Here is a 56,114-nt window from a genome sequence, read left to right as displayed (position 1 = left end):
CAACGACAGTCTGGGACACGCGGCCGGAGACGCGCTGCTTCGACGGGCTGGCGAAGTGCTGAACGAAGCGGTCGCGAAACCCTGCCACGCCGCCCGGATCGGGGGAGACGAGTTCATCGTTCTGATGCCCGCGAGTTCGGAAGCCGAGGGGCGCGAGATGATGATCGCGATTCAGGATCTGGTCGAGGTCAACAATCAGTTCTATTCCGGTACCGCGCTTTCCTTTTCGCTCGGCATGGCGACGGCGATGCCGAGCGAGCGGTTGGAGGACACGATCAAGCGCGCCGACGCCCGGATGTACGAGTCGAAACGCCTTCATTACCTGGAAGCCGGCCTCGATCGCCGCGGCAAGACGACTGAGGACGTGGACCTGGCCGGCGATGCTTGAGGCCAGCGACGTTTCGTCGATGGCCTGAACCTGCTACCGGATGCATCGCTCGCACGGACTCGGTAGTTTGGGCGCCTGATTGCGTATCCGGTTGCCGTGGTCGTGGAGAGCGTTGTCGAATTCGGCGCGTCAGGCGCCAATGGATGTGAAGCCCCGTGCCGCCAGTGTCATCGAAACCGGAAAATCCCGTCCTCCTCGGCGTCGTCGGCGGCGCACATGGGCTCAAGGGCGAATGCCGGGTGCGGTCCTTTACGGAAGATCCGACCGATCTTGGCGCCTACGGGCCACTCTTCGACACGGAGGGCAACCGCTACACGGTTAAGAGCGCGCGCCGGCAGAAGAACGTCGTCGTGGTTCGCTTTGTCGAGGTTGAGGATCGCAACCATGCCGAGCGACTGAACGGCCGGGAACTTTTCGTCGACCGGTCCGCCTTGCCGGAGCCCGAGGAATCGGACGAATTCTACCTCGACGACCTTGTCGGCCTCGCGGTGGAGACGGGGTCGGGCGCGGTCGTCGGCACGGTCGTGGCGTTCCATGATTTCGGCGCCGGCGACATTGTCGAGATCAAGCCGCCGGAAGGCCCGACCGTGATGATCCCGTTTTCCGAGGCCGCGGTTCCTGAGATCGACGCGGAGCGTGGCGTGATCATCGTCGAACCTTTCGCCGCCGGGCTTGCCGAGGCGGACACCGACGAGCCCGAAGATGTGAGCGAGCCAACGGCTGACCAGGACTGACGCCCGGCTCCGGCGTCATCCCCGTCGGTTTACTCCGCGCCTTGCGGCGCGTAACCAATTCCTTGTTTACCTGCGGCAGGGATTTGGTCCCGCCCGCTACTGTAAGGACCGCTCCATGATCATCGTCGCCGGAACCCAGCGTCTTCATCCCACCGATCTCGAAGCTTTGCGTGAAACGGCCAAGGCCACCATCGCCGCGACCCGCGCTGAGACGGGATGCATCGTCTATTCTTTCGCCGAGGATCTGAGCGAGCCGGGTCTGGTGCGGATTTACGAGGAGTGGGAGAGCCGGGATGATCTCGCCCGGCATGGCAAATCCGACCACATTGCCGCCTGGCGGGCGGCGCTGAGCAAGGTCGAGATACTCGGCCGCGAGCTGAAGATCATCGAGGTCGCCAAGAGCGAACCACTCGCCTGAGCCTGTCATGAGCTTCCGCGCCTCTGTCCTGACGCTCCATCCGGAGATGTTTCCCGGACCGCTCGGCGTCTCGCTGGCCGGCAAGGCGCTGGAACGCGGCGATTTCGCGCTGGAGACGGTGCAGATTCGCGACTTCGGCGTCGGTCGCCACCGCATGGTCGACGACACCCCGTCGGGCGGTGGCGCCGGTATGGTGATGCGGGCCGATGTTTTGGCGGCAGCGGTCGACTCGGCCTCGCCGGCGGGCGACCCGCGTCCCCGGCTGCTGATGAGCCCGCGCGGCAAGCCGCTGACGCAGGCGCGGGTGCGCGAACTCGCGGCGGGCGTGGGCGCCGTGATCGTCTGCGGGCGCTTCGAGGGGGTCGACGAACGGGTCATCGAGGCGCGCGGCCTCGTCGAGGTCTCGATCGGCGATTACATCCTCTCCGGCGGTGAAGTCGCCGCGATGGTGCTGCTCGACGCCGTGGTCCGGTTGCTGCCCGGCGTCATGGGCAACGCCCGATCGGGTGAGACGGAAAGCTTCGAAACGGGCCTGCTCGAACATCCCCACTATACCCGGCCTGCGGAATGGGAGGGGCGCACGATTCCCGACGTCCTGACGTCGGGCGACCACGGGGCGGTCGAACGCTGGCGGCAGGCCGAGGCGCAACGGATTACCCACGCGCGACGACCGGATTTGCTCTCCGACTGACGTTGCTTGATCGACTCCACGGCACCGTTCGGGCATAAACCGAACTGCCGCGAATGCCGTTGGCGCCCTGGTCCCGCAAAAGTCGTGTCGCAAGTCGACGTGAGATAGTGACAATGGCGGCAAAGCGGTGTATGGGCGACACCGATTTCCTCAGAATAACTTGACCGTACCCGCGGCCATGTCGGCTGAGACTGACTTTTCCGGCATGAAACGAATTGAGGCTATGCCATGAACATCATCTCCGAACTCGAGGCCGCCGAGGCCGAACGGATCAACGCGATCCGTACCATTCCCGAATTCTCCGCCGGTGATACGTTGCGCGTCAACGTCAAGGTCACCGAGGGCACGCGCACCCGCGTCCAGGCCTATGAAGGGGTCTGCATCGCGCGTTCCGGCTCCGGCCTTCAGGAAAACTTCACCGTCCGCAAGATCTCCTATGGCGAAGGCGTCGAGCGCGTCTTTCCGCTCTATTCGCCGCAGCTCGACTCGGTCGAGGTCGTGCGGCGCGGCAAGGTGCGGCGGGCTAAGCTCTATTATCTGCGCGATCGCCGGGGCAAGTCGGCCCGCATCGTCGAGGCGACCAATGTGCGCGCCCGCAAGCTGAACGACGACGCCCGCCAGATCGCCGTCGCGGAGCGGGACAAGGCCAAGGCCGAGAAGCAGGCGGCCAAGGACGCCGCCGAATAAGCCGACCTTTCAGTCGGAAGGAATTTCAGAAAGCGGCCCCCGGGGCCGCTTTCTTGCGTTTTGGCCCAGGATCGCGACCAGCCTCCATACCAGGGGGCAGCACTGCTCGGCGGCGACGTTATCGTTCGGCGCTGGTCGGCTCGTGGATCGTGCCGGTTGCCGAAATCCAGCCCCATCGAATGCCGGCCCACGCCCGTTCATGCGCGAGATAGGTGAAGAAGCCGAGCAGGCCCGATGCGGCGGCGAGCGCGCCACCGGAGGTGAGCGAGCCGGTAAACAGAAACCCCAGGATCGACATCGTCACGAGGCCCAAGAGCTGCCAGGACGCGGCTTTCACAAGGCTCCGCACGCGGGTTTCCATCGGGTGATCTCCATGCGTCTGAACGAATCCTTCTGCCACGATGCGCCGCATCGATGGTCGGATTCGCATGTTTTTCGAAGTCCAGAGCGCCGGCACCGGCTTGGGAGGCGGGCTGGAAAGCCGGCGCCCTGGAAGCAGATGTCACGACCATAGGCTTTTCAGCCCCTCGCGGGAATTCCGTGAATTCTCATGTTTTGATTCACGAATGTAGATATTCTACTCGTATAGTGATAAAAATCATCAGTTATGGATAAACGACAAAGATCCCGGCTTTTCCGAGAGCGATTGAACGCCGCAATGACCTCGGCGGCCCTGTCCAAGAGCGGGCTGGCTCGGGCGACCGGCGCCGATCGCTCGACCGTCTCGCTGATCCTGTCCTCCGACGACGGGCGCCTGCCGAACGCGCAATTCGCGGCCGAATGCGCCAGCGCGCTCGGCGTCTCCTGCGACTGGCTGCTGGGATTGACCGACCGGCGCGAGCGCAGCGCTGACGTTCTGCAGGTGGCGATGCGCATCGAGGAAGCGGCGCGCGCCCCGTCCGACAAGTCGATCTATCGCTGGCACGAGGAGGCGCGCGGCTACAAGATCCGCCACGTTCCGGCGACCCTGCCGGACATGCTGAAATCCGAGGCCGTGCTGCATTTCGAGTATGGTGACTTTCTCGGCCGCACCTCCGACCAGGCGATCGCCGACATGCGCGACCGCCTCGCCTATCTCCGGGCGCCCGACACCGACTACGAGATCGCCATGCCGATCGATGCGCTGGAGAGTTTCGCGGCCGGCGAGGGCTACTGGCGCGGCCTGACGCCGGAGGAAAGGCGAGCGCAGCTCGAGCGTTTGGCCCGTTTGACCGAGGAGCTCTATCCTTCGCTCCGGCTGTATCTGTTCGACCGCAAGAAGGTGTTCTCCGCCCCGGTGACGATCTTCGGCCCGTTGCAGGCGGCGGTCTATGTCGGCCGCTTCTATCTCGCCTTTCGCGAGCGTCGGCAGGTGATGGAACTGACCCGGCACTTCGACGGGTTGGTGCGCGAGGCCGACTTCGAGGCGCGGCATACACCGCGATTCATCGAGGATTTGGTGGTTTCCGGATAGGCGCGCCGCAGGCGAACGCGCCGATTGTCACTTGCGTCGGCAATTGCTATTTCGTGTGCATGACGAGAATCCGGAATCGGAAAGCGCGGGCGCATCTGCCGACCAGCGAGGGCTTCGCCGGGCTCTCCGATCATGTGCGTCTGCCCGGCCGTTTCTTCTACCGGCTGATCGCCGCCGATGGCAGGTAGCGCGGCCGACGAGCGCCCCTGAGGCGCGCGCGATCCATCCTTTCGCCCATTCGACCGCCGGTGGTCCGAGAGCCGTCGGAAAAGGACAGAGCCATGAGCAACGCCGAAGCCAAACCTCGCACCGTTTATGACAAGATCTGGGACGAACATCTGGTCGAGGAACAGGAGGGTGGCACCTGCCTGATCTATATCGATCGCCATCTCGTCCATGAGGTGACGAGCCCACAGGCTTTCGAGGGTCTGCGGCTCGCCGGCCGCAAGGTGCGCCAGCCGGAAAAAACGCTTGCTGTCGTCGATCACAACGTACCGACCACGGATCGCTCGCATGGCATCGCCAACGAGGAGAGCCGCATCCAGGTCGAGGCGCTGGCGAGGAACGCCGCCGATTTCGGCATCGAGTATTTCAACGAGGTCGACCGGCGGCAGGGCATCGTCCACATCATCGGTCCCGAACAGGGTTTCACCCTGCCGGGCATGACCATCGTCTGCGGCGACAGCCACACCTCCACCCACGGCGCCTTCGGCGCGCTGGCGCACGGCATCGGCACCTCGGAGGTCGAGCATGTGCTGGCCACCCAGACGCTGATCCAGTCGAAGGCGAAGAACATGCTGGTCGAGGTGAACGGCCAGCTTCCCGACGGCGTCACCGCCAAGGACATCATCCTGGCGATCATCGGCGAAATCGGCACGGCGGGCGGCACCGGCTATGTCATCGAATATGCCGGCGAGGCGATCCGCGCCCTGTCGATGGAAGGGCGGATGACGATCTGCAACATGTCGATCGAGGCCGGCGCGCGGGCCGGGCTGATCGCGCCGGACGAGACCACTTTCGCCTATATCAAGGACAAGCCACGCGCGCCCAAGGGCGAGGCATTCGACATGGCGGTTGCCTATTGGCGGTCGCTGACATCGGACGCGGACGCCCATTACGACAAGGTGGTGCGGCTCGATGCGGCCAACTTGCCGCCGGTCGTCTCGTGGGGCTCCTCGCCCGAGGACGTCGTCTCGGTCGAGGGCGTCGTACCCGACCCGGCGGCCATCCCGGACGAGAACAAGCGGAAATCGAAGCAGCGCGCTTTGGAATACATGGGGCTGACTCCCGGCACGAAGATCACCGACATCGCGGTGGACAAGATCTTCATCGGCTCCTGCACCAACGGCCGGATCGAGGATCTGCGGGCCGTCGCCCAGGTGGTCGAGGGGCGCCGTATGGCGGCGGGCGTCTCCGGGATGATCGTCCCCGGCTCGGGGCTGGTGAAGGCGCAGGCGGAAGAAGAAGGGCTCGACCGGATCTTCATGGCTGCCGGCTTCGAATGGCGCGAGCCCGGCTGCTCCATGTGCCTCGGCATGAACGAGGACCGGCTGAAGCCGCACGAGCGATGCGCCTCGACCTCGAACCGCAATTTCGAGGGCCGTCAGGGCTCCAAGGGGCGCACCCATCTGGTGTCGCCGGCGATGGCGGCGGCGGCGGCGATCGCCGGCCGCTTCGTCGACATCAGGACCTGGAAATAGCGACCCCCCCGGCGGCGGGCGAACGGGATCAGGCGACCATCGAGATTGATCCCGCTTCGTCCGATTGCTTGGTTTCAGCGGCTGCCTCGGCCGCGATGACGCAGTCCCGGCCGGCTTGCTTTGCCTGGTAGAGCCGATCGTCCGCCCGCCGGTAGGCGGCCTCGAAGCTCTCGCCCGGCCTGGCGGCGGCGACGCCGAAGCTGGCGGTAATCTGAATACCGGCCAGCGGCAGCGGCCAGGCGACACCCTTCAGCGCCTCGCGGATTTCGAGGGCTTTCGCCGCGCCCGCCGATGTGTCGGCGCCTTCGACGAAGATCGCGAACTCCTCGCCGCCCATACGTCCGGCAAAGCCGAGGCGGTCCGCGAACAGACCGAGAAGCGCCCCCAGGCCGGCGATCACCATGTCGCCGGCTGCGTGGCCGTTGCGGTCGTTCACCGCTTTGAAGTAGTCGACGTCGATCAGGACGAGCGCACCTTCGGCTCCCCGGCGCTCGGTGGCGGCACGCAGTTGCAGCTCGAAACCGCGGCGATTGAGAAGGCCGGACAGAAGATCGGTCTCGGAGGAGACGCGGTAGCGCTCGACGGCATCGAGACCGATGGCGATGAGCGCGGTAAAGGCGAACAGCAGACCGAATGCGATGCCCCCGAGCTGGAAGAAAAACGCCCAGCTCGACAGGCGCCAATCGGCGGTCGTCAGTTGCGGAGACGGATCGACGAGGAAAATGACATTCTGAGCCAGCAGGTTTGCCGCCAGCAACAGGGCGAGTGCGAACAATGCCCGGTTGACCGGCTTTTGCAGGTTGCCCCACATCTGCGTAGCGGCGAAGAGGGCGAAGGCGGCGCACCCGGTCTGCACGGCGGCAATTTCGGCCGGAACGCTGTCGTAGAAGACCAGAGCGAGTCCGGCGACGAGAAGCGTCAGCGCGACCACGGCCAAGGCGGCGAAGTCGCGCGGACGGCGCTGGAACCGCTCGGATATGCCGCGCGCCATCGCCGCCATGGCGAACAGGAACAGCGAGTCTTCGAGGATCGCTTTCGCGACGCCGTAGTCCCCGCCCGGAAAGATCGCCGTCGTGTAGGCGATGGCCGCCAGCGCGTAGGCGATGCCCCATGAGACCCCGCCGGGAACGGTGACACCGAGGACGAGGAAGACCCCCGAGATCGCCGCCAGAGCGAGAGGCACGCACCAGGCCAGAATGTCTGCTTCGCTCATGTCGGCTCATATTTGAAAGACGGTCTCTTCGGGAGCGACCGATGAGATAGTGGTAAGGGCGAAAGCGGCCAGCGCCGTTGGGTGGGATAACCGTAGCCGGCTTGAGTTAACGGATCTCTTAAGTCGCGTGTAGTATTGATCCGGCATTGCAACTAGAGATTTATTCATGAAAACAGTAGCATAGGGGTTTATGGTCCGGTTTGGGCTGGCGACCTTGCGGCATTTTTTAGGCGGCGGCGGTCCGATGCCGTCGGATGACCTCAGCCGAGAAGATCCCGCCTTGGGGGTCTTGACGCCGGCTCCCGCAGGCGTGAAAGGCTTTTGCCTATGGAGACGCCGACCCCCGACATCGAGATCAGGCGCCTGCGCCTCAGCGACGCGCGCGATTTGGCACCGCTGATCTCGGCCTACAACCAATCGCTCTTTCGCGGGGCGCCGGGGTCCCCGGACACCTATTACGCGGAGCAACTACTGCAGGACCGGACGGCGGAATTGCTGGGCGCGCGGCTCGACGGCGAACTCGTCGGCTTCGTCCTCTTCTATGACATTCCGGACGTGTGGACGGGCATGCGCTCCGGGCTCGCCGATCATATTTACGTGGATCACCGCCATCGCCGCAAAGGCATCGCCAAGGCGATGATCGATCTTCTCGCCGATGAAGCCGACGGTCGCGGCTGGTCGAAGCTGGTGCTGCATTCGCCGCGAAATCCCGGCAATGGACGCCGGCTTTATGAAAAGATCGCCGATCCGGCGGACTGGTCGAGCTATGTCATCCGCTTCATCGACCGCGAACCCTCGCCGAAGTGATTCGAAACTTGCAGGGGCGCGGGGCAGGTGTCGGCCGAGGTTGCCGCGCCTTCTTGCCGCGCCTAATCGATTAAGCCAGCCTTGCCGCCCCTACTGCAACGCGAAAGGCTTGCTTTCGCAGTTGCGATAAGCCTTTTAAGGAGGCATCCGACCGCGCTGTGCGATACGGGCCCGGTGCCTATATGCTGCATGGCGCAAGGGAAATTCAAGGACGAGAGAGCACCGATGTCCGACGCCCCATCCACGCGGCCCCTCTCGCCGCATCTCAGCATCTACAAATTCCGCCCCACCATGGCGATGTCGATTCTGCATCGAATCACCGGCAGCGCGCTTTACGTGGGCACGCTGTTCTTCGTCTGGTGGCTGGTCGCCGCGGCCGGCGGTCCGGAGGCATTCTCATACGCGTCCGCCTTCTTCGGCTCGATCATCGGGCAGCTGATCTTGTTCGGCTACACTTGGGCGCTGCTCCATCACATGTTCGGCGGCATTCGGCACTTGATCTGGGATACCGGGCGAGGGTTGGGCAAGGAAACCTCGACCCGTCTGGCCCAGGCGACGCTGGTGGCCTCGCTGGCCGTCACGCTGATCCTTTGGATCGCCATTTTGATCTTCGGTTGAGGGAGCGCGCCATGACCGACATGAGAACACCGTTGCGCCGGGTGCGCGGCCTTGGTTCGGCGACCAGTGGCACCGAGCACTTCTGGCAGCAGCGGCTGACCGCTGTCGCCAACCTGTTTCTGATCAGCTTCTTCGTGATCCTCGTCATCGCCCTCCACAACGAGAGCTATGCGGACGTGCGCGCCGCCTTCGCCAATCCGTTGGTCGGTATCGCCATGGCGCTGGTGACGGTGTCGGCGGCGATCCACATGCGGCTCGGCATGCAGGTGATCATCGAAGATTACGTGCACGGCGGGATGAAAGTGATCCTCGTGATTCTCAATACGTTTTTCGCGGTCGCCATCGCCGGCGCGAGCCTGTTCGCGATCGTCAAGATGAGCTTCGGAGTCTGACCATGGCATCGAATGGAACCGGCAACGGAGCCGGGCAGCCGCATCGCAGCGCCCCGGCCCAGAACGGCAAGGCCTATCCGATCACCGACCACACCTTCGACGTCGTCGTCGTCGGAGCCGGCGGCGCGGGACTTCGCGCGACGCTGGGCGCCGCGCAGGCCGGGCTCAAGACCGCCTGCATTACCAAGGTGTTCCCGACCCGCTCCCATACCGTCGCCGCGCAGGGCGGCGTCGCCGCCTCGCTGGGCAACATGGGCAAGGACGACTGGCGCTGGCACATGTACGACACCGTCAAGGGGTCGGACTGGCTGGGCGACCAGGATGCCATCGAATATCTGGTGCGCGAGGCGCCGGCGGCGGTTTACGAGCTGGAGCATTTCGGCGTGCCGTTCTCACGGACCGAGGATGGCAAGATATACCAGCGGCCCTTCGGCGGCATGACCACCGATTTCGGTCAGGGGCCGCCTGCCCAGCGCACCTGTGCCGCCGCCGACCGGACCGGCCACGCGATGCTGCATACGCTCTATGGCCAGTCGCTGCGCCATTCCACCGAGTTTTTCATCGAATATTTCGCCATCGACCTGATCATGGATGAGGAGGGTGCCTGCCGGGGCGTGATCGCGCTTTGCCTCGACGACGGCACGTTGCATCGCTTTCGCGCCAAGAAGACGATCCTGGCCACCGGCGGCTACGGCCGGGCCTATTTTTCGGCGACCTCCGCCCACACCTGTACCGGCGACGGCAACGCGATGGTGCTCCGGGCGGGGCTGCCGCTCCAGGACATGGAGTTCGTGCAATTCCATCCGACCGGCATCTACGGCGCGGGCTGCCTGATCACCGAGGGCTCGCGCGGCGAGGGCGGCTATCTCACCAATTCGGAGGGCGAGCGCTTCATGGAGCGCTATGCGCCGTCGGCCAAGGATCTGGCGTCGCGCGACGTGGTCAGCCGCGCAATGACGCTGGAAATTCGCGAGGGACGCGGCGTTGGCAAGCAGAAGGATCACATCTTCCTGCATCTCGACCATCTCGATCCGGCCGTATTGCACGAACGGCTTCCCGGCATTTCGGAATCGGCGAAGATCTTCGCCGGCGTCGACGTCACCCGCGAGCCGATCCCGGTGCTGCCGACGGTTCATTACAACATGGGCGGCATCCCGACGAATTATCACGGCGAGGTGCTGACCAAGAAGGACGGTGATCCGGATACGGTGGTGCCGGGACTGATGGCGGTGGGCGAGGCGGCCTGCGTCTCCGTCCACGGCGCCAATCGGCTCGGCTCCAATTCGCTGATAGATCTCGTCGTCTTCGGCCGTGCCGCGGGGCTGCGCTGCGCCGAGACGGTCACGTCCGGCGAGGGCCATGCGCCGCTGCCCGCCGATGCCAGCGACAAGGCGATCGCCCGCCTCGACCGGTTCCGCCATGCCGCAGGTTCGACGCCGACCGCCGAGCTCCGCGACCGGATGCAGCAGACCATGCAGTCGAACTGCGCGGTCTTCCGCACCGGCGAGGTTCTCGAGGAAGGCCACCAGAATATCCACGCCGTCTGGTCTGCTTCGCAAGACGTACGGGTGACTGACCGCTCGTTGATCTGGAACACCGACCTCGTCGAGACGCTCGAATACGACAATCTGATCGCCCAGGCCGTGGTGACGATGGATTCGGCGCGCAACCGCACGGAATCGCGCGGCGCCCATGCGCGCGAGGATTTTCCCGACCGCGACGACGTGAACTGGATGAAGCACACGCTGTCCTTCTGCGATACCGGCGCAAGGACCGTGACGCTCGAGGACCGGCCGGTGCATGCCTATACGCTGTCGAACGAGATCGACTACATCGAGCCAAAGACGCGGGTGTATTGATCGCGAAAGCGGGACGCTCCATTCTCCCGTTGATGGAGGTTTCGATGACTCGGATCGGGCACAGCAGCGGGAGACAGGGTTCGATGTACGCCATCGTCTTCGACCTCGGCACGAACAGAAAGAGGTCTATCCAGGATCTTCCTGGAACAATGCTGACAACGAGGTCCGGGCGTTTCTTGGAAAGCACGGGTTCGACTGGCAGCAAGGAACACCTAATTCGGGGACGACACCGTCAACGAGGTGTCCTGCGTCCTGACAATTCAGGATCTCACCGAAGAATTTGACTGGTTTGCACCCTCTGTTCGGGACGTCAGGATGCTGCGGATCGAGTCCAACACCGATCTCATGCCGGCTGTGGAACCGGCCGTGAAGCGCAAAGCCGGTTGATCGCTCGCTCCGATGTCAGGCCTCGACGGCTTTTCGCGTCGCGCAATCTCGCGGGATGCCACGCTATCCCGACTGCCGCATTACGATCGGCGTGCTAAGTGTGTCGGCGGGCACCGGTGACCGGCCCGCTTGAGCGGCCGACATTCAGTCATTTCGGAGGAACTGCATGATTCGATCCACAGGCGCCGGTCTCGCGGCAATTGCCGCGCTCGCTCTTTTGGCAGCGCCGGCCGGGGCGCAATCCGAGACCGGGCTGCCGAAGACCCAAAGCAACGGAACGGCCGAGGTCGGCGCGAGCGAAAACGCGCAAGGCATACAGACGCCGGCCGACCCCGCCGCGACGGAGACGCCCGAGTATCCTGCCGCTTCGGGCGGCGAGGCGAGCGATGCGACGGCCACCGGTTCGCCGGCCGGCTCGGCGACGTCGGCCACCGGGGCAAACAGGGCGGACAGCGAGCCCCGCGCCATGCCGTCGAACGAGGTCGGCGAGAAATTCGAGCTGCCGCGCGTCAGCGGCGACGATCAGATCGAATTGATCGCCGGACTCTGCGGCGTGCAGATGAAAGAGATGACGCCGGCCGCCTGCAAATGCCTCGCGAGTGAAGCGATGAGCGAACTGTCGGATCCGCAACGCGATTATCTGATCGCCAGCGTGGTGGCGCCGCCGGTAGCCGACCGCATGTTGAAGGACCGCCGCGTCGGCGCAGCCGACCAGAAGACGATTTTCGCCTTCCTCAACACGACGTCGGACGCCTGCAGGACCGGCAAGCTCGTCCCTTCGGCGGAGGCGCCCGCACCCGCCAAATAGTCCTCGCAACAGAGTTGGCCGGTTGCCGAGCGACCGGCCCGTCGTCCGCCAGCAAAATTTTTCCTCGCCGCGCCGTGACGCGGCCCTATCGTTCCGCCGATGGCTCACGACAAATTTCACTCGATCGTTCACCGTGCCGAAGGTCTATGGGATCGAGCCCGCTTCCATGCGAAGCGGGCGACCGGCCTTCTGGGAACGCCGATACTTCTGGCCTATCGTGGGTTTCAAACGCCGGATGGGTTGTGGCTGCGGGGCCGGGTCATCGAGGATCAGGGCGTAATCTCGGCCGAACACACCGAATCGATCCTCGGCAATGTGTGGCTCAGTCTCAAGCGTTACGAGACCGACGAGATCAGGGGCGCGCGAATTGCCTATTCGGCAGGCGGCGTGACCGGCGAGGTGACGACCGACGAGGAGGGATATTTCGACCTCACCATCGAACATCCCGCCCGGAGCGAGGCGGCCCCTTGGCTCCCTGTCGAACTGATTCTCATCCATGCCCCGTATTACGATTTGCGGCCGCTGGGAGCGAAGGCGGAAATCCGTGTCGTTTCGCCGAAAGCCCGGTTCGGCGTGATTTCCGATATCGACGACACCATCGTTAAGACCGGTGCCACGAATTTTCTGAAACACTGGCGGACGGTGGCGGCGAACTCGGCCCGGAGCCGGACCGCCTTTCCCGGCGTCACGCACCTCTACCGCGCGCTCGCCGAGGGCGAGGCCGGCCCGCAAACCAATCCGATCTTCTACGTCTCGTCCAGCCCGTGGAATCTGTTCGATCTGTTCGAGCGCTTCATGGTGCTGCACGACATTCCGCTCGGTCCGATGCTTCTGAAGGATTTCGGTCTCGACGCCACCAAATGGTTGACGGGCGGCCACGACGACCACAAGCTGAAAATGATCGAGCGCATCATATCGGCCCATCCACGATTGTCGTTCGTGTTGATCGGCGATTCCGGTCAGCGCGACGCCGTCATCTACGCCGAAGCGGCCCGCCGCTATCCGGGGCGCGTCCTGGCGGTGTATATTCGGGACGTGACGGGCGGTCATCTCGCGGAGGAGGCCGACGAAGGCGTTTTAGCTCTCCAACGCGCCGGCATCCCCGTGACGGTCGCGCCGACACTGGAAACGGCGGCGCACCAGGCCGCGGAAGCCGGCTTGGCGCGATCCTCGGTCATTGGCGAGGTTCGCGCCGCCATCGAGCAGCGGCGGCGTGAGGAGGGGGATAGCGAGGACAGCGCGGGCGATTCTCAGGAAACCTCCCGATCATAAGTCGGTTGAGCGCCCAGGGCTGGAATAAAACCGTAAAACCCGGACATTCAAACGATTCGAGCCGCGACCGCGCTGTTTCGTCTCTGGTGTTTTGCAGCGCACGCTTTATGTTGCGGCCAATCCAACCGGCACCGGATAAAGCATCATGGTCGAACTCGCCCTTCCGAAGAACTCCACGATCAACGAGGGCAAGGTCTGGGACAAACCGGCAGGGGCGGCGAACGTCCGCGAATTCAAGATCTACCGCTGGTCGCCGGATGACGGGGCCAATCCGCGCACCGACACCTTCTATGTCGATACCGACGATTGCGGACCGATGGTCCTCGACGCGCTGCTGTGGATCAAGAACCGGGTCGATTCCACCCTGACGCTGCGCCGCTCCTGCCGCGAAGGCATCTGCGGTTCCTGCGCCATGAACATCGATGGCTCGAACACGCTCGCCTGCACCAAGGGGATGGACGAGATCGCCGGACCGGTGAAGGTCTATCCGCTGCCGCACATGCCGGTGGTCAAGGATCTGATCCCGGATCTGACGGTGCCCTACGCCCAGCTTCGCTCGATCGAGCCCTGGCTGAAGACCGAGACGCCGGAGCCCGAGAAGGAGTGGCGCCAGAGCCATGCGGATCGCGAGAAGCTCGACGGTCTCTATGAGTGCATCCTGTGCTTCTGCTGCCAGACCTCGTGCCCTTCCTATTGGTGGAACGGCGAGCGCTATCTCGGACCGGCTGTTCTGCTACAGGCCTATCGCTGGCTGATCGATTCCCGCGACGAGGCGACCGGCGAGCGGCTCGACGATCTGGAGGATCCGTTCAAGCTGTATCGGTGCCACACGATCATGAACTGCACCCAGACCTGTCCGAAAGGGCTGAACCCAGCCAAGGCGATCGCCGAAATCAAGAAGATGATGGTCGAGCGCCGCGTCTGATCGCGGGGGCCGTGTTTCGCTTCGGGGGAGCGAGACCTATGCGGCGACTCTGCCACACCGGCGGTGAAAACGAGCGCGATCGGGCGTCAACGCGCCGCCGGCCCAATTTCCGGACATTTTCTCCCATCACGGATGCGGGATGACGAGCATCCGATCTTTCCGCCGCCCCGCGAGCGTGTCCGCCATCCTGCTACCCTTCGTTCTCGCCGCCTGCGTGGGAACGCCGGAAATCGAGGATGTGATCAAGCCGATGAGCTACGGGCCAAGCCAGGAGTGTCTGGCGCGGGCGATGTATTTCGAATCCAACCGCTCCAGTCCTGATGGGATGCTGGCGGTCGGCACCGTGGTGATGAACCGGGTGGAGTCGGATCGCTATCCCGGTGATGTCTGCGCCGTCGTCGGCCAGCCGCGCCAATTCGCCCCCGGGGTGATGACCCGGCAGATGGGCGCCGGCAAGGAACTCGCCATGCAGACGGCCGCCGAGGTTCTCTCCGGCAAGCGGCACGGCGGCGTCGAGAACGCCAAGTTCTTTCATACGGCCGGGCTGAGTTTTCCCTATAACAACATGAACTATAAGGCGATTGCCGGCGGCAACGCGTTTTACGAAAAGGTATCGCGCCGGCGTCGTCCCGACGTGAGGATGGCCTCCCAGGCGGAAATCCGCGGCGCGGGCGCCTCCGGAGCCATCGACCGGATTCGGCGGAACCCGACGCCGAAGATGGACGCGGGGACGCAAGTGGCCGCGGTCGCAGAGGAAGAGGCGCGAACGCCGGAAGACAGTCAGTTTCTGGCGCTCTGGCAGGGCTTGACCGCCGAACATCCCACCCCAGAGCCGGCCGAGGCGCAGGCGGCCGCCGCCGCCGCTGTCCCGCAAGGGAAGTCGGCAAGGTTATCGAACGAGGACGCAGTGCGGGGTGTCTCGGCCAAGTCCGCGACTGAGACCTCTCTCGCGGCCGCGAACGAGCCGGCGTCCGCAGTGGGCGGAACCCTCGCCCAATAGACCTATATCCGGACGCAACGCCGCCGCCGCTCTCCCGAGCGGCAGATGCGCGGGCGTTTGACGACAATCCGGGCAGGGATCGATGATCGTTGAACAGAGCAAGGATGATCCGGCCATCGACCGGATCGGGCCGATTCTCTATGCGCGCGGCGGCGATGGTCATCGCAACCGTCTGGCCGCCCTCGTCGTGCGGCCAGAGAGTCACGAGCCGCCGTCGCTGAACGTTGGCGAAGAGGGCGCGGCAATAAAAGCCCGGCGGATCGCCACACTTTGCGGCGTCGTGGTCTGGCGCTACGATTTCTCCTTGCCGGCGGGCCAGCCGACATCCTACCGACTGGGCGGCGAGCGGTTCGAGATCGCTCCGCCCGACGAGCCGAGCGTTCGGATCGCCTATGTCTCATGCAACGGCCAGGAGAACGGCGATCTGGATCGCGACGTCGGCGAGCGCGACGCGATGTGGAGCCGCCTCGTCGAAGAACATGCGCGCGCGCCCTTCGCGTTGATGTTGCAGGGCGGCGATCAACTCTATGCCGACGATGTGCTGGAAGCGCACGAGGTGGTTCGGCGCTGGTCCGAACGGCCAAAGCGGCAGCGGGCGGACATTGCCTTCACCGACGACGCGCGCGAGGCCGTCCGGCGTTTTTATTTCCGTCGCTATCTGACCACCTTCGCCCGGCCGGCGATGCGGAGGTTGGCGGCACGCATTCCATCGGTGATGATGTGGGACGATCACGACATTTTCGACGGCTGGGGCAGTCACCCCGAGCCGCTGCTTGACAGTCCGGTCGGGCGCGGCCTGTTCGAGGTGGCGCGGGAGATGTTTCTCCTGTTCCAGCTCGCGGCGCATGATGGTGCCATGCCCGACATCGCGTTCGATAGAAGCGGACGGACGCTGGGGGTCGCCGTGCGCTATCCGGGCCTGTCCATCCTCGCCCCCGATCTCCGGAGCGAACGGCGCCCCGACCGGGTGATGGGTGACGCCGGCTGGTCCGGGTTCCAACGTGCGATGGGCGCGACGCCCGATGGCGAGCGCATCCTGTTGATGTCGAGCGTTCCGGCGTTGGGACCACGGCTCAGCTGGGTGGAGGCGGTCGCCGACATCGTGCCGAGGATTCGCGCGCTGGAGGACGATCTGCGCGATCAGTGGCAAAGCCGCGCCCACCGGGAGGAATGGAAGCGCTTCCTGCGCCTCATCGCCGAACGCCACGAAGCCCATCGCGGCGACGTCACCGTGGTGTCGGGCGAAATCCACCTCGCGACCCGTGGCGAAATGCGGCTGAAGGACGGTTCGACCCTGCACCAGCTCGTCGCATCCGGGATCTCGCATCCGGCGCCGCGCGAATTTTACCCCCGCATGCTCGGGCTCCTGGCGCGTGTCGGCGAAAGCCCGCTGCGGAAACGTAAAATCCGTCTTCGGCCGCTGCCGTCGAAGCGCGCGATCTATACCGGCGAGCGGAATTACCTGGTCCTGTCGCGCGCCGAATATGCTTGGACGGCGCAATGGGAGCTCGAAGACAGCGGCCGCACGCCGATGCTTTCGCTTTGAAAGGCGACAGCCGGTGGCGATCCGGCGCGGAATCGGCGCCGAATGTGACCGGTTCGGGCCGTCATTGCCACATTCATGAGGCCGATCCCCCGAGCTGTCTCAGCGTTGACCGGGGGTTGCGGTCAAATCGAAAAAAGTTCCGTGATCACGGAATGACCCCATTGCTGCCGGGGTCCGCTCAATTTTTCGTCACAGCAATTATCGACAAGGCCGGCGTCGCGAATGTCGCAACGCAATATTAGGACTTGTCATGAAGCTTCTGCCCAAGGCCGCGCTCGCCGCCGCGCTCTTCGCCAGCACGCTGGTTACCGGATACACCGTCAGCGTCGCGCCGGTCGCCGCGCATGGTGCCCATAAAGCCGCTTCGGGTGCGGCCTCCTATTACGGCAAACGCTTTCACGGCCGCACCACCGCCAACGGCGAAAAATTCAACATGAACTCGATGACGGCGGCGCACAAGACGCTGCCTTTCGGCACCAAGGTCCGGGTCACGAACCAGCGCAACGGCAAGTCCGTCGTCGTGCGTATCAACGATCGCGGTCCCTATGCCGGCGGTCGGGTCATCGACCTGTCCAGGGCAGCCGCCTCGAAGATCGGCATGATCCAGTCCGGAACCGCACGGGTCAGCCTCGACATCATCTGACGCGATGGCGCGCCGGCACGACCGAGCGCTGCATGAGGGCCGCATAGGTCTGGGGTTGACGGAAGTAGGGGTCCGTCGGAATACGAGGGGGAAGGGGGAACAGGATGCCTCCCTCCCGATGTTACGGCGGCGCCCGAGCCGCCATCAGATTTCTCCGCATCAAGCTGTTGTTCAGAGCGTCCGTTCCTCTCGGGGTCGGGCGCTTTCGTCGTCATGAGCGAACTGCCCAAAGCCGCCTCGTCAAGGCCGATCGGGCTTCCAGAGGGAACAGATCGGGTAGTATTCAGGTTTCCGCGCCAAGGAACCGAGGAGAACAACGATGCCGGACCCCAAAAACACCCAAGTGCCGCAAGCGCCCGGCACCGATGGTGACGTCCTCGGCAATGCCGTGGAGCGGACCGACAATGCCTTTCGCGGCAAGAAGGACGGGGAGCGTCTGATCGGCAAGGACATCCCGATCGAGGAACAGGACGCGGAAGAAGAGGAGAAATTCTGACGCGCTCGGCATCCGGCCAGCGCCAATCGCCCCGCCGAATTGCCCGCCGTGTCCGGCCCGGCTAAAGCATCGGTAATGCAGGGCGTCGACCATCTCTTACGCGAATTGGACCAGTGGACGGCCGACGGCCGGACCGTTGACCTGTGGTGGCGCGACGACGATGCGACACAGCCTACTCCGGCGCTCGCACGGCTTGTCGCGGCGGCCCGCCGTCATCGCGCGCCGCTCGCCCTGGCGGTAGTTCCTTCGCCCATGTCCGATGCGCTGGTTCCGGCTGTGTCCGACCCGCTGGTCACCGTGCTGCAGCATGGCTTCGCGCACCAAAACCATGCGACAGCAGGCGAGCGCGCGGTGGAATGCGGTGGCGACCGGCCGGTCACCGCCGTCCTTGATGAACTCGCCGCCGGCCGCGCGCGCTTGGCCGCTGCTTTCGGGCCGCGATTTCGCCCGGTCATGGTGCCGCCCTGGAATCGGATCGAGCCTCGGATCGAGGAAGCGCTACCCGCCTATGATTTCATCGGTCTTTCAGTGTTCGGTCCGCGCTCGGCGGCCCGCGCCGCCGGGGGCGTGGTCGCGGTCAACGCCCATCTCGACCTTCTCACCTGGAAGGGCGGCGCGCGTTTCGCCGGGCGCGAAAAACTGCTTCGGCTCTGCGCGGAGCGACTGGCCGACCGCCGCTACGGGCGGGTCGACCCCGACGAGCCCTTCGGCCTTCTGACCCACCATCTCGATCACGATGCCGAGACCTGGGCGTTTCTCGACGAGATCCTGGGCCTGCTGGCGGCGCACCCGGCGGTGCGTTGGACCGGGATAGGCCTACTCTTCGCAAACGCCGGGTCCGGCGCCAAGGCGACATCACGATGAGCGTCGTCGTCCGGCCCGCCGACGAGGCGGATATCGCGCCCGTGGTGGAGCTTTTGCACGGCCACATGAACGCGAAGATTGCACGCGACCGCTGGCGGCTGCTTCTCGACTATCCCTGGCGACCGGAGGGGGTCGAGCGGGGCTGGCTGGTCGAGGATCGCGGCGTCGTCGTCGGCTTCATGGCGACCATCTACAGCGACCGGGACATTGCCGGACGAACCCGTCGCTTCTGCGATCTTTCCTCCTGGTATCTGCTTGCCGATTATCGCGGGGGTGGCACCGGCGATGCCTTGCTCCAGGCCGGTATGGCCAGGCCGGACGTGACCTATCATACGATGACCGCCCGGCGGGCAACCGGCCGCAAGATCCGCGCGCTGGGTTTCGAGGTTCTCGACGATACCCGCAGCCTGTTCCGGCCCGTTGCGCGGCCGCGCGCCGCGCCGCTGCCCTGTGTCCACGATCTGGTGGCGATCAGCACACGGCTGACGCCGCCCCAGCGGATGATGTTCGCCCATCATGCCGGTTTCGATGTGCATCAGGCGATCATCGGCGACGTGTGGCTGGTCTGGCAGCGCAAGCTGAAGGGCGACGCCATCGCCTATCACGAGATCTTGCACGCCAGCGATCCGGCCTTTCTCTCGGCAAACGCGCAGGCCATCGCCAACGCGATCGTGACCGGCGAGAGGGGTGTGCTGGCGGTGGATTCGCGCTGGATGGCGGCGGCGGACGATCCTGGAACCATCGAGCGGATCGTCCTGCCCCGCTGGTTCCGCTCGCCGGATCTCGGGGGCCGTGACATCGACCATCTCTATTCCGAAGTGATCCTGCTCGATCAGAAGCTGCCCTGACCGGCTGCCTCGTTCAAGCAGCGAGGACAACGAGGTCTGTCGGCTTTTCGACGCCTGCGACTTGGCAATTCCTGCGTGGCGTCGCCTTCTCTGTAGCAGGAAAGCCCTGAATCCGTGCCAGGTCGTATGTCGCCTGGGTGGTCAGGGCGGAGGTTGCCTCGACCTTGTTGTGTTTTTCCAGCTTCGCCGCGAGGTTCACGGCATCGCCGATGACGGTGTATTCCAGCCGGAATTCGTCGCCGAGCGCGGCGAAGACCACCGGGCCGGCGGTGGCCGCGCCGTTGACCCGCAGCGAACCGTCACCGTGTTCCTGGGCCATGTCACGCGACCAGTGTGCCGACACCTCCATGATCTCCGTGAGCGCGCGCAGCGCGTCGGCCGCCGCCGTCTGCGAGTGGGAGGTCGCCCCAAAGGTCGCGAGCAGGCCGTCGCCGAGATATTTGTCGACGATCCCGCCATGGCGCTGGATGATCGGAACGATCAGCGCGTGCAGGCCGACCAGGGCTTCGACCACCCGCTTCGGTTCGCTGGCCTCGACGAATTTGGTGAACCCGCGAATGTCGAGAACGATGATCGCCGCGTCCCGCTCCTCCGCGTCGCCCGCCACCACCGCCACCGGCGATTGGGTGATGGCCCGCTCGACGTCGGCGGGAAGAAAGCGGCGGATTTCCTCGCGTTCCACATGCTCGAGAACGGCCGCCGCGAGCAGTCGCTTGGCGCGCGCCAGCGCCAGCGCCAGAACGATGGTCAGGACGAGGATCGCGACGATCTTGTCGATTTCCGCGCCGACCAGGATGCGATCGCTTTGGATATACTCGACGAAACTGCGGGTGATCGCCTGCATGCCCGCCGCGTCTATGGCGTAGAACGTCATGCCGACCCAACCGAGGGCGGCGATGGCGCCGATCGAGATCACCCAGATCGGATCGAATCGCAACGCGCGGATGGCGATGAAGATGAAGACGTACATCACCGTGGGCGCCTGCAGGGAGAAGCCGGCGCTTTGGCCGTACTGGATGTGAAAATACCAGATAAGCCCGTACAGCAGCGCGATGTCGACCAGCATCGAGATGACCAGAAACCAGCCGGGCAACCGGATCCGATAGGACAGGAACAGGCGCAGCGCGGTGAAGGCGAGATAGATCGCCAGGCTGACCGGCACCGGCTGTTGCATCAGCGCGTCGCTCGGACGCGGAGAGATGAAATAGAGGAGCGTGATGAAAACACCGATGCCGAACTGCACCCACCCGATCAGGCGTTCGCTGTCGGCCTCGAACTCCGCGATGACCTCCTGCACCCGGTCCGGGATCGCTCCGGCGGTCCGACGGCCCACGAAAGGGGAAACGAGTTTGGCGCGTTTGCTCATGCCGCGATCGAAGCAGCCCGTTCGTGAACGGTCTGTCGCCTTCCCATGTTGGCCTGGGCCCAAATCGGGCGGCGCCGCATTGTAACTGAGGTGCGACGACGATAGTGCGATCTTGCGCCCCAAAAGGAAAGTCGCCAGTGTGGCGTGCAGAGAGCACGGCCCGAGCGCCAGGAGTATTTCATGAAAGCCCGGCCTCCGCGCGTCCTCATCTATAGTCACGACACCTATGGGCTGGGGCATCTGCGCCGCTGCCGGGTCATCGCGCAGGCGCTGGTCGCCCACCGTCCGGATATCGCCATCCTGCTTGTCGCGGGTTCTCCGGTGGTCGGCTCGTTCAGCTTTCCGCCGCAGGTGGATTTCATCCGTGTGCCGGGGGTCGTCAAGCTCGGCGCCGACAATTACGCCCCCTCCAATCCGGGCCTGTCGATCGAGGATCTGACCGAGATCCGCAGCGCCGTCATCAAGAAGACGGCCGAGATTTTCGACCCGGATATCTTCCTGGTGGACAAGGAGCCGCTGGGCATGCGCGGCGAGGTGGAGGCTTCGCTGCGCCATCTGAAGACTACCGGGGCGCGCCTCGTCCTTGGCCTGCGCGATATCATGGACGAGCCCTCCCGGCTGGTCGAGGAGTGGACGCGCAAGGATGCCTTCGGTGCTCTCGAGGAGTTCTATGACGACATCTGGATCTACGGTCTGCCGGAGATCTGCGATCCGCTGGAGGGGATCGGCGTGTCGGATCGGGTCCGCGAGAAGGCGGTGTTCACCGGCTATCTGCACAGGGCCGACGAGCCGTCGGGCGCGCTGCCCGACCGCATCCGGATTGGCGAGCGACCCTTTGTCCTCGTCACCACCGGCGGTGGCGGCGACGGGACGATGCTGGTCGACTGGGTTCTGCGCGCCTACGAAAGCGATCCGGCGATCGGTGTTCGCGCCAAGATCGTCCTCGGCCCCTTCATGGAGCCGGGCTTCCAGGCGGATTTCCAGCGCCGGGCGGCGAAGCTCGACAGCGTCGACGTGATCACCTTCGCGGCGAGTATCGAGCCGCTGTTCGAGCGGGCCGAAGGCGTCGTCGCCATGGGCGGCTACAACACCTTTTGCGAAATCCTGTCCTTCGACAAACCGGCCGTCGTGGTGCCGCGCCGGCAGCCGCGGCTCGAGCAATATATACGCGCTTCCCAGGCCGAGGAACTCGGCCTTTTGACCATGCTGCTCGACGACCGCGTCGACGAGGCATCCGCGATGGCGGATGCCATCCGGGCGCTGCCGGGGCAGGCCCGGCCGAAATCCGCAGCGATTCCGGGCATTCTCGACGGCCTGAAGACCATTTGCGAGCGCGCGGACGCGTATATCGCCGCCGGTCGGACGAAGCGGGTCGACGCTTACGACTGGAAGCGTGCGAGCCTGCGTCCGATCTCCAAGGCCGGGATGGCATGAGGATCGCATTCTATGCACCGATGAAATCGCCGCGCGATGCGCATCCATCCGGAGACCGCACGGTGGCGCGCGGCCTCGTTGAGGCGCTGCGGCTCGCCGGACACGATGTCGTGATCGCCTCCGGTTTTCGCAGCTACGATCGGGGTGACCCGCTGCGGCAGGCTCGCATCGAGCGGATCGGAAGGCGGATCGGCGAACGCATCATGCGTCGGAACAACCGCCACGCGCCCATCGACCTTTGGTTCACCTACCATCTCTATCATAAGGCACCGGACTGGCTGGGGCCCCGCCTGGCAACCGAACTCGACATTCCCTATGTGGTCGCCGAGGCGTCCGTTGCGGACAAGCGCAAGGACGGGGCCTGGCACCGGGGTTATGAAGCGAGCCTGGCGGCGCTCGCGCGGGCCGATCTCGTCGTCGGTCTCAATCCGGCCGACCGGCCGTGCGTTCTACCGCGGATGCGGCACGGGGCGCGCTATCTGGACCTCGCACCGTTCCTCGATACCCGGCCCTATGTTGAGGCCGCGACGAACCGGAAGACCGCGCGGGAGGGGCTTGCCGCGCGCCACGGCCTCTCCGGCGATCGTCCCTGGCTGCTCACCGTCGCGATGATGCGCCAGGACCAGAAGCTCGCCTCGTACCAGTTGCTCGCCAAGGCCCTGCAAGCGCTCGGCGATGCCGCGTTTCATCTCGTCATCGTCGGTGCCGGACCGGCCGAGGACCGGGTGCGCGAGGCCTTCGCCGGGCTCGGTTCCCGTGTCGCCTTTCACGGCGCGGCCGACGCCGCCGAGATGCCGGCCCTTTATGCCGCGGCCGACCTCTATGTCTGGCCGGCGATCAAGGAAGCCTGGAGTATGGCCTTTCTCGAAGCGCAGGCCGCGGGCGTGCCCGTTGTCGCCGGCCGCAGCGGCGGCGTCCCAAGCGTCGTCGAGGACGGCGAGACCGGTTTCATCGCGCCGGAAGGCGATGCGCCGGCCTTCGCCAATAACGTCCGACGTCTGCTCGATCCCACCGTGCGAGAACGAATGGGCCGTGCAGCTCGGCAGCGCATGCTCGCGCGCCACGATCTCGCCGTGGCCTCGAAGACGCTTGGTGAGGCGCTGGGAGAAACGCCGACGCGCAACCGGTCGGTGCGGCTACGAGAGATGATCTGATGCGGGTTCTCTTTCACGTGCAGCATCTTCTGGGTGTCGGACATCTGCGGCGCGGTGAGCTTCTCGCCGACGCCATGGCCAAGCGTGGCATGGCGGTGACCGTCGCGCTCGGCGGCATGCCTGTTGAGGAAATGCCCTTCGCCGGCGCCGATGTCGTGCAACTGCCGCCGACCAAGCTGAAGGGTGCCGATTTCAAGGTGCTCTACGACGCCGACGGCGAGCCGGTGACCGATGCCTGGCGCGCGGCGCGGCGGGACGCGCTGTTGCATCTTTACGACGAGATCCGGCCCGATATCGTCCTTCTGGAGATGTATCCCTTCGGGCGCTGGCGCTTCGGCTTCGAGCTCCTGCCGCTGCTCGAACGCGCCGCCCGCGACAAGCCGCGGGTCAAATGCGTCACCTCGGTCCGCGACATCCTCGTCGCGACCAAGCATCCCGAACGGGCAGCCAAGGGCGCGGCGATCGCGCGCGCGCATCTCGACGCCGTGCTCGTCCATTCCGACCCATCGCTTTTCGCCTTCGGGGAGACCTATCCGCATGCGGAGGAACTCGCCGATCTCATTGGCTATACCGGCTATGTGACCGAGCCGGCCGAGCGGGTTCGCGGAGCGCCGAACGGGGAGGTGATCGTCTCGGCAGGCGGCGGCGCGGCCGCTGGCGATTTGATGCGGGCGGCGATGGCAGCCCGTCCATCGACGCGGCTTGCCGACCGGGTCTGGCGTTTCTTCACCGGGCCGCGCTTTCCCGCCGAGGGCTTTGAGGAATTGTCCGCGATGGCGAACGAGCGGACCGTCGTTTCGCGCTTCGCGCCGAATTTCCAGGAACTGCTCGACGGCTGCGCCCTGTCGATTTCGCAGGCCGGCTACAACACGGTGATGAATCTCCTGCGCGCCGAGGCGCCCGCCGTCGTGGTGCCCTATGACGAGGGCGAGGAGACCGAGCAATGGCACCGCTCGGAACGCATGCGGGACATGGGGCTCTTGTCGCGCGTCAAGGCGTCCGAGCTCTCTGCGACGACGTTGGCGGCGGCGATCGCCGAGGCTCTGGAGCGGCCGGCCGCCAGACGTCCGTCGATCGATCTCGATGGCGCGGCGCATGCGGCACGAATGATCGAGACGCTTGGCCAACGGCGATGATTACCGCGGCACCGCCCCGTAGATGCGCGTCATGCGGTCGAGAAATCGCATGACTTCGTCTGCCGGATCGTGGTGCAATCGGTTCAACGGCCGCTCCGCCTCCCGCCGGGGACGTGTCGGAAATGGCTAGGAGGATGGACGTGGCGAGCGACGCACCGGTTCTGGAGCGGCCCCTGTCGGATGGCCGGCATGCGGTGCCGAGCGACGCCTCCGCGCTTCTGTCGATTGAATCCCTGTCGGTCGAGTTCCGCTCGATGGCCGGCATGGTGAGGGCGGTCAACGGCCTGTCGATGAGGATCGGCGCCGGGCAGACCGTCGCGCTGGTCGGGGAATCCGGTTCCGGCAAGACCGTAACCTCGCAGGCGATCCTTGGACTCTTGCCAAAGGGCGCCTTGATCACCGGTGGCCATATCCTGTTCCGCGACCCTCTCCAGGGCGTCGTCGATCTTGCGGCGCTGTCGCCGAGGAGTTCTCGCTTCCGGGCGATCCGCGGCCAATCCATCTCCATCGTCTTCCAGGAGCCGATGACCTCCTTCTCGCCGCTCCACACGCTCGGTGACCAGATCGGCGAAGTGCTTGAGGTGCATGGTCGCGGTACTGGCGCGGAAGCCCGTGAACGCACGATCGAGACGCTGCGGCTGGTGCGGTTTCCGGAGCCTGAGCGCGCGCTGAAATCCTATCCGTTCGAATTGTCGGGCGGCCTGCGCCAGCGGGCGATGATCGCGATGGCGCTGATCTGCAAGCCGGCGCTGCTGATCGCCGACGAGCCGACGACCGCCCTCGACGTCACCTTGCAGGCACAAATTCTCAAGCTCCTGCGCGACATGCAGGCGGAACTCCGCATGGCCGTCCTCTTGATCACTCACGATCTCGGCGTGGTCGCCAATCTCGCCGAGGAAGTTGTCGTGATGCACCACGGCAAGGTCATGGAGTCGGGCTCCGCCGCGGCGCTTTTCGCGCGCCCGCAGCACCCCTACCTTATTTCGCTGATGAAGGCGGTTCCCGACCTCGATCGGGACGAGGCGCCACGCCTCAAGCCGATCCGAGAGATCAAGGTCGATGCCGAGGCATTGTTCACACGGGAATCGGTGGGAACGCGCGGCGACACGCTGCTTGAACTCAAGGGGCTCAGCAAGAGCTTTTCGCGGCGTGGCGACAAACGCCTCTTCTCCCGGGCGCCACCGCGTGGTGTGCATGCGCTGAAGGATGTGTCCCTGACCGTCCGCCGCGGCGAGTGTCTCGGCCTCGTCGGCGAATCCGGCTCCGGCAAGACCACGCTCGCGCGCGCCATCATGCGCGCCGTCACGGTGGATGCCGGTTCGATGGTGTTCAACGCCCAGTCAGGTCCTGTCGACCTCGTCAACGCCGACCGGGCCGCACTCTTCGGGGTTCGAAACCATCTGCAATACGTCTTCCAGGATCCGTTCTCCTCGCTTGATCCGCGTATGACCGTCGGCGCGATCCTGGCCGAACCGTTCGAGATCCACCGCGAGAGCGGCGGACCCGAGAAGCAGGGGCGGATCGAGCGGCTGCTGGCCGCGGTCGGGCTGGAACCACAATACGCCAATCGCTATCCGCACAGCTTCTCCGGCGGCCAGCGCCAGCGGATCGGCATCGCGCGCGCCCTGGCATTGCAACCCGAATTGCTCATTTGCGACGAGCCGGTGGCCGCCCTCGACGTTTCGGTGCAGGCGCAGATTCTCAACCTGTTGAAGGATCTACAGCGCCTTTGCGGGCTCACCTATCTGTTCATCTCCCATAATCTCGCGGTCGTGAATTACGTCGCCGACCGGATTGCGGTGATGTGTGACGGCGAGATCGTCGAACTCGCGCCGCGCCGGGAATTGTTTCGCGCGCCGCTGCATCCCTATACGCAGATGCTCATGCAGGCGGTGCCGCACGCTGATCCCACGCGTCCGCTCGACTTCGCCCGTATTCCCTCGGCCGGCGAGTCCGGCCGGCGCGAATGGCCGGAGCCGTTCAACGTCGTCAAGGGGATCGAACGGCCACTTCTGGAGGCGCGGCCGGATCATTTCATCCGCGCCGCCAATCTGGATTTCCTGACCTCCGAATTTGCCGCTTCGCCAAAGGCAGGCTGAGATGGCCGCGCACGACGGCCTCGACGAGAGCGTCTTCCGCTACGTCTGGCGGCACACGCGCCGGCAACAGCTCTGGCTGTTCTTCGTTCTGCTGATCTCGCTGCCGTTCTATTATCTGACGCTCGATCTGCCCAAGCGCATCGTCAACGGTCCGATCCAGGGCGAATGGCAGCCGGGCGAGACCGAAACGATTTTCGAGGTAATCCTGCCGGTTCCGGACTTTCTCGGCGGCGGGACAGTCGCCCTGTTCGACGGCGTCGAATTCGACCGGTTCGGCGTTCTCGTCAGTCTCAGCCTGACGTTCCTGTTCTTCGTCGTCGTCAACGGTCTCTTCAAGTTCTATCTGTCGAACTACAAGGGTCAGCTTGGCGAGCGGCTGCTCCGCCGCCTGCGCTATCAACTGGTCGATCGGGTGCTGCGGTTTCCCACCGGCCGCTTCAAGCAAATCCGCGGGCCCGAGATCGCGTCGATGATCAAGGACGAGACCGAGCCCGTCGGCGGTTTCGGCGGGAGCGCGTTCGCCGATCCGGCGCTCCTGCTCAGTCAGGCGCTGACGGCTCTCGTCTTCATCTATCTGCAAAATACCTGGTTGGGCATGGTCGCGGGCGCCGTCGTGCTCGTCCAGCTTATCCTCATTCCTCAGATGCGCCGCCGTCTCATCGTCCTCGCCCGCGCCCGCCAACTCACCGCCCGGCTTTTGTCCGGCCGGATCGGCGAGATCGTCGAAAGCATTCCCTCCATTCGCACCAACGATACATCCAACTGGGAGCGCGCCGAGCTCGGTAGCCGCCTCGGCAAGATCCTCTGGATTCGCTATGATTTCTTTCGGTGGAAGTTCCTCACCAACTTCGTCAACAACTTCCTCGCCCAGATAACGCCCTTCATCTTCTATCTCGTCGGCGGTTATTTCGTCATTGTCGGGCGGCTCGACATCGGCCAGCTCGTCGCGGTGATCGCGGCCTACAAGGATTTGCCCGGACCGCTGAAGGAACTGATCACTTGGGACCAGTTCCGCGTCGACGTTCAGTCCAAATATTCGCAGATCCGCGAGCAATTCGCGCTCGGAAATCTGCTCTCGCCGACATTGCATGCGGTGTCTTATGACGAACCGCCGCACATCGACGGTGATATCTCGATCGTCGGCTTGAGGATCGCCGACGATGCGGGCAATGACCTGTTGGAGCCGACGAGCCTGCGAATTTCCGCCGGCGAGACGCTTGCCGTCGTCGGGCCGTTCGGAGGCGGCGGCGAATATCTCGCCGAGGCGTTGGTCCGATTGGTCGACACGGCCGGGGGAAGGATCAGCATCAACGGTCATTCGTTGGACAGCTTGCCTGATTCCTTCGTTGGGCGCCGTATCGCCTACGCCGAGGCCGGCCCCTACTTTGCCAGAATGTCGGTCCGCGACGCGCTGGTCTATGGCCTGCGCCACGCCCCCCTTGTCCGGGAAAAGCGGCGCGGACGGGCGGAAGCGGTCCGGCTCGAGGAAGCGCGAAAGTCGGGCAATATCGACCTCGATATCCGGGACGACTGGATCGACTACAAGGCGGCGGGCGTCGAGGGCCCGGAGGCGCTGACGCCGCGTCTAGGCGAAGTGCTGGAAATTGCCGGACTGCGGCTCGACATTGCGCGGCTCGGACTGCGCAACCGGCTGCCGGCGGACCTGCCGGACGAGGTGGCCGAACGCATCCTCGCGGCGCGGCAGCGCTTTCGCAGCCGACTCGCGGATGGCGGCGACGAGGAGTATTTCGAGTCTTTCCACGCGGAGCGCTATTCCGACTACGCCACGCTGTTCGAAAATCTCGTCTTCGGAATCGCCCTGCCGGCGGCGGTCGGGGGAATCCCGCTTGCCGCGCGGCCGCAGGTGCGAGCGGTTCTCAGGCAAACCGGGCTCGATCAGGCACTGTTCGACATGGGCCGTCAGATCGCCGAGACCCTCATCGAGATCTTCGGGGACCTTTCTCCCGACAATCCGCTGATGGACAGTGTCGACCTTGTCTCGCCCGACGATGTCGATCTCTACCGTTCGACGCTCCGCCGTGTCGCCGGGGGCGGCCAGGTGTCGGACGAGGACCGCTATGCCCTGCAGGAACTCGCCTTCGGCTACATCGAACCGCGCCATCGCATGGGCCTCCTCGACGAGGACCTCAAGGCGGTGATCCTTCGCGGACGGGACCGGTTCCGGGAAGGCCTCGATCCGGACTTGGCCCAGGCCGTCTCCCTCCATTCGCCCGATTCGGTCAACCACGCGGCGAGCTTCCAGGACAACGTCCTGTTCGGCCGCGTTGTCGACCGCTACGCCGAAGCTTCGGCGCGGATCAACGAAGTGCTGCTGGAGACGCTGCGCGAGACCGGCCTGTCCGACGTGGTGTTCGAGATCGGGCTTGATTTCGACATGGGCAGTGGCGCCAAGCGCCTGTCCTCCGGCCAGCAGCAGAAGCTGGCGCTGGCCCGGGCGCTGCTCAAGCGCGCGGACCTGTTGGTCCTTAACCGGCCGATTTCCACCCTTGACGGGGACAGCCAGCGGGCGACAATTGAGCGCGTCCTTGCATCGCGCGAGGCTCTCGGTGCGGAACGGCAGACGATTTTCTGGGTCTTGAGTCATGCCGAACATGCGGAACTGTTCGATCGGACGGTCGAATTTCGGGACGGCCGGATGACGACCGCGCAGCGCCAGGTCAGTCGCGCGGTCGACGAGCCGGCCTGAGGACACGGGTAAGGCGATGATTGAGACGATTGCCGGCAGAGGGACGACGTGACGCTTCTGAAATCCGAAATGGACCTTTTGCGGTCGGTCCCGATCTTCGCCGGCATCGAACCGAGCCGCCTGAAGCTGATCGCCTTCACGGCGGATTCGATCGCCTACCGCGCCGGACAGGTTCTCGTCCGGCAGGGGCAGCCGGGCGACGCGGCCTATGTACTGGTCGAGGGTGAGGCGGAGGTCTCGGTGGAGACGGCATCCGGTGACTATGTGGTCGCGACACTGGGAGCCGGAGATGTCGTGGGCGAGATATCGATTCTTTGCGATTCTCCGCGCACGGCCACGGTGACCGCCAGCACCGACGTGTCGGCACTGAGGGTACGCAAGGATTCGTTCTTGCAGCTTCTACGCCAGTTCCCGGAGATCGCGGTCGAGGTGATGCGCACCCTGGCGGAACGCCTGACCCATTCCAACGAGGAACTCGTCCGGGCGCGCAATCTGGCCGCGTCGCGGGATAATGAGGCTTGACCCGCTTCCAGCTGACGATCTGGGGTGCGCGCGGCAGCATTCCCGCGCCGGCCGCCGCCAACACCCGCTTCGGCAGCGATACGAGCTGTATCGAGGTTCGCTGCGGCGACCATGTTCTGGTGCTCGATGCGGGGACGGGGGTCGTCGGCTGTGGCCGCAAGCTCTGCTGCGAAGGCGTGCGGGACCTCGACATCCTTTTCACCCACTGCCACTTCGACCACATCATGGGCCTGCCGTTCATGATGCCGCTCTATACGGAAGAGGCCGTGGTGCGGCTTCACGCCGGGCATTTCCTGGACAAAACCAGCTGCCGCAGCATGGTCGAGCGCTTCATGCGCCCGCCCTATTTTCCGGTAACGCCGAAGCAGTTCACCGCGCGAATCGACTATCGCGACTTCCGCCCGCCAAAGGTTCTTGATCTCGCCGGCGGCGTTCGTGTGCGCACGGTCCGGCTCAACCATCCAAACGGCGCTGTCGGGTATCGAATCGAGTATGCGGGACGGTCGTTCTGCTACATCACCGATACCGAGCACGAGCCGGGCAAGCCGGACGTCGCAATCCGCGACTTCATCGCCGGCTCGGATCTGATGATCTACGATTGCATGTATACCGACGAGGAATTTCCCACGTTCCAGGGCTTCGGTCACTCGACCTGGCAGGAGGGTGTGCGGCTTTGCCGCGCGGCCGGCGTGGCAAATCTCATTATCTTTCACCATGATATATCGCGAACCGACGCATGGCTGGAGGCTCTGGCAACCACGGCGCGGAAAGCCTTTCCCGGAGCGATCGTGGCGCGTACGGGCCTGACCATCGACATCGGCGAAGGCGTGCGAATCCTGGAAGGCGGCTGAGATGGGGCTGGCAAAGCAGGTCGACGAATGGCTGATCCGCCAGGCACTCGGCAATCCCAATCTGGAGGAGCTCTTCCATCAGCTTTGCCTCAGGCTGAGCGGCATCGGCATCCCGATCGCCCGCGCCCGCCTCAACTGGCCGACCCTGCATCCGTTGTTTCGAGCCGAAATGATCAAATGGCACCGCGATCAGGATACGGTCCTGGAGCATTTCCATCATCAAGAATCCAACACCGAAGCCTGGCAGAGAAGCCCCTTGCGCTACATGCTGGAAGCTGACCTTCCCGTCTTGCGGCGGCGTTTGACCGGACCTGGCAAGCTTCTCGACTTCCCGTTATTCGAGGAACTCGCGGCCGAGGGCTACACCGACTACATCGCCCTTTCGACCGAATTTTCGCAACCCACCACGTTCATGGATATGCCGAAGGCCGGCATCTTCGTGATCTGGGCGAGCGACCGCTCCTCGGGTTTCACCGACGAGGACCTCGGCGTCCTCCAGGCGATCCAGCAGACTTTCGCCCTCGTGTCCAAAACGATCATCCAGTCGCGGATCACCACCAACATCGTCGAGACCTATCTGGGACGGCAGGCCGGTCATAGCGTGCTCAGCGGCAATATTCGCCTCGGCGACGGCGCGACCACGAGGGCGCTGGTCTGGTATTCCGATCTGCGCGACTCGACGCGTCTGACCGGAAGCCTCGAAAGCCAAGCCTTCCTCACGCTTCTCAACGACTATTTCGAATGCGCCGCGCGTCCGGCGATCCGGGCCGGCGGCGAGGTGCTCGCCTTCATCGGCGACGCCGTTCTGGTCGTCTTTCCGCTGGAGGACGCGACGGATGTTGCGGCCCTCAGCGTCAAGGTCTTGGAGGCGGTGGGGGAATCGTTCCGAATGCGCGACGAAGCCAATGCGGTCCGGCGCGAACGCGGCGTCGACACGATGGATTTCGGCATCGGTCTCAATATCGGCAACGTCGTTTTCGGCAACATCGGCGTGCCCGAGCGCCTGGCCTTCACCGTGATCGGATCGACCGTCACCGAGGTCGAACGCATCGAGAAACTGACCAAGACGATGGAGCTCAGCGTCCTCGCCAGCGCCGAGGTCGCCGCGCTTTTGGCCGAACGCTGGGATTCGGTCGGCGTCCATGCCCTCAACGGCGTCGAGCGGCGTATGGAGCTCTTCACGCCGCGTCTGGGGAGCCCGTGCCGCGCCGCGTCGCCGGCAACAACCTGATGCTCAATGATGCGGGTCGACCGCGTCCCGCAACCCGTCACCGACGAAGCTGAAAGCGAGCACCGTCAGGACGACCGGCAGCATCGGCAACAGCAGCCAGGGGTAAAGCGCCACCGCCTCGATATTCTGCGCCTCCGACAACAGGACGCCCCAACTGGTGATCGGCGGGCGCAGGCCCAGCCCGAGGAAGCTCAAGGCCGTCTCGGCCAGGATCATCGTCGGGATCGACAGCGATGCCGAGGCGATCAGATGGCTCATGAAATTCGGCAGGAGGTGCCGGAAGATGATCCGGCGCGGGCTCGCCCCCAGCATTTCGGCCGCGACGACGAAATCCTCCTCGCGCAGGGCGAAGAGCTTGGAGCGCACCGCGCGCGCCAAACCTGGCCAGTCGAGCAGCGCCAGGATCAAGGTGATGCCGAAATAGATCAGCAGGGGGCTCCAGGTGACCGGGAGCGCTGCGGAAAGGGCGAGCCAGAGCGGCAGTTCCGGGATCGACCGCAGGATTTCCGTCGTCCGCTGCACGACGGAGTCGACCCAGCCGCCGAAATAGCCGGCGAGCCCGCCGATGCTGATGCCCAGAAGAAAGCTCAGCGACACGCCGACGAGGCCGACGGTCAGCGAGATGCGTGCACCGTAGGAGATGCGCGAGAACATGTCGCGGCCGAGACGGTCGGTTCCCATCAGGAAGAATGTGCCCTCCTCGGGCGGGCAGACGAAATGGAAACGGGCCTTGACCATGCCCCAGAATTCGTAAGGGTCGCCCTGGCAGAAGAACCGCAGCGGCAGCGGCCGGGAGGTGTCTTCGCTGTATTCGCGCTTCAGCGTCTCCAGATTGAGATTGTAGTCGAGCGGGTAGACGAACGGGCCGACGAACTGGCCTTCGTGGATGAGATGCAGCGGTTGCGGCGGCGCGAAGATGAAGTCGGTGTTGCGGGTCTGGAGTTCGTAAGGCGCGATCATCTCGACGATGACGATCGCGCCGTAGCTGAACAGTAGGAAAGCGAGCGAGACGACCGCCACGCGATGGCGCAGGAAGCGCCACCAGATCAGCTTCGACTGCGAGGCTTCCATATAGGCTCGAGAAACGGTCGAACCCGCGGCCACCGTCGCCTCCGGATCGAACGGTTCGGGCGAGACGAAATGGGGGGTGGGGCTCATCGCGCCGTACTCCGGCCGAGGCGAATACGCGGATCGAGGATCGCCAGCAGGATGTCGGAGACGAACATGCCGACCACCGTCAAGAGCGCCAGGAACATCAGGAACGAGCCGGCCAGATACATGTCCTGACTGCGCAGCGAGGAGAGAAGCATCGGCCCGGTCGTCGGCAGCGACATCACCGCCGAAATGATCACCGAGCCCGAGACGATTTGCGGCAGCAGGCTGCCGAGATCGGCGATGAACGGGTTGAGCGCCATGCGTAGCGGGTATTTGAGCAGCAGCCGGCGCTCCGGCAGTCCCTTGGCGCGGGCGGTGACGACGTATTGCCGGTTGAGCTCGTCGAGGAGATTGGCCCTAAGCCGCCGGATCATGCCGGCCGTGCCCGCCGTGCCGATCACCAGCACCGGCACCCATAGATGCGACAGCACCGAGCCCGCCTTGGCCAGCGACCAGGGGGCGTCGATATATTGCGGGTCCATCAACCCGCCGATCGACGTGCCGAACCAGACATTGGCGAGATAGAGGAGAATGAGCGCCAGCAGGAAGTTTGGCGTCGCCAGTCCCAGGAAGCCGAGGACGCTGAGCCCGTGGTCGCCCCAGCTATACTGATGGGTTGCCGAATAAAGGCCGATCGGAAACGAGACGAGATAGACGAAGATGACCGTCGCCACATTGAGCAGGATCGTCATCGGCATCCGGTCGCCGACGACGTCCGCGACCGGCTGATTGTATTCGAAGGAATAGCCGAGATCGCCCTGCACGAGGCCGGTCACCCAGACCAGATATTGCTGCCATAGCGGCTTGTCCAAGCCGTACTGCTCGCGCAGGAACGCGATCTTGTCCGCGGTAACGTTCTCCCCCTGCGCCTGGATCTCGGCGATGTAGCTGGTCAGATAGTCGCCGGGCGGCAGCTGGATGATGATGAAGACTAGAACGCTGATCGCCACCAGTGTCCAGGCCATGGTGACGAGACGGCGGGCGACGTAGCGGATCACGAGGGCGAACCTGCGGCCACATTCGACGGGCAATCGAACCAGAATCCGTCGGGATGGTAGATGCCGAAATAGGCCCCGGGATTGTAGTTGTAGACGCCCCGCTCCGGCACGTTCCGTAGTTTATCTGAAACGACAACGATCTGATCGACGTCCGAGACGATCCCGATCGTGTAGACCTCATCGGCCGTGATCCGCAGCATCTTGTTCCAGATCGCCGCGCGCTCGGCGGTGTCGGTCGTTCGCATCCACGCCTGGCGCAATTCGATGAGCTCGCGGATGCCGGCAAGATTCGGGCCGTCCCCGGGCGCCTCGCCGCCGGTGCCGCCGGTTTCCACCCACATGCCGAAGCCGGGCCATTGCATCTGTTCGGCCGTCGAGGGGGCGAGTTCCGCCGGGTCCGTGGCCGGGATCGGCAGGCCGTTGTCGAGCCCCGTCCAGACCGACATCAGGGTCGAGCCGGCCTTGATGCGGTTGCGGAAGATTTCGCGCTGGGATTCGCGGATCAGAAGGTCGACGCCGATCTCGCGCCAATCGTCGCGGACGAGCTGCAGGACGTCGGACTGTTCGCTGCTTTCGCCCGCCGTCTCGACGACGATGCGGATCTCGCGCCCATCCGGCAGGTGCCGTAGCCCGCGACGGGTCGCGCGCTTGAGGCCGAGGCTATCCAGAATCGAATTCGCCTTGTCGGGGTCGTAGGCGGTCCAGCGGGTGCGCAGGTCCGGGGCGAACAGCGGGGAACCCGGAAGCACCGTATTGGCGCCCGGCTCGGCGAGGCCATAGAAGATCGCCTTGTTGATGTCGGCCCGGTTGATGGCGAGCGATAGGGCCCGGCGGAAGTCGGCGTCGCGGATGATCTCGCGCCAGACCGGGTCCGTCACGTTGAGGTTCGGGTAGAGCGCGACATGCGCGCCGCGTCCCGATTCCCAGCGTCGAACTTCATAACCGCTGCGCTTCTCGCCGCGTTTCAGAAACGGGTAATTGGGAAAGCTGAGATAGGCCGCCTGGAGATCGGCCTCGCCGTTGGCGACCTTGGCCGGGATCAGGCTTGAATTGGAGATCGTCAGGGTGACGCGATCGATATAGGGAAGTTGCCGGCCCTTCAGGTCGACGCGGTGGAAATAGGGATTGCGCTCGAAGGTCAGCCGCTCGGCCGGCGGCTCGGTGGCGAGAGTCCAGGGCTGCAGCGTCGGCAGGTCGGGATTGTCGTTGCGGTGGCTGCGGTCCTTCTTGAAATGCAGCGCGGCCCAGTTGCGCTGGCCGGCGGCTTCGATCTTGGCCTTGAGCTTTTCCGGGTCGGCATACTTCTCATGATACTTCTTGAGGTAGTGGGCGGGCCGGAAGATCTCGAAGGGGAGCGCGGCGGCGAGCGAGGCGAGGAAGTTCGGGTTCGGCTGCTTCCAGGCATAGCGGACCTCGTAGGGACCGGGAAAGGTGACCTCCGGTTCCGCGCCCTCGACCAGCAGCTCGGCCGGGACGCCGAATTTGGCGACGTCCGGATTTTTCGCCATGTCCTCCCAGAAATAGCGAAAATCCTCCGAGGTGAATGGCGCGCCATCGGACCATTTCATGCCCGGTCTCAGGTGGAAGGTGAAGATGCGGCCTTCCTCGACCGTGTAGCTCTCGGCGATATCAGGTACGATCTCGTAGCTCTCGTCGTAACCCACCAGGCGCGCATAGCCGAAGACCGGAAGGATTCGCGTATCCTTGGCGCTGGCGCCGAGCATCCGCAGTGTGCCGCCAGGTCGATCGGCCGGACACCCGTTGTCGACCGGCAGGACGAGCGGTGTTTGCGGCAGACGCTCGGTCACCGGCGGCAGCCCCCCGTCCGTGACCTTGGCGGCGAGGAAGGCCGGTTCGGCGGCGGGGGTCTCGACATTAACAGCGGTGGCAAGGCCGGCCGTTACGCTGCTCGATAAGGCCAGCACTGCCGCGAAGATGCTCCGCGAGCCAAACCGTCGTCGCGCTGTCGGTCGGTGCATCGATGCGTCCTCGTTGCGTCGTGGCGACCAGTAAGGTTCGAGCGCCGAAGTTTTGTCAAATGACGGTTTGACCACCGGCGGCGGCGAGACGCCCGCCGCCTTGCGGGTGGCCCCGTTTCTCGCCTAGATGCCGCGATGCCCCTTCCCGCGAGCGATGTTCCGATGTCGTCGCCGGCGAACCGGAGAATCAGCAATCCCATGCCGCTGCGTATCGCCACACTGGTCAAAGGCTATCCGCGGCTGTCGGAGACCTTCATCGCCCAGGAAATCGCCGGGCTCGAGGATCGCGGCGTCGCGCAGCTGATCGTCTCGTTGCGCCAGCCGGCGGAAGCGCGGGTTCATCCCGTCCATCGCCGCATCCGCGCCGACGTTCTCTATCTTCCCGAATATCTCAAGGACGATCCGCCGCGGGTGCGCGCCGGCCGCGATTTCGCCGAGCGTCAGCCGGGCTATGGTTTGGCGCGGCGCCTGTTCGAGGCCGATCTCGAGCGTGATCCGACCGCCAACCGCTATCGCCGTTTCGGCCAGGCCTGCGTTCTCGCCCGCGAGCTGCCCGCCGACATCGGCTGGCTTCACACCCACTATCTCCACACCCCGGCCTCGGTCGCCCGCTACGCCGCAACGATCCGCGGCCTGGGCTGGTCTTTCTCGGCGCACGCCAAGGACATCTGGACGACCCAGCCGTGGGAGCTGACCGAAAAGCTCGCTTCGGCGGCTTTCGGGGTCACCTGCACCAAGGTCAATCTCGACTATCTGCGCTCCCTAGCGGCGAACCCGCGCGGGGTCGAACTCGTCTATCACGGCCTCGACCTCTCCGAGATCCGGCCGGTCGACCGGGATCGCCGGCGAAGCGGTCCGTCTCGCATCGTCTCGGTCGGCCGCACCGTGGAAAAAAAGGGCTATGGCGACCTGATCCGCGCGCTGGCCCGGCTGAAAGACCGGGACTGGAGCTTCGAGCATGTCGGCGGCGGGCCGCTGACGGCAAAGCTGCAGGCACAGGCCGACAAGGCCGGCATCGGCGAGCGCATCGTCTGGCATGGCAGCCGCGAGCGCGAGCATGTCTTCAAGCTGCTGGCGGACGCCGACCTGTTCGTGCTGCCGTCCCGCATCGCCAAATCCGGCGATCGCGACGGCCTGCCCAACGTCCTGATGGAAGCCCAGGCCCATCGCCTGCCGGTCGTCTCGACGCGGGTCTCGGCGATCCCGGAACTGGTCGAGGACGGGCGGACCGGACTGCTCGTCGCCGAACGGGATCCGAAAGCGCTCGCCGCCGCGATGGCGCGGCTGATGGACGATCCGCAACTCGCCGATCGCCTCGGCCGGGCCGGCGAGGCAAAGGTTCGCATGCAGTTTTCGCCCGAGCCCGGCATCGACCATGTCGCGCGGCTGCTGACCGAGGCGGCCGAGCGCGCCGCCGCGTGAGCGCCACCCTGTTTCCGCTTGCCCGCGCGGCGCTGGAAGCCGCCCGTGCCGCCGGCCGGATGACCGTTTTCTGGTGGCGCGACGACGATGCGCGCCGGCCGACCGAGCCGCTCACGCGCCTGCTTGCGCTGCGCCGCGCCGCCGGTGTGCCGCTGGCGCTCGCGGTGATCCCCGATGGCATCGAGGCCGGGCTGGCCGAGGCGCTATCCGGTGACGAGGCGGTGGCCGTCCTGTTGCACGGCTGGCGCCACGCCAACCACGCGCCGGAGGGACAAAAACGGTCCGAGTTCGGCGATCACCGGCCGATCGGCGTCATGCTCGACGAAGCGGCGGCGGGCCGGGCGGCGCTGGCCGGTCTGTTTCCCGGTCGCTTCCTGCCGGCGTTCGTGCCGCCCTGGAACCGGATCGGGGAGGGAGTCAGGGCCCGGCTCGCCGAGGCGGGGCTGCCAGGGTTGTCCACATTCGGTCGCACCGCGTCGGCCGGGCTGCACCGGCTGAACACCCATCTCGATCTGATGAACTGGCGCGAGGCGAGGGGGCGGACGCCGGCCGAGGCCGACCGGCTTCTGGCCGCCGAAATCGACCGTCGTCTCGATAGCGGCGGCGATGGCGAGCCGATCGGGTTGCTCAGCCATCATCTGCAGCACGACGAGGCGGCCTGGGCGCTGCTCGGCGCGCTTCTGGAATTCCTCGCACCCGGACCCGACATCCTCTGGCCACCGGCGCAGGCGCTTTTTGACCTGCCGCTTGTCGGCGGGGCCGGCGAGGCCGACGCGGGAGCGGACCGTTCCGAGAACCGGCGCTGATGCAGGGCCCGCTTCTTCGCGCGGCCAGCGTCACCGGGCACCGGTTCGCGGTGAATTCCGATCCATTCGATCCGATGGCACGAACAGGATCGATCCGGTCGATTGCCGCGGAATGCGGGCCGAACCGGTGCCCGTTTTTCCTCGATTTCCGTGCTGGCGCGCGACCGTGCGGGGCGTTTTATTGCTGCCGTCCGCTCGGGAACTCGTTAGGAAGACCGTCGGCGGGCCATGAAGTGACGAAGGCGACGCCTTTGCTCTTGTGTCGGCGCCCAAGCCTTTGATAAGAGAGCCCCGCGCTGATCAGGCGCCGACCATGCCTCGGTTCACAGAATGCGGGCGCGGATGAGCGATGCGGTTTCCGTGTCGACGCCGCGTCTTTCGCGAAGACACCCTGGAGATTTCCGGGGTTCCGGCCGGAGAGGTGGCAGAGTGGTCGAATGCACCGCACTCGAAATGCGGCATACGTGCAAGCGTATCGGGGGTTCGAATCCCCCCCTCTCCGCCAATTTTCTTCGGTACAGCCCGGAGACGTGGGTGACAGATGTAGCGCGCAACTTCAAATGACACCGCGCGCAACTTCAAATGCGCTCTGTTTCGGGTGCCGGTGAGCGCTTCTCAACACCGGTTTGAACGGTGCCCGGCCGAGGCCGTTCAGCACCTTGTCGACCGGCTCCCCATTCGGACCGTGGCAAGCCCCTCGATGACTAGGATCGCGCCCACGTCGCGGCCGTCGATGAGCACGCGGGCGAGCGTGCGGTCGTAGCTGTGGCCTCCGGTCGGTGTCACCGTCACCGCCCGTGCCCTTCTCATCAGCGTCGCAAGCCGGTGACGCGCCTTTTGCGCCAGCCGAGCCTCGGATACCTTCATGCGGAACCCCGAAACATGACCGCGGCGGCATGGGAAAAATGGTGCTTGTACCCCGGCCCGAACGACGACGCGGCGCGCCTCAGCACCAACTGGCTTGGTTCGCCGCGGTATTGTGGAACAACTCGTGGACATTCGCCTCGAGCAACCGGTAGCCGACATTGCCGAACAGCTTTTGCCGGCCTTCGTTGAGGAGGAAGGTCGGGCTGCCCTCGGCGCCGTGCTTGCGGCTCATCTGGTCGTCGGCGGCAAGCCGCGCCAGCGCTTCGGAGGATCGGATCTTGCGGTCGACATCGCTGTAGTCGATGCCGAGACGATCGGCGATCTCCTCCTGGATTCGCCAGTCGGAAACATCCTTCGCCGACACGAAGAAAGCGCGGCGCAGTTCCCAGCTCACGCGGGTGGAAAGCCGGTCGAAGTAAGGCGGTTGCTCGGCTTCGCCACCGCTCGCGTCGGCTTCGACCAGTTCGACCGCCTTGACGAACAGATGCGCGCTCGCCGAGCTTCGCGGCCGGGTTTGGAGCCACAGGCGCTCGTGACCCTCGATATGGGGAAACTTTCGCGCCACCTCGTTGATGTGGCGGTTGAAGCCCTCAAAGCCGCCACGATGTTTCCAGTTCGTCTCGATCTTGCCCCAGGCGTCGGAAAAAACGGGGCAGAAACGCGACTCGATCGCGAGGGCGGCGCCGAACTTCTCCACCAGCGCCTCGAGGCGGCGCTGAGCGACATAGGCCCAGATGCACAGGATGTCGGAATAATACGATAGCTGGACCGTGGCCATGAGGTGTCTCTTCTTGCAACGAAAACGGAAAGCAGGATCGCCAGCGGCGGCTGGCCCGATCAAGCGGTCGGATATTCGTGACCAGCGGCGCGAGGACGCAGATGGTGCCAGAAGCCCCAGCCAAGATCGCCTGATCTCTTCCGGTCATACCGGTTTGTCGGCCGCAACAGCCTCGCGATCATGCCGCTCATATCAGGGCGTCAATTTCGACCGTCACGGGTGCTGGCGCCGAACAGGGCGTAAGCGGGGCAGAAGCGGACCAGCGCGGTGAGGATCAGGATCGTCGCGACGGCGAAAGCCACCCACTGCCAGGCAGAGGCCAGCCCGTAGACGGCATAAAGTGCGAGGGCGACACCGGCAACGATGCGCAGGATGCGGTCGATCTTGCCGATATTGGCGGATTTGAACATGGGGCGATCTCCTTGTCCAGCTCAGGCGGCCGGGCGGCGCTTAGCCGAGCCAGGCGGCGGCGCTCTTGTAGAGCATGTAGAGGGCGACGACGAAGATCAGTCCGGCGAAGGCCGTATTCAGCGCGCCCTTCTTCTCCGCGAGCCCGCGTGCGGCGATGGCGCCGAGCAAACCGCCGGCGATTCCGCCACCGATGAAGGCGAGGGCGAGCGTCCAGAGCACATAACCGGAGAAGGCGTAGCTCAAGGCAGTCGTCAGGCCGAAGGAGGCGACGGCGACGAGCGATGAGCCCACCGCGTTGAGGATCGGCATACCGGTCGAGGCGATCAGCCCCGGCACGATCAGAAAGCCGCCGCCGATGCCGAAGAAGCCCGAGAATGCGCCGGTGGCGGCGCCGAAGCCGAGCACTTTCGGTGCGTTCTCGCGATTGCATTCGGCACCGGCATCGCCCGTACTGCCGCGGCGGCGGAACATCATGACTCCGACGACGAGCATCAGGATGGCGAAAAGAAACAGCAATTGCTGGCCGTCGATGGCCTTCCCAACGGCCGCCCCGCCGAGAGCACCTAGGACGCCGGCGCCGCTGTAGAGCGCGGCGCAACGCCATTTCACATTGCCGTGGCGGGCGTGACTGACCAGATTGGCACCGGCATTGACGGCGACCGCCAGGGCGCTGGTGCCGATCGCCATATGCGCGCCGGGAACGCCGACGAGATAAACCAGCAGCGGCACCGCCAGAATCGAGCCGCCGCCGCCGAACAGGCCGAGTGTGAAGCCGACCAGCGAGCCCGAGAAGGCGCCGAGCAGATATTGGGTGAGATCGAGAGCCATTGGACGCGCTTTCGGCGGCAACTGAGCGCGAGCCGCCTGGGCTCGCGCTTCCGGTTTCTTTTATTGTGGTCGGACGGGAATCAGGACGTCTCGACCGGCAGACCGCATTCGCGCCAGCCCTTGAGGCCGCCCTCGATGCTCCTGGCGGTGTAGCCCATGTCGGTGAGCGTCTTGGCGGCCATGGCCGCGCGGGCGCCGGAGGCGCACAGCACATAGACCGGCTGGTTCGTGTCGAGCGCTATGGTCAAGCAGGTCTCGGCGGTCTCGGCCGAGGGATCGGCGCGCGCTTCCAGAAAGCCGCGCGGGATGTGGACAGACCCGGCGACCCGGCCGGTCTGCGCGAGTTCTCCGGCCTCGCGCACATCCACGATGACGGCGTCTGCGCCGTGCGCCTCGCGCGGCGAAACCGAGCCTGCCGTCGCCATGGCGGCGGCGATGAAGTCTCTGATACCCATGGCCATCAATTGCCTCCCTGAAACCGGTTGGCGGGAATCTTGAAATAGTGGTGCCCGTCATCTTCGGCGGGCGGCAGCCGGCCGCCGCGCAAATTCACCTGCAGCGCGTGCAGCATGCGATCGGGTAGCGGAAGCGTGCGGTCCCGCTTCTCGCGCGTCTCGACGAATTCGCTCTTCGAGGTTCCATCCTTGACGTGGACGTTGCCGCGCTTGTGCTCGTCGACCGTCGCTTCCCATGCCGGCCCGTCGCGCTCGTCCGAGCCATAGTCATGACCGACGAACAGACGCGTGTCGCCGGGAAGCGCGAGAATTGCCTGGATCGAGTCCCAGAGCTCCTTGGCCGAGCCGCCGGGAAAGTCGGCGCGCGACGAGCCCTTGTCGGGATACATCAGCGTGTCGTGCACGAAGGCGGCGTCGCCGACGACATAGGTGATGGAGCCGAGCGTATGGCCTGGCGACAGCATCACCCGCACGTCCAGTTCACCGATCTTGAAGTTCGCTCCGTCTTCCCACAGGACATCGATGTCCCGCGCGGGATCGAAGCCACCGGGCAAATTGTAAAGGCCTTCCCAGAGCGAGGCGATTTCCTTGACCTTCGCCCCGATCGCGGTCGGAGCGCCGAGTTTTTCCTTCAGATAGGCCGAGGCCATCATGTGGTCGGCATGGGGATGGGTGTCGAGGATCCACTCGATCTCCAGACCTTCCCGCTTCACATGGGCGAGAATCTCGTCGGCGCTGTCGGTCGACGTCTGCGCCTCGCTCGGGTCGAAGTTCAACACGACGTCGATCAACGCCGCCTTGCGCGTCGCCGGGTCGGCGCAGACATACTGAATCGAGCCGGTGTCTTCCTCGTAGAAGCCCCAGATGTCGGGACTTCCCTTGCCGCGGGACGGGCTGTGTCGCGTAAGCGTCATTGGCTATCTTCCTTTCCAGATTCAAGGTGGGTTGAGGCATGCCGCGCAAACATCGGCGCTGCCGGATTCAGGCGCCGGATGAGCCCGGGTTCGCGAGACGCAGCCCTATAGCCGAGGATCGGGGCCGGGCAGCCGAGCGAGCGCCCGGCGGCGTCGCTAGAAAAAGCGCCAATGTTTCGCGGGTCATCAGGCCTTCGTCCGCAATCGCCGGGGAAGCGGCCGAGACCTCGCGTTGGCCACGTTGGCTCCTTCGATCTTGCCGCGTGTGCGGCCCGCCCCGCCAGGCTGGAGAGCCGAGTCCGGGCAGAACGCCTTCTGCAAGGCTTCTATGACCAGAAGCAGCTCGCGCCGCGCGATCTTGTAATAGACCGTGGTCCCGACGCGCCGAGCCTCGACCAGCCCGTCGGCCCGCAGCCGCATGAGCTGCTGCGACATCGGAACCTGGTCGATCGAGAGCTCCTCCCGCAATTGACTAACGGGCTTTTCCCCGTCGGCCAGCGCGCAGAGCACGAGCAAGCGTTGAGGGTGGGACAGGCTGGCCATCAAAGCCGCCGCTTCTTCCGAGGCCTGGATCAAGTCGTCTACATTCATGATATTGAATTTAAGGAATTTGAATGTTAGATGCAACCCCAGTTGAAAGCTCTTGGATACCCGAGGGGCCGGCCCCGGCCCGGCGGTTCGCGAAGGAAACGATGATGACGCTCGATCGTGTGGTATTGTCTTTTGCGGGATTGATGGTCCTGCTGTCGGTGGCGCTTGGCCTGTATGTTTCTCCCTACTGGCATCTGTTGACGGTCTTCGTCGGCCTCAATCTGATCCAGTCCGCGTTCACCGGCTTTTGCCCGGCCGCCATCGTGTTCAGAAAACTCGGCGTGAAGCCGGGTTGCGCTTTTTCCTGACGGCTGAGGCGGGCCGCTCGATCGGCCCGTCAGCCAGAACCTGTGATGCGGAGACCTTTCATGGAATCGTTGCGGTCCGGAGGGTTCATGATCCTTGCCGCCGTGATGTCGTGGTCGGCCGCAGGCGCGGCGGAGTTCGTCGTGCACGCGCGGACGATCGAGGAAACGAAGGCCGTCTTCGGTCAGGTCGAGAGCCGCGACGTGGTGCCCGCCCGGGCCCGCATTGGCGGGACGCTTCGGCAGGTTTCGGTCGATGAAGGCGCGCAGGTCGAGAAGGGCGAGGAGATCGCGCTTGTCGTGGACGACAAGATCGCGCTCCAGCTCGACGCCGCCGACGCGCAGATCCGCGCGCTGCAATCGCAGATGGCCAACGCAAGGAGCGATTTGACCCGCGCGGAGCAATTGTTGAAGCGCGGGATCGCGCCGCAGTCGCGCGTCGACCAGGCCCGTTCCCAAGTCGACGTCCTGACCAATCAGATCACCGCCGCCGAGGCCGACCGTGCGGTCATTGAGCAGTCCTCCCGCGAAGGCGAGGTTCTTGCGCCGGCATCGGGTCGGATCCTGACGCTTCCGGTGACGCAGGGCTCGGTCATCATGGCCGGCGAAACGGTCGCCCGTGTCGCCGGCGGGGGATATTTCCTCCGGCTGTCGCTGCCCGAACGCCACGCGGCGTCGATCGTCGAGGGTGACACGGTCAAGGTCGGACAACGAATGGTGTCGCGCTCGGCCAACGGTCATCCGCCGGAACTGCGCGAAGGCCGCCTGGTTCAGGTCTATCCGGAAATTACCGAGGGCAAGGTTCAGGCCGATGTCGAGGTGAAGGGGCTCGGCGACTATTTTGTCGGCGAAAGGACCTTGGTCTGGATTCCCGTCGGTCGCCGGGATGCCATTGCCATCCCGCCGGAAGCGGTGACCACGCGGCACGGCGTGGATTATGTCCGCCTGGCAGCCGAACCGAACCCGCTTGATGTGGCTGTTATCCTCGGCGACAGGGTCGTGGTGGACGGAAGCGAAAGCGTCGAGGTCCTGAGCGGCCTGCGCGAGGGCGACCGGATCCTGCTGCCATGAATCTCGGCATCGCCGGTCGTCTGACCAAGAGCTTCATCAATTCGCCGCTGACGCCGCTCTTCCTGCTCGCGGCCTTCGCGCTCGGGTTGGTCGCGCTGGTTTCCCTGCCGCGCGAGGAAGAGCCTCAAATCTCGGTGCCGATGGTCGACATTCGTGTGCGCGCGGACGGGCTCAAGGCGGAAGATGCGGTCAAGCTTGTCACCGAACCGCTGGAAACAATCGTCAAGAGCATCAACGGCGTCGAGCACGTCTATTCCCAGACGGAGGACGACGGCGCCCTTGTCACCGCGCGGTTCGAGGTCGGCACCAGCGCGGACGCGGCGATCCTGCGGGTTCATGACAAGGTTTTCGCCAATCTAGACCGCATCCCGGTCGGCATCCCGGAGCCGCTCATCGTCGGACGCGGCATCGACGACGTCGCCATTGCCGTCGTCACCTTGACGCCGACCGCCGAAGCCGCCGAACGCTGGACGGCCAACGGTCTGACCCGACTCGCGCGCGAACTCCAGGTCGAACTGTCGAAGCTGCCCGATATCGGCCTTACCTACATCGTCGGACAGCAGCCCGAAGAGATCAGGATCGAGCCGGACCCAGAGCGCCTGTCGCTCTACGGGATCACGCTGCAGCAGCTCACCGGAAAAATTCAGGGAGCCAACCGCTCGTTCCAGGCCGGACTGATCCGCGAAGGCGGCCAGCAAGAGGTGCTTGTCGCCGGGCAGACGTTGCAGACGCTTCCCGAGATCGGCAATCTCCTGCTCACCGCCCGCGACGGCCGTCCGGTCTATGTGCGCGATGTCGCAGATGTGGTGCTCGCCACGGACCCCAACGAAACGCGGGTGTCCGCGGTGCGCAGGAGCAGGGAGGATCTGGAGCGCGTGCCGGCGGTTTCCCTGGCGATCGCCAAGCGGGCGGGAACCAACGCCGTGGTCATCGCGGAAGAAATCGTCCATCGCCTGGAACAGGTGCGCGGACAGATCTTCCCGGCGGATGTCGAGATGACGATCACGCGCAACTATGGCGAGTCGGCCAACGAAAAAGCCAACGAGCTGCTCTTTCATCTGGGCTTGGCGACGATCTCGATCGTCGTACTGGTAGCCTTTGCGATCGGTTGGCGCGAGGCGATGGTCGTGGCCATCGTGATTCCGACGACGATCCTGCTGACGCTCTTCGCCTCCTGGCTGATGGGCTACACCCTCAACCGCGTCAGTCTTTTCGCGCTGATCTTCTCGATCGGCATTCTGGTCGACGATGCCATCGTGGTCATCGAGAACATCGCCCGCCATTGGGCGATGAAGGACGGGCGCGGCCGCGCCGAAGCGGCGATCGAAGCTGTGGCCGAGGTCGGCAATCCGACCATTGTGGCGACATTGACGGTGGTGGCGGCGCTTTTGCCCATGCTCTTCGTTTCCGGGCTGATGGGTCCCTATATGAGCCCGATTCCCGCCAATGCCTCGGCGGCGATGCTTTTTTCCTTCTTCGTCGCGGTGATGCTGACGCCCTGGCTGATGCTCAAGCTCGGCGGCAAGGGTGGGCACGGGGGTTCGAAGGGCGATCACGACGCGATCGGACGTCTCGGCCGCTCCTACATGGCGGTCGCGCGTCCGATCCTGAAGACGCGGGCGCGGTCCTGGCTGTTTCTCGTTATCGTGGGTGTGGCGACGGCGGCATCGCTTTCGCTGTTTTACACCAAGGACGTCACCGTCAAGCTTCTGCCCTTCGACAACAAGAGCGACCTCCAGGTCGTGGTCGACCTGCCGGAGGGCTCTACGATCGAGGATACCGATCGCGCGCTCCAAGCGATCGTGGAGCGGATGTCGCCGATCCCCGAGGTCGTCTCCTTTCAGACCTATGCCGGGACGTCGGCGCCGTTCAACTTCAACGGCCTGGTCCGGCACTACTATCTGCGAGCCTCGGCGGAGATGGGCGACGTTCAGGTAAACCTTCTTCCCAAGGCCGAGCGCGACCGGACCAGCCACGATGTTGCCCTGGACATTCGCAACCGTCTTGCCGGACTCGACCTGCCCGAGGGAACGAGCGTCAAGGTGGTGGAGCCGCCGCCCGGGCCGCCGGTGCTCGCCACGCTGCTAGCAGAGATCTATGGCCCCGATGCGCAAACGCGCCGGGCCGTGGCGCAGAAGGTGCGCGAGATCTTCGCGTCGGTCCCGTTCATTGTCGATATCGATGATTCCTACGGTGTCCGGGCCACGCGCGCGCGCGCCAGTATCGACCAGGACAACCTCGAATATGATCGGGTCGAGCAAGGCGATATCTACGATACGATCCGGGCGCTCTACTCCGGCAACACGGTGGGGTATTCGCATCGCGGCGAGGGACGTCAGCCGATCCCGATCCGGATCGGGCTGGCAAAAGGCGACCGGCGGCTCGATGAGCGAGCGCTCGCCACGCCCGTTCCCGCCAATGCCTTGCCGGGCGAGCGCGGCATCGTGGAACTGGGCGACGTCGTGGCGATCAGGCGGGAGCCCGCCTCGTTCCCGGTGTTTCGCCGTAACGGGCGGGCCGCGGAAATGGTGACGGCGGAACTCGCCGGCATGTTCGAAGCGCCGATCTACGGCATGCTGGCCGTGGAGGACGCGATCGAAGAGGCCGACTGGGGCGACCTGCCCAAGCCGGTTATCGCCTACAACGGTCAGCCGGATGACGAGAGCCGCCCGACGCTTCTGTGGGACGGCGAATGGGAGGTCACCTGGGTGACCTTCCGGGACATGGGCGCGGCCTTCATGGTGGCGATTCTTGCCATCTACATTCTCGTCGTCGCCCAGTTCAGCTCCTTCAAGCTGCCGCTGGTCATCCTGACGCCAATTCCGCTCACCTTCATCGGGATCATGTTCGGCCACTGGCTGTTCGCCGCGCCGTTCTCGGCGACCTCGATGATCGGCTTCATCGCGCTCGCCGGCATCATCGTGCGCAATTCCATTTTGCTGGTCGATTTCGTTCGCCATACCCGCCACCCGGATCGCCCGCTCGCCGACGTGCTCCTGGAAGCCGGCGCGATCCGCTTCAAGCCGATCCTCTTGACCGCGCTCGCCGCCATGATCGGCGCGGGCGTGATCCTGACCGACCCGATCTTCCAGGGGCTGGCGATCTCGCTGCTGTTCGGGCTTGCGTCATCCACCGTGCTGACCGTTCTGGTCATCCCGGCGATCTATGTGGCACTGCGGGGCGAGGGCTCGCCCAAGACCCCCGTGGGGGATATGGAGCGGACCGAGGTGGCATCCGGCTGATTGGTCGCTCGACGACAGGACGCTGGACTTGACGCCGAGCCGCCTCGCGGATCGTTCGCGTGTCTGCCCACGCGAACAGGCAGCGAGGATCGCCCTTGGTCCAACGCGAGCACGGCCGCCTGGCTGAAGCGCCGGGTCAGTTCTTGCCTGTGCTCCTTTCTGCCAACAGGCCGGCGAAGAGGCGTTGGTCCGCCGATGATCTTCGGCGACTCCCGTCGGACCGTTGGTGCTCCCATGCTGCGATGCACGCTTTGACCTGGATCAAGCGAAATGCGCTCTCTCGCGAGACGAGCCCTGTTCTGCGGCCGCGTCACGCCAGCCGTGCCCGAAGCCTTAATTTTTCGTTAAAAATCAGGATGATGGCGTGTCATGCTGGGCGCGGTGTCTGAAATGGCGCGAAGCATGATCGAATTGTGCGGCGCAGAGATCGGCACCCCGCGGGCCGATCCGATCTGGACGACGTGTCTATGCCTGTCGACGTGGCGTGCCACAGGCGGAGGGCGGCGGCCAGCCGCCCTCCTCGTTTCGCGTGGCGTGGACGCTGATCGTTTGGTCAGCTCGAAGGGACGATCACCATCTGGTGGGCCGTGCCCTCGACCTTCACCTCGCTGATCGTGCTCAGGTCGTTGACGTCCAGCACCCAGAACTTGGGTTCCTCGGCGCTGCTGACGTAGATCTTGCCTGTTCCCGGGATCGTTCTCAGGTGATAGGGCGCCGGCGCCAGCTCCGCGAAGCTTACCGCGCCGCTGTCGATGTCGACCCGGCCGATCCGGCCGGTCTCCCGCACCGCCGCGAAGAGCGTCTTGCCGTCCTCGGACAAATCGAGGCCGTGCAGCATTCCGCCCATCTCGAAGTTGCGGCGGACCGTCATCGTCTCCGGGTCGATCTCGCTGACCGTGCCGTCGCCGTCATTGGTGACATACAGGGCGCTTTCGTCCGCGGCCATCACCAGATGCCCGGGATTCGCGCCAGTGGCGGCCTTCGGCCCCACTGTCCAGCCATCGACGGCGATGCGGCTGACGATGCCGGCGCCGGCACTGCCGACGAACAGCGCCTTTCCATCCTGACTGAAGATGGCGTAGTTCGGCGTCGCCGCGGTCTTTATCGTGGTGATCAGTTCGAAGTCCTCGAGCCCGATCACCGAGACCGCATCGGCGTTGATCAGCGTCACCACGGCGAAGCGCCCATCCGGGCTGACCGCGACGTGATGCACGGCGCCCGGCACATCGACCTTGCGCAGGATCTCGCCGCTTTCGCGCTCGATGATCGAAACCGTGCTGACGAGCTCTTCGGACGATTTCTCGGAGGTCTTCTCCGACATCCCGTGGTGCGCCTCGTGGTCCTCCTCGGACACGCCGGCAGGTTTGTCGGGCGCCTCTCCCGCCGGGCGGGCGGAGAGGCTTCCGGCGATCAGCAGACGCCCGTCCGGGGTTCCAGCCAGCCCATGCACGGCCTCGGTTCCGGCAATGCGTCCGACCTCGGCGTCCCTCGCCGCGTCGATGGCCAGAATCTGATTTTCCTCGCCGAGCGGTATGTAGACCAGCGGCTCCGCATGGGTGGAACCGAGGCCGAAGAGCATCATCGCCACAGCGATCGGTGCCGCCGAGTGGAGGAAGTATCTGTGGGTTCTCATCATTGTCTCCAATTCTTTTCGGGATTCAGCATTTGCGACAGGAACGGCCGGCGCGGCGCAGACCCGGCGCTGCCGGGGCGGCTGCATCGCAAGGCGGCGTCGCGGCAGGGAGCCGCGATCGACGCCGACCGTCCGTAAAGATCAGCTGATCGGAGGGTGGTGGGGCGGGCTTTCCGTCCGTTCCCGGAGCGGGTCGCAGACCGTTGCGATCACCCGGTTCGATTCTTGCGCTCGCAGTAGCGGGCGCTCCGGAGCGACGAAGAAATGCACACATGGCGCGTGCTGAGGGCACGCAGCGGTCGCGAGAAGGACTTGCCAGGCATCGGCCTGACCATCTGTGGCGGCAGCGCTGAGGAAACAGCCGCCGGTCTCATCCTCGGCCGGTGCGCTCATCTCGACCGTCGACCAGCCGCATCCGGTGATTGTCATGGCCATCGGCCCGGCCGCGGTTCCGTGGCCGAGGCCGGAGAGCACGAGGGCAAGGACGACGAGAACGCCGACAAGCAGCCTGAACGCCGACCGGCGCATGCCAAGCATCAGATCCTGTCGTCGCCAGTCGTGTCCCGATCGTGTCGTGACCGTCCGCATGGTTCGCCTTTCCGTCGCAGGCCCCGGGCTTGGTGGGTGTCAAGCGCCGTCTTCCCTTGGGGCCGCCGCCGAGATGCCCTGCCGTGCGGGCTCCTGGCGGCGGTCTGCTCAGAACGTCCTTTGCCAGCCGCGCATGTGTCGGCTCATTGTTTCTTTCTCTCCGGCTGCCAGGCCATTCCGGCATCGAGCTTGTAGGACCAGGGAAGCCCGGCGTTCTGCCATCCGTTCACATCGCGCCGGCCGTTCTTTTTGTTGGTATCACCCTCGAAGCCCTCGACGATGCTCCAGACATTGCTGTAGCCGGCTTTGGCAAGCGCCGCCGCCGCCGCCGCCGACCGCCCGCCCGAGCGGCACATCACGAAGACCGGATCGTCCTTGTCGCGCCCCTCGCGCGCCATCACGGCGTCGACACCGGTGATGAAGTCTGGATTGCGCGCCATCGCATAGCCGCCGCGCTTGGGGTCGAAATCGTGCGTGGCGAAGGCGAGCGGGACATTGGCGTCCGTCCCCTCGGCATTGCCGACAAAGTTGATTTCAAGCGGGTCGCGAACGTCGATGAAGACGATGCCTGGCTCCTCGGTCAGGGCTTCGTGCGCATCCTCGGGCGTCAGGTAGAGCCCGAGCGGCGTTGTCTTGCCCTTTGGCAGGGCGCGCGCATCGACGCTGCTGTCGATTTCGCCCGCAAAGGCAGGAAAGGCGGCGAGAACCGCGGCGGCCATGAGGGCCGCTACTCGGAATTTCATAATGCTGGTCTCCTTTCGATGGGGAGCACGGCGCGCCGGGCGTGCCGCGGGATGTATCCAAAGATGGGCAGTTGCGGATCCATCGAATCGGCTCCCGTTCGGATCATCCGCGTCGTCTGCGAGCTGGTGCGACGGTTTCGGTCGAAGCTAGGCGCGGTGCCTTTCGCGGGATTTGACATGGATCAAGTCGATGGGGCGTCCAGCGTATTATATTCACATATCCGTGTATTATAATATTCAAATATAGGAGGATCATGATGGCACTGTCATGGAAAACAGGAGGCGTGCTGCTGGGCCTGGTATTCTTCCTGGCGGTCGCGCTGGTGAAGCCCATCGGCGTCTCCACCCAGTTCGTGATCCTCGACGGGATTCTGTGGAACGCCGTCGACACCTCGATCGTGGTCGAGGATGTCGCCAGCAAGACCGGCTTTGCCTCGCCCAACGCCTATCTGGACAAGAGCGGCGGAAGTTATGCCCAGGCGGTCGCCAACCCGCTCAACTACGGCTTCGTCTTCGTCGTCGCCATCCTGATCGGCGCGGCGGTGTCGGGTTGGCTGCGCGGCAGCTTCCGCGAGGCGAACCGCTTCATGCCCGAGGTCTGGCTGGCCAATTTCGGGCACACACCGGCGCTTCGCTTCGTCGCCGCCTTCCTCGGCGGGTTCCTGGTGCTCTACGGCGCCCGGTTGGCGGGGGGCTGCACCTCCGGGCACATGATGAGCGGCATCATGCAGTCTGCCGTCTCCGGCTACATCTTCGCGGCGGGCGCCTTCCTTGCGGCGATTCCGACCGCCATGCTCCTCTATCCACGGGAGGTCTGACATGACCATCATTCTCGCCCTTTTGATCGGCGGCGCCTTCGGATTCGCTCTGGATCGCGCCGGCGCCACCAGCCCAAACCTGATCATCGGCATGCTGAGCTTGCGTGTGCTGCACCTGATGAAGACCATCCTGCTGGCGATTGGCACCGCCTCGGTGCTCATGTTCGCCGGGCAGATGGCGGGGCTGGTCGAGGTCGGCAACATGTCGGTAAAGGCCGCCTATGGTGGGGTCTTCCTCGGCGGCATCCTGCTCGGCCTCGGCTGGGTGGTTTCGGGCTTCTGCCCCGGCACGGGGCTCGCCGCGGCCGCGACCGGGCGCTGGGACGGGCTGGTCTTCGCCGGCGGCGGGCTGGTCGGCGCGGCGGCCTTCATGCTGACCTATCCCTGGTTTGAAGGCAGCTTCCTGATGGAAGAGATCGCCGGCGGAAAGGCCACCGTCGGAGCCGTACCCGGCACCGACTATCCGGCGCTCGTCACGGGCTTGCCGGGCGATGTGATCGGCATCGCGCTGGGGCTGGTCTTCATCGCCGTTGCCTTCGCGTTGCCGGACCGGCTGTCGGGCAGCCGAGCCCGCGCGGTTCCGGCGGAGTAGGTGCCGATTCCCTGATGCGGTGAGGGGCCCGCATTCTTCCCGGGCCCCGACCCCGAGATTCTCGCGTGGAGCCGATGACGAAGGGTGCGGCGGCGATCGTCTTGATCGCCCCGCACCCTCGAATTCTGGTTGTCGTCCGGCGGCCTCGCCGGAATCGCGCCAGGTCGGCGGTTTTTCTTCCAAGCGACACGGTGCGTCGAGCCGCCGAGGCCCCCGCCGGGTCACACACTGCCCCGGCGACGACGGCCGGGAGTGTGCGCAGCCCGTCGACGTTGAGGATCGTGCGATCTTCCGGTTTCGCTGAAATTGATCTTGGCACGGCTGTGTCGGCGTCCTACGCATTCTTCGGTGGACCGTCGAAGAATGCAATCAGGACGATCGGGACGCTTGTACCGACTGGCGCCGAGTCAACTCCGCTGACCCCCGCCCGCCCGAAGCCTGAAAAAACCGGAGATCGAGATGTGGTCTGGAGTCATGCCCGCCGTGACGACGAAGTTCGGCGAAGAGGCCGGCCTCGACCGCGCCGAGAACGAGCGCTGCTTCGCCATTCAGATGGATGCCGGTTGTGACGGCCTGATCGTCTGCGGGTCGCTCGGCGAAGGCCCGATGCTGACCTTGGCCGAAAAACTCGAGCTTCTCGGGATCGCGAAATCGACCGCCAAAGGCAAGCCGGTGCTGATGACGGTCGCCGCCGCTTCCACTGCCGAATCCTGCGACATCGCCAGGGCCGCCGCTAAATCCGGGGCCGACGGGCTGATGATCGTCCCGAGCCTCGTCTATTTCACCGACCGCCGGGAGACGCTCGATACGCTGCGGGCGGTGGTCGAGGCGGGCGATCTTCCGGCGATGATCTACTCCAACCGGGTCGCCTACAAGGTCGACGTCACCCCGGACATGATGGAGGATCTCGCGCCTGACGAACGTTTCGTCGCGATCAAGGAATCCAGCGACGACATCCGGCGCACGACCGAAATCATCAACCGCCTCGGCGATCGCTACGACGTCTTCACCGGTGTCGACAATCTGGCCTTCGAGGCATTGGCGGTCGGAGCGGTCGGCTGGGTGGCCGGCCTCGTGGTCGCGTTTCCTCGCGAAACCGTTGCGATCTACCGCCTGATGAAGGACGGCAGAGCGGATGAGGCGCTCGGCATCTATCGCTGGTTCCGACCGTTGCTCGATCTCGACGTGTCCCGCTATCTCGTACAGAACGTCAAGCTGGCGGAAGTTCACGCCATCCAATCGAACGACCGGGTCCGCCTGCCGCGTCAGCCGCTCCAGGGCGCCGAGCGCCAGCGGGTGGAGAAGGTGATCGCCGACGCCTTGGCGACCCGCCCTCAGCTTCCGTCTTTCGCCTGAGGCCGGTATCGGATGAATCCATCGCCAGATCAAAGGGTCGATGTCGCCATTGTCGGCTCGGGTATCGTGGGCATTTCGATCGCCCACGCGCTCGTTCGGGATGGCCTGACGGTCATGCTCGTCGATCGGGAAGGCGTCGCCTGCGGCGCGAGCCGCGGCAATGCCGGTGCGCTCGCCTATTCGGACGTGTTGCCGCTGGCTTCGCCCGGCATCATGCGAAAGGCCCCCCGCTGGCTCCTCGATCCGGCCGGACCGCTGACGATCCGACCGGGGTACCTGTTGCCGATAGCGCCATGGCTTCTCCGGTTCTGGCGGGCGAGTTTTCCCGCAGCGGCGGCGCGCTCGATGGCGGCGCAGGTCGCGCTCATGAAACTTGCTCGGAGTGAGATGCAGCGTCAGGTCGCGGAGGCGTCGCTGTCGCGCATGCTGGTCAGCGACGGCGCCCTCGAACTCTACGAGAGCGAGGCTGAACGGGATGCCGCGCGCCCGGGCTGGGACGCGCGCGGCCGGGAAGGCATCCGGTTCGAGCATGTCGGCAGAGACATGATCGACGAATTGCAGCCGGGGCTGGACCGCCGCTTCTCGCATGGGACTTTCCTGCCCGAGTGGCAGTCGGTCACCGACCCCTATGACTTTGCCGTGGCGCTCGCCGACAGGTTGCGGGAACGCGGCGTTTCGTTTCGCACCCGCGAGGTCGCGGCGATCGAGCCGGGCGAGGATGGCGTCGTCCTTCGCTGTGCCGGCGGGCAGGCGATCCGCGCGAGACAGGCCGTGATCGCGGCTGGGGCGTGGTCGAAAAGCCTCGCCGCGTCGGTCGGCGACAAGATCCCCCTCGATACCGAGCGGGGCTACAACACGACGCTGCCGTCGGGCGCGTTCGACCTCCGGCGCCATCTGACCTTCGGCGGCCACGGCTTCGTGGTGACTCGGCTGTCGTCCGGCATCCGGGTCGGCGGGGCGGTCGAGTTCGGCGGGTTGCGCCTGCCACCGAACATGCATCGGGCCGACGTGATGCTGGCCAAGGCCAAGGCCTTCGTGCCGGCGCTCGATACGACGGGCGGCGAAAAATGGATGGGCTATCGGCCGTCGCTTCCCGATTCCCTGCCGGTGATCGGTCGCTCGCCCCGTGCGCCGTCGGTTCTCTATGCCTTCGGGCACGGCCATCTCGGCCTGACGCAATCGGCCGCCACGGGCCGCCTCGTATCCGACCTCGTCGCCCGCCGCCGGACCGCGATCGACGTCGCGCCGTTCCGGCCCAACCGGTTCTAGGCCGCGCATCTAGGAGCAACGAGCAATGGCACGTCACACCTTCTTCTGCATCGACGGACATACCTGCGGCAACCCGGTCCGGCTCGTCGCCGGCGGCGGGCCGACGCTGGTGGGGGACACGATGATCGAGAAGCGCGCCCACTTCCTGCGCGACTACGACTGGATCCGCACCGGCCTGATGTTCGAGCCGCGCGGTCACGACATGATGTCGGGTGCGATCCTTTATCCCCCGACGCGGCCGGACTGCGATACGGCGATCCTCTTCATCGAGACATCCGGATGCCTCGCCATGTGCGGCCACGGCACGATCGGCACCGTGACGATGGGCCTTGAGAACGGCCTCATCCGTCCCCGCGAACCGGGCGTGGTCCGGCTCGATACGCCCGCCGGACTCGTCGTCGCGACCTATACTGAGGCTGACGGTTACGTCGCCGAGGGTCGACTGACGAACGTTCCGGCCTTCCTGTTCCGCGAGGGATTGGAAGTAAAAAGCCCGCATCTTGGCCGGCTCACCGTCGACGTCGCCTATGGCGGTAATTTCTACGCGATCGTGGATCGCCAGGAGAATTTCCACGACATGGCGGCGTTCTCGGCCGGGCAACTCGTGGAGATGTCAGGCGCGCTCCGCCAGGCGCTGAACGACGCCTACCCCTTCGTCCATCCGGAAAAGCCGGAGATCAACGGTCTCAGCCATATCCTGTGGACCGGGGAGCCGACCCGACCGGAGGCGACAGCCCGCAATGCGGTCTTCTACGGCGACAAGGCGATCGACCGCAGCCCCTGCGGCACCGGCACCTCGGCGAGGATGGCGCAATGGGCCGCCAGGGGCCAGTTGAAGCCGGGCGACGACTTCGTCCATGAAAGCATCATCGGCTCGCTGTTTCGCGGCCGTGTCGAGGATAGCGCGCGGGTCGGCGACCTGCCGGCGATCGTGCCGTCGGTGGCCGGCTGGGCGCGGATGACGGGTCTCAACACCATCTTCATCGACGACCGCGATCCCCTCGCGACGGGCTTCCAGGTCGTCTGAGTTCAGCGAATGAGAGG

At 65.1% G+C, this 56,114-nt stretch carries 55 protein-coding genes and 1 tRNA gene (1 of these 56 running past the window's edge); 40 read left to right on the top strand and 16 right to left on the bottom strand.

The genetic code is table 11. The annotated features are described in order from the left end of the window. The 5 genes from MJ956_RS17710 to rplS form a co-directional block, all read left to right on the top strand. On the top strand, positions 1-388 hold part of the coding region annotated (locus tag MJ956_RS17710) for a sensor domain-containing diguanylate cyclase (RefSeq protein WP_253965764.1) (this coding region is incomplete at its 5' end). Its footprint begins 373 nt before the window's first position; 388 of 761 annotated nt are visible. A gap of 155 nt (positions 389-543) precedes the next feature. Further along, positions 544-1,122 (top strand): ribosome maturation factor RimM, encoded by a 579-nt coding sequence (rimM, locus tag MJ956_RS17705; RefSeq protein ID WP_253965763.1) that lies wholly within the window; start codon positions 544-546, stop codon positions 1,120-1,122. Between the two features lie 115 nt (positions 1,123-1,237). Further along, on the top strand, positions 1,238-1,540 hold the full coding sequence (locus MJ956_RS17700) for a putative quinol monooxygenase (RefSeq protein ID WP_253965762.1): 303 nt from the start codon (positions 1,238-1,240) through the stop codon (positions 1,538-1,540). Between the two features lie 7 nt (positions 1,541-1,547). Continuing rightward, positions 1,548-2,231, top strand: coding sequence for a tRNA (guanosine(37)-N1)-methyltransferase TrmD (trmD, locus tag MJ956_RS17695; protein WP_253965761.1), 684 nt, complete (start codon positions 1,548-1,550; stop codon positions 2,229-2,231). A 228-nt stretch (positions 2,232-2,459) separates the two neighbouring features. Continuing rightward, positions 2,460-2,918, top strand: coding sequence for a 50S ribosomal protein L19 (gene rplS, locus MJ956_RS17690; RefSeq protein WP_253965760.1), 459 nt, complete (start codon positions 2,460-2,462; stop codon positions 2,916-2,918). Positions 2,919-3,036: 118 nt separating this feature from the next. Here the strand turns inward: rplS and MJ956_RS17685 are convergent, their stop codons facing one another. Further along, complete coding sequence (locus tag MJ956_RS17685) at positions 3,037-3,279, bottom strand: DUF2061 domain-containing protein (RefSeq protein WP_253965759.1); 243 nt, start codon at positions 3,277-3,279, stop codon at positions 3,037-3,039. A gap of 297 nt (positions 3,280-3,576) precedes the next feature. On the opposite strand from MJ956_RS17685, the gene MJ956_RS17680 reads away from it, so the two are divergent. The 3 genes from MJ956_RS17680 (at position 3,577) to leuC (ending at position 6,071) form a co-directional block, all read left to right on the top strand. After that, entirely contained in the window at positions 3,577-4,371 is a 795-nt protein-coding gene (locus MJ956_RS17680) for a transcriptional regulator (RefSeq protein ID WP_253965758.1), read from the top strand. Positions 4,372-4,430: 59 nt separating this feature from the next. After that, complete coding sequence (locus MJ956_RS18850; RefSeq protein WP_256477934.1) at positions 4,431-4,559, top strand: hypothetical protein; 129 nt, start codon at positions 4,431-4,433, stop codon at positions 4,557-4,559. 93 nt (positions 4,560-4,652) lie between these two features. After that, a complete protein-coding gene (leuC, locus tag MJ956_RS17675; RefSeq protein ID WP_253965757.1) occupies positions 4,653-6,071 on the top strand; it encodes a 3-isopropylmalate dehydratase large subunit in 1,419 nt (472 codons plus the stop codon). Positions 6,072-6,099: 28 nt separating this feature from the next. On the opposite strand, the gene MJ956_RS17670 is transcribed toward leuC, so the two are convergent. Next, complete coding sequence (locus MJ956_RS17670; protein ID WP_253965756.1) at positions 6,100-7,284, bottom strand: GGDEF domain-containing protein; 1,185 nt, start codon at positions 7,282-7,284, stop codon at positions 6,100-6,102. Positions 7,285-7,611: 327 nt separating this feature from the next. Between MJ956_RS17670 and MJ956_RS17665 the strand changes: the two genes are divergently transcribed. The 13 genes from MJ956_RS17665 (at position 7,612) to MJ956_RS17605 (ending at position 19,749) form a co-directional block, all read left to right on the top strand. After that, the gene (locus MJ956_RS17665) at positions 7,612-8,091 is read left to right on the top strand and encodes a GNAT family N-acetyltransferase (protein ID WP_253965755.1); all 480 of its coding nucleotides are present in this window, start codon (positions 7,612-7,614) and stop codon (positions 8,089-8,091) included. Between the two features lie 225 nt (positions 8,092-8,316). Beyond that, the gene (gene sdhC / locus MJ956_RS17660; protein WP_253965754.1) at positions 8,317-8,709 is read left to right on the top strand and encodes a succinate dehydrogenase, cytochrome b556 subunit; all 393 of its coding nucleotides are present in this window, start codon (positions 8,317-8,319) and stop codon (positions 8,707-8,709) included. Between the two features lie 11 nt (positions 8,710-8,720). Then, positions 8,721-9,101, top strand: a complete 381-nt coding sequence (gene sdhD, locus MJ956_RS17655; protein WP_253965753.1) for a succinate dehydrogenase, hydrophobic membrane anchor protein — start codon at positions 8,721-8,723, stop codon at positions 9,099-9,101. 2 nt (positions 9,102-9,103) lie between these two features. Next, positions 9,104-10,960, top strand: a complete 1,857-nt coding sequence (gene sdhA, locus MJ956_RS17650; protein WP_253965752.1) for a succinate dehydrogenase flavoprotein subunit — start codon at positions 9,104-9,106, stop codon at positions 10,958-10,960. 553 nt (positions 10,961-11,513) lie between these two features. Further along, positions 11,514-12,155, top strand: coding sequence for a hypothetical protein (locus MJ956_RS17645; protein WP_253965751.1), 642 nt, complete (start codon positions 11,514-11,516; stop codon positions 12,153-12,155). Between the two features lie 99 nt (positions 12,156-12,254). Continuing rightward, positions 12,255-13,427: an App1 family protein gene (locus MJ956_RS17640; protein WP_253965750.1), complete on the top strand. Its 1,173-nt coding sequence runs from the start codon at positions 12,255-12,257 to the stop codon at positions 13,425-13,427. A 145-nt stretch (positions 13,428-13,572) separates the two neighbouring features. Next, positions 13,573-14,352 carry a succinate dehydrogenase iron-sulfur subunit gene (locus tag MJ956_RS17635; protein ID WP_253965749.1) on the top strand — a complete coding sequence of 260 codons (780 nt, stop codon included), beginning with the start codon at positions 13,573-13,575 and terminating at the stop codon, positions 14,350-14,352. A 139-nt stretch (positions 14,353-14,491) separates the two neighbouring features. Further along, the gene (locus tag MJ956_RS17630) at positions 14,492-15,352 is read left to right on the top strand and encodes a cell wall hydrolase (protein WP_253965748.1); all 861 of its coding nucleotides are present in this window, start codon (positions 14,492-14,494) and stop codon (positions 15,350-15,352) included. Between the two features lie 82 nt (positions 15,353-15,434). Further along, positions 15,435-16,898, top strand: a complete 1,464-nt coding sequence (locus tag MJ956_RS17625; protein WP_253965747.1) for an alkaline phosphatase D family protein — start codon at positions 15,435-15,437, stop codon at positions 16,896-16,898. A gap of 250 nt (positions 16,899-17,148) precedes the next feature. Continuing rightward, complete coding sequence (locus MJ956_RS17620) at positions 17,149-17,541, top strand: septal ring lytic transglycosylase RlpA family protein (protein WP_253965746.1); 393 nt, start codon at positions 17,149-17,151, stop codon at positions 17,539-17,541. Between the two features lie 319 nt (positions 17,542-17,860). Beyond that, the gene (locus tag MJ956_RS17615) at positions 17,861-18,037 is read left to right on the top strand and encodes a hypothetical protein (protein ID WP_253965745.1); all 177 of its coding nucleotides are present in this window, start codon (positions 17,861-17,863) and stop codon (positions 18,035-18,037) included. Between the two features lie 75 nt (positions 18,038-18,112). Continuing rightward, positions 18,113-18,901: a polysaccharide deacetylase family protein gene (locus MJ956_RS17610; RefSeq protein WP_253965744.1), complete on the top strand. Its 789-nt coding sequence runs from the start codon at positions 18,113-18,115 to the stop codon at positions 18,899-18,901. After that, positions 18,898-19,749 carry a GNAT family N-acetyltransferase gene (locus MJ956_RS17605; protein WP_253965743.1) on the top strand — a complete coding sequence of 284 codons (852 nt, stop codon included), beginning with the start codon at positions 18,898-18,900 and terminating at the stop codon, positions 19,747-19,749. Before MJ956_RS17610 ends, MJ956_RS17605 begins: the two co-directional genes overlap by 4 nt. Before the next feature lie 13 nt (positions 19,750-19,762). Here MJ956_RS17605 and MJ956_RS17600 read toward each other — a convergent pair whose 3' ends face one another. Further along, entirely contained in the window at positions 19,763-21,115 is a 1,353-nt protein-coding gene (locus tag MJ956_RS17600; protein WP_253965742.1) for an adenylate/guanylate cyclase domain-containing protein, read from the bottom strand. 180 nt (positions 21,116-21,295) lie between these two features. Here MJ956_RS17600 and MJ956_RS17595 point away from each other — a divergent pair, with 180 nt between their 5' ends. From MJ956_RS17595 to MJ956_RS17560, 8 genes are all read left to right on the top strand, one after another. Further along, positions 21,296-22,549: a glycosyltransferase family protein gene (locus tag MJ956_RS17595; protein WP_253965741.1), complete on the top strand. Its 1,254-nt coding sequence runs from the start codon at positions 21,296-21,298 to the stop codon at positions 22,547-22,549. Next, on the top strand, positions 22,546-23,703 hold the full coding sequence (locus MJ956_RS17590; RefSeq protein WP_253965740.1) for a glycosyltransferase family 4 protein: 1,158 nt from the start codon (positions 22,546-22,548) through the stop codon (positions 23,701-23,703). The genes MJ956_RS17595 and MJ956_RS17590 overlap by 4 nt, the downstream gene beginning before the upstream one ends. Next, entirely contained in the window at positions 23,703-24,839 is a 1,137-nt protein-coding gene (locus MJ956_RS17585) for a glycosyltransferase family protein (RefSeq protein WP_253965739.1), read from the top strand. The genes MJ956_RS17590 and MJ956_RS17585 overlap by 1 nt, the downstream gene beginning before the upstream one ends. Positions 24,840-24,973: 134 nt before the next feature. Beyond that, positions 24,974-26,938 carry an ABC transporter ATP-binding protein gene (locus tag MJ956_RS17580; protein ID WP_479768644.1) on the top strand — a complete coding sequence of 655 codons (1,965 nt, stop codon included), beginning with the start codon at positions 24,974-24,976 and terminating at the stop codon, positions 26,936-26,938. Position 26,939: 1 nt separating this feature from the next. Beyond that, positions 26,940-29,645: an ABC transporter transmembrane domain-containing protein gene (locus MJ956_RS17575; RefSeq protein ID WP_253965737.1), complete on the top strand. Its 2,706-nt coding sequence runs from the start codon at positions 26,940-26,942 to the stop codon at positions 29,643-29,645. Positions 29,646-29,714: 69 nt separating this feature from the next. Next, entirely contained in the window at positions 29,715-30,167 is a 453-nt protein-coding gene (locus tag MJ956_RS17570) for a cyclic nucleotide-binding domain-containing protein (protein WP_253965766.1), read from the top strand. Continuing rightward, positions 30,164-31,018 (top strand): MBL fold metallo-hydrolase, encoded by an 855-nt coding sequence (locus tag MJ956_RS17565; RefSeq protein ID WP_253965736.1) that lies wholly within the window; start codon positions 30,164-30,166, stop codon positions 31,016-31,018. The genes MJ956_RS17570 and MJ956_RS17565 overlap by 4 nt, the downstream gene beginning before the upstream one ends. A gap of 1 nt (position 31,019) precedes the next feature. Then, positions 31,020-32,249, top strand: coding sequence for an adenylate/guanylate cyclase domain-containing protein (locus MJ956_RS17560; RefSeq protein WP_253965735.1), 1,230 nt, complete (start codon positions 31,020-31,022; stop codon positions 32,247-32,249). Between the two features lie 3 nt (positions 32,250-32,252). Here MJ956_RS17560 and MJ956_RS17555 read toward each other — a convergent pair whose 3' ends face one another. From MJ956_RS17555 to MJ956_RS17545, 3 genes are read right to left on the bottom strand one after another with little or no spacing between them, the layout of a single operon-like run. After that, positions 32,253-33,407: an ABC transporter permease gene (locus MJ956_RS17555; protein WP_253965734.1), complete on the bottom strand. Its 1,155-nt coding sequence runs from the start codon at positions 33,405-33,407 to the stop codon at positions 32,253-32,255. Next, a complete protein-coding gene (locus MJ956_RS17550; RefSeq protein ID WP_253965733.1) occupies positions 33,404-34,402 on the bottom strand; it encodes an ABC transporter permease in 999 nt (332 codons plus the stop codon). Before MJ956_RS17550 ends, MJ956_RS17555 begins: the two co-directional genes overlap by 4 nt. Then, entirely contained in the window at positions 34,399-36,381 is a 1,983-nt protein-coding gene (locus MJ956_RS17545; protein ID WP_253965732.1) for an ABC transporter substrate-binding protein, read from the bottom strand. The genes MJ956_RS17550 and MJ956_RS17545 overlap by 4 nt, the downstream gene beginning before the upstream one ends. 198 nt (positions 36,382-36,579) lie before the next feature. Between MJ956_RS17545 and MJ956_RS17540 the strand changes: the two genes are divergently transcribed. The 3 genes from MJ956_RS17540 to MJ956_RS17530 all read left to right on the top strand — a co-directional run bounded on the left by MJ956_RS17540 (position 36,580) and on the right by MJ956_RS17530 (position 39,114). Next, positions 36,580-37,803, top strand: a complete 1,224-nt coding sequence (locus MJ956_RS17540; protein WP_253965731.1) for a glycosyltransferase — start codon at positions 36,580-36,582, stop codon at positions 37,801-37,803. Beyond that, on the top strand, positions 37,800-38,609 hold the full coding sequence (locus MJ956_RS17535) for a polysaccharide deacetylase family protein (RefSeq protein WP_253965730.1): 810 nt from the start codon (positions 37,800-37,802) through the stop codon (positions 38,607-38,609). The genes MJ956_RS17540 and MJ956_RS17535 overlap by 4 nt, the downstream gene beginning before the upstream one ends. Positions 38,610-39,024: 415 nt before the next feature. Then, positions 39,025-39,114: transfer RNA gene (locus MJ956_RS17530), tRNA-Ser, on the top strand. Positions 39,115-39,260: 146 nt separating this feature from the next. On the opposite strand, the gene MJ956_RS17525 is transcribed toward MJ956_RS17530, so the two are convergent. From MJ956_RS17525 to MJ956_RS17495, 7 genes are all read right to left on the bottom strand, one after another. After that, the gene (locus MJ956_RS17525; RefSeq protein ID WP_253965729.1) at positions 39,261-39,476 is read right to left on the bottom strand and encodes a thermonuclease family protein; all 216 of its coding nucleotides are present in this window, start codon (positions 39,474-39,476) and stop codon (positions 39,261-39,263) included. A 79-nt stretch (positions 39,477-39,555) separates the two neighbouring features. Then, the gene (locus MJ956_RS17520) at positions 39,556-40,254 is read right to left on the bottom strand and encodes a DsbA family oxidoreductase (RefSeq protein ID WP_253965728.1); all 699 of its coding nucleotides are present in this window, start codon (positions 40,252-40,254) and stop codon (positions 39,556-39,558) included. Positions 40,255-40,454: 200 nt separating this feature from the next. Further along, positions 40,455-40,664 carry a YgaP family membrane protein gene (locus MJ956_RS17515; RefSeq protein ID WP_253965727.1) on the bottom strand — a complete coding sequence of 70 codons (210 nt, stop codon included), beginning with the start codon at positions 40,662-40,664 and terminating at the stop codon, positions 40,455-40,457. A 40-nt stretch (positions 40,665-40,704) separates the two neighbouring features. After that, positions 40,705-41,493: a sulfite exporter TauE/SafE family protein gene (locus MJ956_RS17510; protein WP_253965726.1), complete on the bottom strand. Its 789-nt coding sequence runs from the start codon at positions 41,491-41,493 to the stop codon at positions 40,705-40,707. A gap of 80 nt (positions 41,494-41,573) precedes the next feature. Continuing rightward, positions 41,574-41,954 carry a rhodanese-like domain-containing protein gene (locus MJ956_RS17505; protein ID WP_253965725.1) on the bottom strand — a complete coding sequence of 127 codons (381 nt, stop codon included), beginning with the start codon at positions 41,952-41,954 and terminating at the stop codon, positions 41,574-41,576. Then, positions 41,954-42,862, bottom strand: a complete 909-nt coding sequence (locus MJ956_RS17500) for an MBL fold metallo-hydrolase (RefSeq protein WP_253965724.1) — start codon at positions 42,860-42,862, stop codon at positions 41,954-41,956. Before MJ956_RS17500 ends, MJ956_RS17505 begins: the two co-directional genes overlap by 1 nt. Before the next feature lie 186 nt (positions 42,863-43,048). Further along, positions 43,049-43,453 carry an ArsR/SmtB family transcription factor gene (locus MJ956_RS17495; protein WP_253965723.1) on the bottom strand — a complete coding sequence of 135 codons (405 nt, stop codon included), beginning with the start codon at positions 43,451-43,453 and terminating at the stop codon, positions 43,049-43,051. A gap of 104 nt (positions 43,454-43,557) precedes the next feature. Here MJ956_RS17495 and MJ956_RS17490 point away from each other — a divergent pair, with 104 nt between their 5' ends. The 3 genes from MJ956_RS17490 (at position 43,558) to MJ956_RS17480 (ending at position 48,071) form a co-directional block, all read left to right on the top strand. Then, positions 43,558-43,761, top strand: coding sequence for a YgaP family membrane protein (locus MJ956_RS17490; protein ID WP_253965765.1), 204 nt, complete (start codon positions 43,558-43,560; stop codon positions 43,759-43,761). 87 nt (positions 43,762-43,848) lie between these two features. Continuing rightward, positions 43,849-44,829, top strand: coding sequence for an efflux RND transporter periplasmic adaptor subunit (locus tag MJ956_RS17485; RefSeq protein WP_253965722.1), 981 nt, complete (start codon positions 43,849-43,851; stop codon positions 44,827-44,829). Beyond that, positions 44,826-48,071, top strand: coding sequence for an efflux RND transporter permease subunit (locus tag MJ956_RS17480; protein ID WP_253965721.1), 3,246 nt, complete (start codon positions 44,826-44,828; stop codon positions 48,069-48,071). The genes MJ956_RS17485 and MJ956_RS17480 overlap by 4 nt, the downstream gene beginning before the upstream one ends. Positions 48,072-48,624: 553 nt before the next feature. Here the strand turns inward: MJ956_RS17480 and MJ956_RS17475 are convergent. From MJ956_RS17475 to MJ956_RS17465, 3 genes are all read right to left on the bottom strand, one after another. Beyond that, positions 48,625-49,704: a YncE family protein gene (locus MJ956_RS17475; RefSeq protein WP_253965720.1), complete on the bottom strand. Its 1,080-nt coding sequence runs from the start codon at positions 49,702-49,704 to the stop codon at positions 48,625-48,627. 141 nt (positions 49,705-49,845) lie between these two features. Then, positions 49,846-50,292: a hypothetical protein gene (locus tag MJ956_RS17470; RefSeq protein ID WP_253965719.1), complete on the bottom strand. Its 447-nt coding sequence runs from the start codon at positions 50,290-50,292 to the stop codon at positions 49,846-49,848. A gap of 143 nt (positions 50,293-50,435) precedes the next feature. Then, positions 50,436-51,035 (bottom strand): rhodanese-like domain-containing protein, encoded by a 600-nt coding sequence (locus tag MJ956_RS17465; protein ID WP_253965718.1) that lies wholly within the window; start codon positions 51,033-51,035, stop codon positions 50,436-50,438. A gap of 257 nt (positions 51,036-51,292) precedes the next feature. Here MJ956_RS17465 and MJ956_RS17460 point away from each other — a divergent pair, with 257 nt between their 5' ends. The 5 genes from MJ956_RS17460 to MJ956_RS17440 all read left to right on the top strand — a co-directional run bounded on the left by MJ956_RS17460 (position 51,293) and on the right by MJ956_RS17440 (position 56,097). Next, entirely contained in the window at positions 51,293-51,853 is a 561-nt protein-coding gene (locus tag MJ956_RS17460) for a YeeE/YedE thiosulfate transporter family protein (protein WP_253965717.1), read from the top strand. Position 51,854: 1 nt separating this feature from the next. Beyond that, entirely contained in the window at positions 51,855-52,445 is a 591-nt protein-coding gene (locus MJ956_RS17455; protein ID WP_253965716.1) for a DUF6691 family protein, read from the top strand. A gap of 459 nt (positions 52,446-52,904) precedes the next feature. After that, complete coding sequence (locus tag MJ956_RS17450) at positions 52,905-53,801, top strand: dihydrodipicolinate synthase family protein (RefSeq protein WP_253965715.1); 897 nt, start codon at positions 52,905-52,907, stop codon at positions 53,799-53,801. A gap of 12 nt (positions 53,802-53,813) precedes the next feature. Beyond that, positions 53,814-55,070, top strand: coding sequence for an NAD(P)/FAD-dependent oxidoreductase (locus MJ956_RS17445; RefSeq protein WP_253965714.1), 1,257 nt, complete (start codon positions 53,814-53,816; stop codon positions 55,068-55,070). Positions 55,071-55,095: 25 nt separating this feature from the next. Then, positions 55,096-56,097 (top strand): 4-hydroxyproline epimerase, encoded by a 1,002-nt coding sequence (locus MJ956_RS17440; protein ID WP_253965713.1) that lies wholly within the window; start codon positions 55,096-55,098, stop codon positions 56,095-56,097. Positions 56,098-56,114 lie beyond the last annotated feature (17 nt).

The sequence above is a fragment of the Aurantimonas marianensis genome (genome assembly GCF_024195285.1).
GTDB classification, from domain to species: Bacteria; Pseudomonadota; Alphaproteobacteria; order Rhizobiales; family Rhizobiaceae; genus Aurantimonas; species Aurantimonas marianensis.
The sequence above is the reverse complement of the archived record's forward strand: the minus strand, read 5'-3'. Positions and strand labels throughout refer to the sequence as shown.

Excerpts from the sequence above, each read along its gene's own strand:
- MJ956_RS17700 (WP_253965762.1), top strand. The coding sequence starts at position 1,238 with ATGATCATCGTCGCCGGAACCCAGCGTCTTCATCCCACCGATCTCGAA.
- trmD (WP_253965761.1), top strand. The coding sequence starts at position 1,548 with ATGAGCTTCCGCGCCTCTGTCCTGACGCTCCATCCGGAGATGTTTCCC.
- rplS (WP_253965760.1), top strand. The coding sequence starts at position 2,460 with ATGAACATCATCTCCGAACTCGAGGCCGCCGAGGCCGAACGGATCAAC.
- MJ956_RS17685 (WP_253965759.1), bottom strand. The coding sequence starts at position 3,279 with ATGGAAACCCGCGTGCGGAGCCTTGTGAAAGCCGCGTCCTGGCAGCTC.
- MJ956_RS17680 (WP_253965758.1), top strand. The coding sequence starts at position 3,577 with ATGACCTCGGCGGCCCTGTCCAAGAGCGGGCTGGCTCGGGCGACCGGC.
- MJ956_RS18850 (WP_256477934.1), top strand. The coding sequence starts at position 4,431 with ATGACGAGAATCCGGAATCGGAAAGCGCGGGCGCATCTGCCGACCAGC.
- leuC (WP_253965757.1), top strand. The coding sequence starts at position 4,653 with ATGAGCAACGCCGAAGCCAAACCTCGCACCGTTTATGACAAGATCTGG.
- MJ956_RS17670 (WP_253965756.1), bottom strand. The coding sequence starts at position 7,284 with ATGAGCGAAGCAGACATTCTGGCCTGGTGCGTGCCTCTCGCTCTGGCG.
- MJ956_RS17665 (WP_253965755.1), top strand. The coding sequence starts at position 7,612 with ATGGAGACGCCGACCCCCGACATCGAGATCAGGCGCCTGCGCCTCAGC.
- sdhC (WP_253965754.1), top strand. The coding sequence starts at position 8,317 with ATGTCCGACGCCCCATCCACGCGGCCCCTCTCGCCGCATCTCAGCATC.
- sdhD (WP_253965753.1), top strand. The coding sequence starts at position 8,721 with ATGACCGACATGAGAACACCGTTGCGCCGGGTGCGCGGCCTTGGTTCG.
- sdhA (WP_253965752.1), top strand. The coding sequence starts at position 9,104 with ATGGCATCGAATGGAACCGGCAACGGAGCCGGGCAGCCGCATCGCAGC.
- MJ956_RS17645 (WP_253965751.1), top strand. The coding sequence starts at position 11,514 with ATGATTCGATCCACAGGCGCCGGTCTCGCGGCAATTGCCGCGCTCGCT.
- MJ956_RS17640 (WP_253965750.1), top strand. The coding sequence starts at position 12,255 with ATGGCTCACGACAAATTTCACTCGATCGTTCACCGTGCCGAAGGTCTA.
- MJ956_RS17635 (WP_253965749.1), top strand. The coding sequence starts at position 13,573 with ATGGTCGAACTCGCCCTTCCGAAGAACTCCACGATCAACGAGGGCAAG.
- MJ956_RS17630 (WP_253965748.1), top strand. The coding sequence starts at position 14,492 with ATGACGAGCATCCGATCTTTCCGCCGCCCCGCGAGCGTGTCCGCCATC.
- MJ956_RS17625 (WP_253965747.1), top strand. The coding sequence starts at position 15,435 with ATGATCGTTGAACAGAGCAAGGATGATCCGGCCATCGACCGGATCGGG.
- MJ956_RS17620 (WP_253965746.1), top strand. The coding sequence starts at position 17,149 with ATGAAGCTTCTGCCCAAGGCCGCGCTCGCCGCCGCGCTCTTCGCCAGC.
- MJ956_RS17615 (WP_253965745.1), top strand. The coding sequence starts at position 17,861 with ATGCCGGACCCCAAAAACACCCAAGTGCCGCAAGCGCCCGGCACCGAT.
- MJ956_RS17610 (WP_253965744.1), top strand. The coding sequence starts at position 18,113 with ATGCAGGGCGTCGACCATCTCTTACGCGAATTGGACCAGTGGACGGCC.
- MJ956_RS17605 (WP_253965743.1), top strand. The coding sequence starts at position 18,898 with ATGAGCGTCGTCGTCCGGCCCGCCGACGAGGCGGATATCGCGCCCGTG.
- MJ956_RS17600 (WP_253965742.1), bottom strand. The coding sequence starts at position 21,115 with ATGAGCAAACGCGCCAAACTCGTTTCCCCTTTCGTGGGCCGTCGGACC.
- MJ956_RS17595 (WP_253965741.1), top strand. The coding sequence starts at position 21,296 with ATGAAAGCCCGGCCTCCGCGCGTCCTCATCTATAGTCACGACACCTAT.
- MJ956_RS17590 (WP_253965740.1), top strand. The coding sequence starts at position 22,546 with ATGAGGATCGCATTCTATGCACCGATGAAATCGCCGCGCGATGCGCAT.
- MJ956_RS17585 (WP_253965739.1), top strand. The coding sequence starts at position 23,703 with ATGCGGGTTCTCTTTCACGTGCAGCATCTTCTGGGTGTCGGACATCTG.
- MJ956_RS17580 (WP_479768644.1), top strand. The coding sequence starts at position 24,974 with ATGGACGTGGCGAGCGACGCACCGGTTCTGGAGCGGCCCCTGTCGGAT.
- MJ956_RS17575 (WP_253965737.1), top strand. The coding sequence starts at position 26,940 with ATGGCCGCGCACGACGGCCTCGACGAGAGCGTCTTCCGCTACGTCTGG.
- MJ956_RS17570 (WP_253965766.1), top strand. The coding sequence starts at position 29,715 with ATGGACCTTTTGCGGTCGGTCCCGATCTTCGCCGGCATCGAACCGAGC.
- MJ956_RS17560 (WP_253965735.1), top strand. The coding sequence starts at position 31,020 with ATGGGGCTGGCAAAGCAGGTCGACGAATGGCTGATCCGCCAGGCACTC.
- MJ956_RS17555 (WP_253965734.1), bottom strand. The coding sequence starts at position 33,407 with ATGAGCCCCACCCCCCATTTCGTCTCGCCCGAACCGTTCGATCCGGAG.
- MJ956_RS17545 (WP_253965732.1), bottom strand. The coding sequence starts at position 36,381 with ATGCACCGACCGACAGCGCGACGACGGTTTGGCTCGCGGAGCATCTTC.
- MJ956_RS17540 (WP_253965731.1), top strand. The coding sequence starts at position 36,580 with ATGCCGCTGCGTATCGCCACACTGGTCAAAGGCTATCCGCGGCTGTCG.
- MJ956_RS17525 (WP_253965729.1), bottom strand. The coding sequence starts at position 39,476 with ATGAAGGTATCCGAGGCTCGGCTGGCGCAAAAGGCGCGTCACCGGCTT.
- MJ956_RS17520 (WP_253965728.1), bottom strand. The coding sequence starts at position 40,254 with ATGGCCACGGTCCAGCTATCGTATTATTCCGACATCCTGTGCATCTGG.
- MJ956_RS17515 (WP_253965727.1), bottom strand. The coding sequence starts at position 40,664 with ATGTTCAAATCCGCCAATATCGGCAAGATCGACCGCATCCTGCGCATC.
- MJ956_RS17510 (WP_253965726.1), bottom strand. The coding sequence starts at position 41,493 with ATGGCTCTCGATCTCACCCAATATCTGCTCGGCGCCTTCTCGGGCTCG.
- MJ956_RS17505 (WP_253965725.1), bottom strand. The coding sequence starts at position 41,954 with ATGGCCATGGGTATCAGAGACTTCATCGCCGCCGCCATGGCGACGGCA.
- MJ956_RS17500 (WP_253965724.1), bottom strand. The coding sequence starts at position 42,862 with ATGACGCTTACGCGACACAGCCCGTCCCGCGGCAAGGGAAGTCCCGAC.
- MJ956_RS17495 (WP_253965723.1), bottom strand. The coding sequence starts at position 43,453 with ATGAATGTAGACGACTTGATCCAGGCCTCGGAAGAAGCGGCGGCTTTG.
- MJ956_RS17490 (WP_253965765.1), top strand. The coding sequence starts at position 43,558 with ATGACGCTCGATCGTGTGGTATTGTCTTTTGCGGGATTGATGGTCCTG.
- MJ956_RS17485 (WP_253965722.1), top strand. The coding sequence starts at position 43,849 with ATGATCCTTGCCGCCGTGATGTCGTGGTCGGCCGCAGGCGCGGCGGAG.
- MJ956_RS17480 (WP_253965721.1), top strand. The coding sequence starts at position 44,826 with ATGAATCTCGGCATCGCCGGTCGTCTGACCAAGAGCTTCATCAATTCG.
- MJ956_RS17475 (WP_253965720.1), bottom strand. The coding sequence starts at position 49,704 with ATGAGAACCCACAGATACTTCCTCCACTCGGCGGCACCGATCGCTGTG.
- MJ956_RS17470 (WP_253965719.1), bottom strand. The coding sequence starts at position 50,292 with ATGCGGACGGTCACGACACGATCGGGACACGACTGGCGACGACAGGAT.
- MJ956_RS17465 (WP_253965718.1), bottom strand. The coding sequence starts at position 51,035 with ATGAAATTCCGAGTAGCGGCCCTCATGGCCGCCGCGGTTCTCGCCGCC.
- MJ956_RS17460 (WP_253965717.1), top strand. The coding sequence starts at position 51,293 with ATGGCACTGTCATGGAAAACAGGAGGCGTGCTGCTGGGCCTGGTATTC.
- MJ956_RS17455 (WP_253965716.1), top strand. The coding sequence starts at position 51,855 with ATGACCATCATTCTCGCCCTTTTGATCGGCGGCGCCTTCGGATTCGCT.
- MJ956_RS17450 (WP_253965715.1), top strand. The coding sequence starts at position 52,905 with ATGTGGTCTGGAGTCATGCCCGCCGTGACGACGAAGTTCGGCGAAGAG.
- MJ956_RS17445 (WP_253965714.1), top strand. The coding sequence starts at position 53,814 with ATGAATCCATCGCCAGATCAAAGGGTCGATGTCGCCATTGTCGGCTCG.
- MJ956_RS17440 (WP_253965713.1), top strand. The coding sequence starts at position 55,096 with ATGGCACGTCACACCTTCTTCTGCATCGACGGACATACCTGCGGCAAC.